The sequence below is a fragment of the Aliiroseovarius sp. CAU 1755 genome (assembly GCF_054482655.1).
This window is the reverse complement of the sequence record NZ_JBTLRH010000003.1, coordinates 454,079-500,061: the sequence shown is the minus strand read 5'-3', so window position 1 is coordinate 500,061 and position 45,983 is coordinate 454,079. Positions and strand designations below refer to the sequence as shown.

Annotated in this window: 46 protein-coding genes (1 of these 46 cut by a window edge); 23 read left to right on the top strand and 23 right to left on the bottom strand. The window is 60.2% G+C overall.

Annotation, left to right across the window (positions count from 1 at the left end; all coding sequences use genetic code 11):
• From ACXYMP_RS14325 to ACXYMP_RS14250, 16 genes are all read left to right on the top strand, one after another.
• On the top strand, positions 1-1,176 hold a 1,176-nt coding region (locus tag ACXYMP_RS14325; protein WP_458907124.1), incomplete at its 5' end, for a DNA-packaging protein.
• A 196-nt stretch (positions 1,177-1,372) separates the two neighbouring features.
• Complete coding sequence (locus ACXYMP_RS14320; protein WP_248363432.1) at positions 1,373-2,566, top strand: phage portal protein; 1,194 nt, start codon at positions 1,373-1,375, stop codon at positions 2,564-2,566.
• Positions 2,567-2,582: 16 nt separating this feature from the next.
• Positions 2,583-3,152: an HK97 family phage prohead protease gene (locus ACXYMP_RS14315; RefSeq protein WP_248363430.1), complete on the top strand. Its 570-nt coding sequence runs from the start codon at positions 2,583-2,585 to the stop codon at positions 3,150-3,152.
• Positions 3,153-3,186: 34 nt separating this feature from the next.
• Positions 3,187-4,416 (top strand): phage major capsid protein, encoded by a 1,230-nt coding sequence (locus ACXYMP_RS14310; protein WP_458907121.1) that lies wholly within the window; start codon positions 3,187-3,189, stop codon positions 4,414-4,416.
• Between the two features lie 169 nt (positions 4,417-4,585).
• Positions 4,586-5,197, top strand: a complete 612-nt coding sequence (locus tag ACXYMP_RS14305; RefSeq protein ID WP_298566501.1) for a head-tail connector protein — start codon at positions 4,586-4,588, stop codon at positions 5,195-5,197.
• Positions 5,194-5,532 carry a head-tail adaptor protein gene (locus tag ACXYMP_RS14300; RefSeq protein ID WP_298566503.1) on the top strand — a complete coding sequence of 113 codons (339 nt, stop codon included), beginning with the start codon at positions 5,194-5,196 and terminating at the stop codon, positions 5,530-5,532. The genes ACXYMP_RS14305 and ACXYMP_RS14300 overlap by 4 nt, the downstream gene beginning before the upstream one ends.
• The gene (locus tag ACXYMP_RS14295; protein WP_298566504.1) at positions 5,529-5,939 is read left to right on the top strand and encodes a DUF3168 domain-containing protein; all 411 of its coding nucleotides are present in this window, start codon (positions 5,529-5,531) and stop codon (positions 5,937-5,939) included. The genes ACXYMP_RS14300 and ACXYMP_RS14295 overlap by 4 nt, the downstream gene beginning before the upstream one ends.
• Positions 5,940-5,967: 28 nt before the next feature.
• Positions 5,968-6,381 carry a phage major tail protein, TP901-1 family gene (locus ACXYMP_RS14290; RefSeq protein ID WP_298566506.1) on the top strand — a complete coding sequence of 138 codons (414 nt, stop codon included), beginning with the start codon at positions 5,968-5,970 and terminating at the stop codon, positions 6,379-6,381.
• 2 nt (positions 6,382-6,383) lie between these two features.
• On the top strand, positions 6,384-6,728 hold the full coding sequence (locus ACXYMP_RS14285; RefSeq protein WP_298566508.1) for a gene transfer agent family protein: 345 nt from the start codon (positions 6,384-6,386) through the stop codon (positions 6,726-6,728).
• Positions 6,725-6,943, top strand: coding sequence for a phage tail assembly chaperone (locus ACXYMP_RS14280; RefSeq protein ID WP_458907118.1), 219 nt, complete (start codon positions 6,725-6,727; stop codon positions 6,941-6,943). The genes ACXYMP_RS14285 and ACXYMP_RS14280 overlap by 4 nt, the downstream gene beginning before the upstream one ends.
• Positions 6,943-7,608, top strand: coding sequence for a phage tail tape measure protein (locus ACXYMP_RS14275; RefSeq protein WP_298566511.1), 666 nt, complete (start codon positions 6,943-6,945; stop codon positions 7,606-7,608). The genes ACXYMP_RS14280 and ACXYMP_RS14275 overlap by 1 nt, the downstream gene beginning before the upstream one ends.
• 34 nt (positions 7,609-7,642) lie before the next feature.
• The gene (locus tag ACXYMP_RS14270) at positions 7,643-8,275 is read left to right on the top strand and encodes a DUF2460 domain-containing protein (RefSeq protein WP_298566512.1); all 633 of its coding nucleotides are present in this window, start codon (positions 7,643-7,645) and stop codon (positions 8,273-8,275) included.
• Positions 8,275-9,234, top strand: a complete 960-nt coding sequence (locus ACXYMP_RS14265) for a DUF2163 domain-containing protein (protein WP_298566514.1) — start codon at positions 8,275-8,277, stop codon at positions 9,232-9,234. The genes ACXYMP_RS14270 and ACXYMP_RS14265 overlap by 1 nt, the downstream gene beginning before the upstream one ends.
• A gap of 1 nt (position 9,235) precedes the next feature.
• Entirely contained in the window at positions 9,236-9,682 is a 447-nt protein-coding gene (locus ACXYMP_RS14260) for an NlpC/P60 family protein (RefSeq protein WP_298566516.1), read from the top strand.
• Complete coding sequence (locus tag ACXYMP_RS14255; RefSeq protein WP_458907114.1) at positions 9,682-13,599, top strand: baseplate multidomain protein megatron; 3,918 nt, start codon at positions 9,682-9,684, stop codon at positions 13,597-13,599. The genes ACXYMP_RS14260 and ACXYMP_RS14255 overlap by 1 nt, the downstream gene beginning before the upstream one ends.
• A gap of 2 nt (positions 13,600-13,601) precedes the next feature.
• Positions 13,602-13,913 (top strand): DUF7742 family protein, encoded by a 312-nt coding sequence (locus ACXYMP_RS14250; protein WP_298566520.1) that lies wholly within the window; start codon positions 13,602-13,604, stop codon positions 13,911-13,913.
• On the opposite strand, the gene ACXYMP_RS14245 is transcribed toward ACXYMP_RS14250, so the two are convergent.
• A complete protein-coding gene (locus ACXYMP_RS14245; protein WP_458907112.1) occupies positions 13,894-14,232 on the bottom strand; it encodes a TraR/DksA family transcriptional regulator in 339 nt (112 codons plus the stop codon). The genes ACXYMP_RS14250 and ACXYMP_RS14245 overlap by 20 nt on opposite strands.
• 85 nt (positions 14,233-14,317) lie before the next feature.
• Between ACXYMP_RS14245 and cysE the strand changes: the two genes are divergently transcribed.
• Positions 14,318-15,121, top strand: coding sequence for a serine O-acetyltransferase (cysE, locus tag ACXYMP_RS14240; protein ID WP_298566522.1), 804 nt, complete (start codon positions 14,318-14,320; stop codon positions 15,119-15,121).
• Positions 15,122-15,377: 256 nt separating this feature from the next.
• Here cysE and ACXYMP_RS14235 read toward each other — a convergent pair whose 3' ends face one another.
• From ACXYMP_RS14235 to ACXYMP_RS14190, 10 genes are all read right to left on the bottom strand, one after another.
• Positions 15,378-15,713: a carboxymuconolactone decarboxylase family protein gene (locus ACXYMP_RS14235; protein ID WP_298566523.1), complete on the bottom strand. Its 336-nt coding sequence runs from the start codon at positions 15,711-15,713 to the stop codon at positions 15,378-15,380.
• A gap of 99 nt (positions 15,714-15,812) precedes the next feature.
• On the bottom strand, positions 15,813-17,102 hold the full coding sequence (locus tag ACXYMP_RS14230) for a pyruvate dehydrogenase complex dihydrolipoamide acetyltransferase (RefSeq protein WP_458907109.1): 1,290 nt from the start codon (positions 17,100-17,102) through the stop codon (positions 15,813-15,815).
• Between the two features lie 12 nt (positions 17,103-17,114).
• Complete coding sequence (locus ACXYMP_RS14225) at positions 17,115-18,479, bottom strand: pyruvate dehydrogenase complex E1 component subunit beta (RefSeq protein ID WP_298566527.1); 1,365 nt, start codon at positions 18,477-18,479, stop codon at positions 17,115-17,117.
• 23 nt (positions 18,480-18,502) lie between these two features.
• The gene (pdhA, locus tag ACXYMP_RS14220) at positions 18,503-19,492 is read right to left on the bottom strand and encodes a pyruvate dehydrogenase (acetyl-transferring) E1 component subunit alpha (RefSeq protein ID WP_298566529.1); all 990 of its coding nucleotides are present in this window, start codon (positions 19,490-19,492) and stop codon (positions 18,503-18,505) included.
• A gap of 170 nt (positions 19,493-19,662) precedes the next feature.
• Positions 19,663-19,965 carry an FtsB family cell division protein gene (locus tag ACXYMP_RS14215; protein WP_298566531.1) on the bottom strand — a complete coding sequence of 101 codons (303 nt, stop codon included), beginning with the start codon at positions 19,963-19,965 and terminating at the stop codon, positions 19,663-19,665.
• Positions 19,966-20,165: 200 nt separating this feature from the next.
• Positions 20,166-21,398, bottom strand: a complete 1,233-nt coding sequence (locus tag ACXYMP_RS14210) for a Hint domain-containing protein (protein WP_298566533.1) — start codon at positions 21,396-21,398, stop codon at positions 20,166-20,168.
• A gap of 198 nt (positions 21,399-21,596) precedes the next feature.
• Positions 21,597-22,472, bottom strand: coding sequence for a fructose bisphosphate aldolase (locus ACXYMP_RS14205; RefSeq protein WP_458907106.1), 876 nt, complete (start codon positions 22,470-22,472; stop codon positions 21,597-21,599).
• A 242-nt stretch (positions 22,473-22,714) separates the two neighbouring features.
• On the bottom strand, positions 22,715-22,885 hold the full coding sequence (gene hemP / locus ACXYMP_RS14200; protein ID WP_458907104.1) for a hemin uptake protein HemP: 171 nt from the start codon (positions 22,883-22,885) through the stop codon (positions 22,715-22,717).
• Positions 22,882-23,007: a hypothetical protein gene (locus tag ACXYMP_RS14195; protein WP_458907102.1), complete on the bottom strand. Its 126-nt coding sequence runs from the start codon at positions 23,005-23,007 to the stop codon at positions 22,882-22,884. Before ACXYMP_RS14195 ends, hemP begins: the two co-directional genes overlap by 4 nt.
• A 174-nt stretch (positions 23,008-23,181) precedes the next feature.
• Positions 23,182-24,372, bottom strand: coding sequence for a phosphoglycerate kinase (locus tag ACXYMP_RS14190; RefSeq protein WP_458907100.1), 1,191 nt, complete (start codon positions 24,370-24,372; stop codon positions 23,182-23,184).
• Positions 24,373-24,534: 162 nt separating this feature from the next.
• Here ACXYMP_RS14190 and ACXYMP_RS14185 point away from each other — a divergent pair, with 162 nt between their 5' ends.
• From ACXYMP_RS14185 to ACXYMP_RS14175, 3 genes are all read left to right on the top strand, one after another.
• Positions 24,535-25,035, top strand: coding sequence for a peptidylprolyl isomerase (locus ACXYMP_RS14185; protein ID WP_298566541.1), 501 nt, complete (start codon positions 24,535-24,537; stop codon positions 25,033-25,035).
• Positions 25,028-25,663, top strand: coding sequence for a peptidylprolyl isomerase (locus ACXYMP_RS14180; RefSeq protein ID WP_298566543.1), 636 nt, complete (start codon positions 25,028-25,030; stop codon positions 25,661-25,663). The genes ACXYMP_RS14185 and ACXYMP_RS14180 overlap by 8 nt, the downstream gene beginning before the upstream one ends.
• Positions 25,664-25,760: 97 nt before the next feature.
• The gene (locus ACXYMP_RS14175; protein WP_458907097.1) at positions 25,761-26,735 is read left to right on the top strand and encodes a DUF3179 domain-containing protein; all 975 of its coding nucleotides are present in this window, start codon (positions 25,761-25,763) and stop codon (positions 26,733-26,735) included.
• Between the two features lie 67 nt (positions 26,736-26,802).
• On the opposite strand, the gene trpE is transcribed toward ACXYMP_RS14175, so the two are convergent.
• The 4 genes from trpE to tyrS all read right to left on the bottom strand — a co-directional run bounded on the left by trpE (position 26,803) and on the right by tyrS (position 32,842).
• Positions 26,803-28,311, bottom strand: a complete 1,509-nt coding sequence (trpE, locus tag ACXYMP_RS14170) for an anthranilate synthase component I (RefSeq protein WP_458907095.1) — start codon at positions 28,309-28,311, stop codon at positions 26,803-26,805.
• A 35-nt stretch (positions 28,312-28,346) separates the two neighbouring features.
• Positions 28,347-30,188, bottom strand: a complete 1,842-nt coding sequence (locus ACXYMP_RS14165; RefSeq protein ID WP_298566548.1) for a SurA N-terminal domain-containing protein — start codon at positions 30,186-30,188, stop codon at positions 28,347-28,349.
• A 99-nt stretch (positions 30,189-30,287) separates the two neighbouring features.
• Positions 30,288-31,469: an aminotransferase gene (locus ACXYMP_RS14160; RefSeq protein WP_458907093.1), complete on the bottom strand. Its 1,182-nt coding sequence runs from the start codon at positions 31,467-31,469 to the stop codon at positions 30,288-30,290.
• Between the two features lie 119 nt (positions 31,470-31,588).
• Entirely contained in the window at positions 31,589-32,842 is a 1,254-nt protein-coding gene (gene tyrS, locus ACXYMP_RS14155; RefSeq protein WP_458907361.1) for a tyrosine--tRNA ligase, read from the bottom strand.
• A 79-nt stretch (positions 32,843-32,921) separates the two neighbouring features.
• Between tyrS and ACXYMP_RS14150 the strand changes: the two genes are divergently transcribed.
• Positions 32,922-34,061, top strand: coding sequence for an anhydro-N-acetylmuramic acid kinase (locus ACXYMP_RS14150; protein ID WP_458907359.1), 1,140 nt, complete (start codon positions 32,922-32,924; stop codon positions 34,059-34,061).
• 4 nt (positions 34,062-34,065) lie between these two features.
• Here the strand turns inward: ACXYMP_RS14150 and ACXYMP_RS14145 are convergent, their stop codons facing one another.
• From ACXYMP_RS14145 to ACXYMP_RS14125, 5 genes are all read right to left on the bottom strand, one after another.
• Positions 34,066-34,407: a DUF427 domain-containing protein gene (locus ACXYMP_RS14145; protein WP_298566554.1), complete on the bottom strand. Its 342-nt coding sequence runs from the start codon at positions 34,405-34,407 to the stop codon at positions 34,066-34,068.
• Positions 34,408-34,473: 66 nt separating this feature from the next.
• Complete coding sequence (locus tag ACXYMP_RS14140; RefSeq protein ID WP_458907090.1) at positions 34,474-36,273, bottom strand: aminopeptidase P family protein; 1,800 nt, start codon at positions 36,271-36,273, stop codon at positions 34,474-34,476.
• A 97-nt stretch (positions 36,274-36,370) separates the two neighbouring features.
• Positions 36,371-38,245, bottom strand: a complete 1,875-nt coding sequence (cobT, locus tag ACXYMP_RS14135) for a cobaltochelatase subunit CobT (RefSeq protein WP_458907088.1) — start codon at positions 38,243-38,245, stop codon at positions 36,371-36,373.
• A gap of 133 nt (positions 38,246-38,378) precedes the next feature.
• Positions 38,379-39,365 (bottom strand): cobaltochelatase subunit CobS, encoded by a 987-nt coding sequence (cobS, locus tag ACXYMP_RS14130; protein ID WP_298566558.1) that lies wholly within the window; start codon positions 39,363-39,365, stop codon positions 38,379-38,381.
• A 216-nt stretch (positions 39,366-39,581) separates the two neighbouring features.
• Complete coding sequence (locus ACXYMP_RS14125; RefSeq protein WP_298566559.1) at positions 39,582-40,211, bottom strand: DnaJ domain-containing protein; 630 nt, start codon at positions 40,209-40,211, stop codon at positions 39,582-39,584.
• A 74-nt stretch (positions 40,212-40,285) separates the two neighbouring features.
• On the opposite strand from ACXYMP_RS14125, the gene ACXYMP_RS14120 reads away from it, so the two are divergent.
• Entirely contained in the window at positions 40,286-40,543 is a 258-nt protein-coding gene (locus ACXYMP_RS14120) for a BolA family protein (RefSeq protein ID WP_298566561.1), read from the top strand.
• A 13-nt stretch (positions 40,544-40,556) separates the two neighbouring features.
• On the opposite strand, the gene ACXYMP_RS14115 is transcribed toward ACXYMP_RS14120, so the two are convergent.
• Positions 40,557-40,952, bottom strand: coding sequence for a DUF4177 domain-containing protein (locus ACXYMP_RS14115; protein WP_458907085.1), 396 nt, complete (start codon positions 40,950-40,952; stop codon positions 40,557-40,559).
• Between the two features lie 132 nt (positions 40,953-41,084).
• Positions 41,085-42,599 (bottom strand): Asp-tRNA(Asn)/Glu-tRNA(Gln) amidotransferase subunit GatB, encoded by a 1,515-nt coding sequence (gene gatB, locus ACXYMP_RS14110; protein ID WP_458907083.1) that lies wholly within the window; start codon positions 42,597-42,599, stop codon positions 41,085-41,087.
• A 334-nt stretch (positions 42,600-42,933) separates the two neighbouring features.
• Here gatB and ACXYMP_RS14105 point away from each other — a divergent pair, with 334 nt between their 5' ends.
• The gene (locus tag ACXYMP_RS14105; RefSeq protein ID WP_458907081.1) at positions 42,934-43,530 is read left to right on the top strand and encodes a transglycosylase SLT domain-containing protein; all 597 of its coding nucleotides are present in this window, start codon (positions 42,934-42,936) and stop codon (positions 43,528-43,530) included.
• Positions 43,531-43,595: 65 nt separating this feature from the next.
• Here the strand turns inward: ACXYMP_RS14105 and pepN are convergent, their stop codons facing one another.
• A protein-coding gene (gene pepN / locus ACXYMP_RS14100; RefSeq protein WP_458907079.1) for an aminopeptidase N crosses the window boundary here: on the bottom strand, positions 43,596-45,983 show its 3' portion. It continues 165 nt past the right edge of the window; the window shows 2,388 of its 2,553 coding nt (coding positions 166-2,553); its start codon lies beyond the right edge, outside the window; it ends in the stop codon at positions 43,596-43,598.

Here is a 45,983-nt window from a genome sequence, read left to right as displayed (position 1 = left end):
TGTGGCGTGGGGAAAACCCGCGCCGGGTCCGAATGGGTGCGCGCCGAGGTTGAGGGGGCTGGCCCCCTTGATCCCGGCCGTTCGCGCCGGGTCGCGCTGGTAGGCGAAACCATTGACCAAGTGCGCGAGGTGATGATCTTCGGCGAAAGCGGCATTCTAACGTGTTCGCCGCCGGATCGCCGCCCGGAATGGCAGGCAGGTCGGAGACGGCTGGTCTGGCCAAACGGGGCGGTGGCACAGGTGTTTTCGGCCTATGAGCCGGAAAGCCTGCGCGGTCCGCAGTTTGATGCGGCATGGGTCGATGAGCTCGCCAAGTGGAAGAAAGCGGAAGAAACGTGGGACATGCTCCAATTCGGGCTGCGTCTTGGCAGCCATCCTCGGCAATGCGTCACCACCACACCGCGCAATGTTGGGGTGTTAAAGACGATCCTGAAAAACCCCTCGACAGTCACGACACAAGCGCCGACGGAAGCCAACCGGGCCTATCTGGCGAAAAGTTTCCTTGAGGAGGTGCGCAGCCGATATGCGGACACGCGACTGGGCCGGCAAGAGTTGGACGGTGTGCTGTTAGAAGACACCGAGGGCGCGTTGTGGACCATGGCCGGGCTGGATAAGGCACGCGTCACGGGTGACCTGCCAGCCTTTGATCGCGTGGTGGTGGCGGTTGACCCGCCGGTCACGGGACACAAGGGGTCGGATGAATGTGGGATCATCGTCGCAGGCGTCGTGGCGCAGGGCGCGCCGGGGGATTGGCGCGCCGTTGTGCTGGATGATGCGAGCGTATCGGCCGCCAGTCCATCTCAGTGGGCGGAGGCAGCACTGGAAGCCATGCGCCGCCACAAGGCGGACCGTTTAGTGGCCGAGGTCAATCAAGGCGGTGATCTGGTGGAATCGGTGATCCGACAGATTGACCCGACCGTTTCGTTTCGCGCCGTGCGCGCCACGCGGGGCAAGTCGGCGCGGGCCGAGCCTGTCGCTGCGCTTTATGAACAGGGGCGGGTGGCCCATGTGGGCGGGATGCCTGCGCTGGAAGACCAGATGTGCCGCATGACCATTCAGGGCTTCGAGGGCAAGGGTAGCCCGGACCGTGTTGATGCGTTGGTCTGGGCGCTGCATGAATTGATCATTGAGCCCGTTGCCAAATGGCGCAGGCCGCAGGTGCGCACGCTGGGTTAAAGAGTTTTTTAACCTCGGGTGGCAGAGTGCAAAACATCGAAAGGCGGGGTCCTGAGCCCAACCAGCCCACGGGTCCCGCCTGACATCAACGAGACAGACTTTTCACCGACCGGTAGCGCGACACGCGTTTCGCCGGGCGGGAGAGGTTTGCCGGGGGTCATCCCCGACTTGGACAGAACGCGAGGAGCACCAGCCGATGGTATTCGACTTTCTCAAGCGTGGCGATGCAGCGCATATGGCCACGCAGCCGACCGAAACCAAAGCGTCCGCGACCGGGCCGGTCATCGCCTATGGCGGTGCGGGTCGTGTGGCCTGGAGCCCGCGCGATGTGGTCAGCCTGACCAAGACTGGCTTTGCGGCCAATCCGGTCGGGTTTCGGTCGGTCAAGCTGATCGCAGAGGCCGCCGCCGCGCTGCCCTTAGTGCTTCAGGACGATGCGCAGCGGTTCGAGGTTCATCCGCTTCTAGACCTGTTGGCCCGCCCGAATGCGGCACAGGGCCGTGCTGAACTGTTTGAAGCCTTCTTCGGGCAGTTGCTGTTGACCGGGAACGGTTATTTCGAAGCGGTGGCCAGCGAAGACGGGTCGGTGTCAGAACTTCATGTGCTGCGTTCGGACCGGATGAACCTGGTGCCGGGGGCGGATGGCTGGCCGGTGGCATATGACTACACGGTTGGCGCGCGCAAACACCGCTTTCATGTGGGAGAGGGGTCATCGCCGATCTGCCACGTCAAAGCCTTCCACCCGCAGGATGATCATTACGGGCTGTCCCCTTTGCAAGCCGCCGCCACGGCGATTGATGTGCACAATGCGGCGAGCCGGTGGTCGAAAGCACTGCTGGACAATGCCGCAAGGCCGTCGGGCGCTATCGTCTACAAGGGCGCGGACGGGCAGGCGCAGTTGAGCGCAGACCAGTATGACCGGCTGCTGTCCGAGATGGAAAGCCACCACGTGGGTGCGCGCAATGCCGGTCGTCCTATGTTGTTGGAAGGCGGTCTGGATTGGAAGCCGATGGGGTTCAGCCCCTCGGATATGGAATTCCAGAAAACCAAGGAAGCCGCCGCGCGCGAGATTGCGCAGGCCTTTGGGGTACCGCCGATGCTGATCGGCATTCCAGGTGATGCGACCTATGCGAACTATCAGGAAGCCAGCCGGGCGTTTTATCGCCTGACCGTGGTGCCCTTGGTGTCGCGCGTGGCGGCCAGTGTCGGCCATTGGCTGGCGGGGTTCACCGGTGAAAGCGTGGTGCTGAAGCCCGACCTTGACCAAGTACCCGCACTGTCCGCTGAGCGTGACCAGCAATGGCGCCGCGTGGCCGAGGCCAGTTTCCTGTCCGATGCCGAAAAACGCAGCCTTCTGGGTCTGCCGCCTGTCGCCTCTGACGACGTTTAACAATTGAGGAAAAGCCATGAGTGAATTTCAGCCCGATCTGGGGCTTGAGCATAAATTCGTCAAGCTGGGCGACACGTCCGAAGTGGACGAGGGCATTCTGATCGAAGGCTATGCCAGCTTCTTTGACCAATGTGACACGGGAGGCGACATCGTGGCCCCCGGTGCCTACGGCAAATCCCTGCGCGCGCTGAAAGGGGCGGATCGTGGCGTGAAGATGCTGTGGCAACACGACCCGGCACAGCCGATTGGCGTGTGGGACGAAGTGCGCGAGGACGCGCGCGGGCTTTACGTCAAAGGGCGCATTCTGACGGATGTCGCCAAGGGGCGCGAAGCCGCCGCACTGATTGAAGCCGGCGCGATTGACGGTCTGTCGATCGGTTATCGCACCAAGCGGGCGACCAAGAACGACAAGGGCCAACGGCTTTTGACCGAGTTGGAGCTTTGGGAGGTGTCGCTTGTCACCTTCCCGATGCTTCCGACGGCGCGAGTGGGGGCAAAGGGCGATACGCCCGCTGCTGATGCCACTTTGCGTGAACTGGCGGCTTCGATCACCGAAGCCCGCCACATGCTGGCCCGAAAATCCTGAGCCAGCGATCTGACCCCCTGAGAAGGACCCATAGATGAGCAAGAACGAGACGAAAGCTCAGGGCCAGTCGGCCGCGCCCACAGGCCCGGATTCTGGCCCGGTTGCGGGCTTGACCCCGGCTGCCGAGGTTAAGACCGCGCTGGCTGGTTTCATGAGTGATATCAACACGTTTCACGACGATATTTCAACCAAACTTCAACAACAGGAAGAGCGACTGACCATGCTGGATCGCAAATCTCAAATCACCGCGGCTCGTCCGCATCTTGCCGCTGCTGCCGATCTGGAAGCACCGCATCAAAAAGCGTTCGAGGCCTATCTGCGCTCTGGCGACGATGACGCGTTGCGTGGTCTGGAACTGGAAGGCAAAGCCATGTCGACCGCCGTTGCTGGCGATGGGGGCTACCTGGTCGACCCGCAGACGGCTGCGACCATCCAAAGCGTGCTGAAATCGACCGCATCGCTGCGCGCTGTCTCCAACGTGGTCAACGTCGAGGCCACATCATATGACGTGCTGGTTGATCATTCGGATGTGGGCTCGGGTTGGGCCACGGAAACCGGATCGACCGTCGAGACCGGCACCCCGTCGATTGAGCGCATCACCATTCCCCTGCACGAGCTGTCGGCGCTTCCCAAAGCATCGCAGCGCCTGCTGGACGACAGCGCGTTCGAAATCGAGACATGGTTGGCAGCGCGCATTGCGGACAAGTTTGCCCGTGCAGAAGCTGCGTCGTTCATCTCGGGCGACGGTATCGACAAACCGACCGGTATCCTGACCCACACCACGGTGGACAACGACAGCTGGACCTGGGGCAATCTGGGTTACATCGCGACCGGCACTTCGGGCGACTTCGACGCTTCGAACCCGGCTGATGCGATCATTGATCTGGTCTATGCGCTGGACGCTGAATACCGCGCGGGCGCGAGCTTCGTGATGAACTCGAAAACTGCGGGTTCGGTGCGCAAGATGAAGGACATGGATGGCCGTTTCCTGTGGTCGGACGGTCTGGCTGCCGGTGAACCGGCGCGTCTGTTGGGTTATCCGGTGCTGATCGCCGAGGATATGCCGGATATCGGCACCGACGCCACGCCAATTGCCTTTGGCGACTTCGGCTCGGGTTACACCATCGCGGAACGTCCTGACACGCGTATCCTGCGTGACCCGTTCTCGGCCAAGCCGCATGTGCTGTTCTATGCGACCAAGCGCGTTGGCGGTGATATCAGCGATTTTGCTGCGATCAAGCTTCTGAAGTTCTCGGTCTCGTAAGAGCCTGAACCCGAGACCCGCTCTGCGCCTTTTTGGCGGGTGCGGGACCGGGCGCGCGCCGACCTCACCCCGTGTTGTCTAGCTGCTCCCCCTCCGTCCGAGCAATGCGGAAGGTGCGCGCCCACCCTAATCCTCGTGACGTGAGGGGCCCGAATTTCGGAGATGATCCATGATGTTAGTCGAGCAGACCACTGTGCCGGGCGCGGTCCTTCCGGTTGCCCAATTCAAGGACCACCTGCGGCTTGGCACCGGGTTTGCCGATGACGGCGTGCAGGATCAGGTGCTTGAAAGCTTCCTGAGGGCTGCCATGGCGGCCATTGAAGCGCGCACTGGCAAGATCCTTCTTACCCGCAGCTTCACGTGGTCGCTGACCGCGTGGCGCGACCTGGCCACGCAGGCGCTGCCTGTCGCCCCGGTCTCTCAGATCGCCAGCCTGTCGATCAAGGATCGTCTGGGCGGAACCGAGGTGATCGCGACCAGCCGCTATGCGTTGGAAGCTGACATGCACCGCCCGCGATTGGTTTCCACCGGTATCTGCCTGCCTGCCATTCCGGTCGGTGGACAGGTTGTGATCGAGTTCGAGGCAGGGTTTGGCCCCGCTTGGACCGATATCCCGGCTGACCTTGCACAAGCGGTCATGATGCTGGCCGCGACTTACTACGAACAGCGTTCGGACAGTGCTTCAGCTGCTGTAGGGCAGGCCAATTTGCCTTCGGCGGTCAACGCGTTGATCCAGAAATACCGCATTGTGCGTCTGTTTGGTGGTGGGGGTGCGCGATGAAAGCTCCGATCCTGAACCGCAGACTGACGTTGGAAGACCCTGTTAGATTGCCCGATGGGGCAGGTGGGTTCAGCCAGGTTTGGCAACCCTTGGGGGACCATTGGGCAGAGATCAAACCGGGCACAGGTCGCGAACGCGCGGCGGGGTTCGCCACGGTGTCGTCGATCCGGTTTCGCATCACCGTGCGCGCCGCACCAGATGGTGCGCCGTCGCGCCCGAAACCCGATCAGAGGTTTCGCGCCGGTGCGCGGGTTTTCAGAATTCTTGCCGTAACCGAAGCGGATGCCGGCGCGCATTACCTGACGTGTTTCGCACAAGAGGAGATCTCGGCATGAGCTATGGCGTATCAGCTGCTCTGCAACAGGCGGTCTATCAACGTCTGACCGCAGACAGCGCTCTTTCCACACTGGTCAGTGGCGCGATCTACGATGCCGTGCCAGCGGGGATCATCACCGGCACCTATGTGAGCCTTGGTCCTGAGGACGTGCGCGAACGGTCTGACATGACCGGGCATGGTGCCATGCACGAAATCACGGTCAGCGTGGTCACAGATGCTGCAGGGTTTCAAAGCGCCAAAGAGGTAGCCGCGGCGGTAAGCGACGCCTTGGTCGATGCGACCTTGGTTCTGGCGCGTGGTCACCTTGTCTACTTGAACTTTCACCGCGCCCGCGCGCGACGGGTCGAAGCGGCAGATGTGCGCCGGATCGACTTGTTCTTCCGCGCCCGCGTGCAAGACAGCTAATTCCTTTTTCACAACACGGAGAGTTCCCATGGCTGCCCAAAACGGCAAGGACCTTTTGATCAAGCTCGACATGACCGACACAGGCGTGTTCGAAACCATTGCGGGCCTTCGGGCCACGCGCCTGAACTTCAACGCGGAAAGCGTAGATGTCACCAGCTTGGAAAGCACCGGCGGATGGCGCGAGCTTCTGGGTGGCGCCGGCGTGAAGTCGGCCTCAATCTCGGGGTCGGGGGTGTTCAAGGACGCCACAACCGACGAGCGGGCGCGACAGATCTTCTTCGACAATGAAGTGCCAAATTTTCAGGTGATCGTGCCTGATTTTGGTGTGGTCGAAGGCCCGTTCATGATCACCTCGATCGAGTATGCGGGATCGCATAATGGCGAGGCGACGTATGAGCTGTCGATGGCCTCGGCAGGTGAACTCAGCTTTACGGCACTTTGATCATGGCAAACCCTTGGACCGGCGAGGTGCGCCTTGTAATCGACGGCACACCCCGTGTGATGAAGCTGACCTTGGGCGCATTGGCAGAACTTGAGGATCAACTGGGCGAGGACACGATCCTAAGTCTTGTCGAACGGTTCGAACGCGGTGCGTTTTCCAGCCGTGATGTGCTGGCTTTGATTGTGGCCGGGTTGCGCGGTGGTGGATGGCAGGGGCGCGCCAGCGATCTGCTATCCGCCGAAATCCAGGGTGGCCCCGTGGCCGCAGCGCAAGCGGCGGGTCAGCTTCTGACCCGTGCATTCGCGCTGTCTGGTGGCGATGGAACAACAGATGAGACCACGGGGTGAGCACCCCCGTCGCGATCGATTGGCCCGGTCTGATGCGGCTTGGCCTTGGAAAGCTGGGGCTTCGTCCAACTGAGTTTTGGGCGCTGACCCCGATCGAGCTGGCTGTGATGGCCGGGTTAGATGGCAAACCAACCGCTTGTTTACGCACGCGATTGGAAGAACTCGCACAGGCTTTTCCCGACGAAGGGCGTGACGTGCAAACAGGAGAAACGTGATGGCTGGACTGGACAGTATCGACAGCTTTGACGAACAGGTCGACGCCTTGGAGACCGCCCTTGGCGGTGCACAGGCGATGACGGCTGGGTTTGTTTTCGAACTCAAGGGGATGCATTCGACCATCTCGGACTTGAGCAGTGATGTGAACACGTTGTCATCAGGCATTTCGTCGGGGTTACGCAAGGCGTTCGACGGGTTGGTGTTTGATGGCATGAAGCTGTCGGATGCGCTGAGTGTGGTCGCGAAGTCAATGAGCGACGCGGCCTATGGCGCGGCAATCCGGCCCGTCACCGACCATTTCGGCGGCCTTTTGGGACAGGCGGTTGGCGCGATGACCAATGCGGTTTTGCCATTCGAGAACGGCGGTGCGTTTGCACAAGGCCGGGTGCTGCCATTTGCCAAAGGCGGCGTGGTGTCCAGCCCGACAACTTTCCCCATGCGCGGAGCGACCGGGCTGATGGGCGAAGCGGGGCCAGAGGCGATCATGCCACTGTCGCGCGGGGCTGATGGTCGGCTTGGTGTGCAGGCGGGGGGCGGTGCCGGGCGGCCCGTCAACATAACCATGAATATCTCGACCCCGGATGTCGAAGGGTTCCGGCGATCTCATAGCCAGATCGCAGCCCAGATGTCGCGCGCGCTCTCGCGTGGGCAGCGTCATCGCTAAGCATCCAATCTGACGAGCCAAGGAGGGTTCACCCATGTCATTTCACGAAGTCCGGTTTCCGGCCAATCTGAGCTTTGGGTCCGTGGGTGGACCCGAACGGCGCACCGAAGTGGTGACGCTTGCCAACGGGTTCGAAGAACGCAACTCGCCGTGGGAGCATTCGCGACGCCGCTATGATGCCGGGATTGGCATGCGCAGCCTGGACGATGTCGAGACGCTGATCTCATTCTTCGAGGCGCGGCGCGGGCAGTTGCATGGGTTTCGCTGGAAGGACTGGTCGGATTACAAAAGCGGGCTGCCCTCGCAACCGCCAGCCTATACCGACCAGATCATCGCCTGGGGTGATGGGAATACGACTGAGTTTCAGCTGACCAAAACCTATCGCTCGGGGGCCAACAGTTATGCCCGGCCTATTCGCAAGCCCGTGGCTGGAACGGTAATGGTCGGTCTGAAGGGGGATCCCCTGACTGAAGGCACCGACTTTACAGTCGATCATGACACAGGCCTTGTCACGTTCGTGACAGCCCCTGAAACTGGGGCAGAGGTAACGGCTGGCTACGAGTTCGACGTGCCGGTTCGGTTCGATACGGATCGCGTGCACACGTCAGTTGCCTCTTTTCAGGCAGGCGATGCGCCCAATGTGCCGGTGGTGGAGGTGCGGGTCTGATGTCGATTTCCCCTGAATTCGAGGCTCACCTGGGCGAAGGCGTGACCACAGTCGCGCGCTGCTGGAAAGTGACACGCCGCGATGGGATTGTGCTTGGGTTTACCGACCATGATCAGGACATCGACTTCGATGGCGTTGTCTTTCGGGCTGACACAGGTATGACCGCACGCGCGCTCAGCCAGACCACCGGCCTGTCCACCGACAATACCGAGGCGTTGGGGGTGCTCAATGACGCATCGATTTCCGAAAAGGATATTCGCGCCGGGCGCTATGATGGGGCCGAGGTCGAAGCCTGGCTTGTGAATTGGTCCGAGACCAACCAGCGCCACCTTAGGTTTCGCGGCACAGTGGGTGAACTGGCTCGTGAAGCAGGTGGTTTCCGTGCCGAGCTGAACGGCCTGACCGAAGCGCTGAACCAGCCCCAAGGGCGGGCTTATCAATTGCCTTGTGCCGCCGTTCTTGGCGATGGGATGTGTCGCTTCAACCTGTCCCAGACAGGCTATTCCGTGGAACTGGCAGTGGGCGAAAACGTCGCTGAAACCACGTTCCAATGCGCGGGTTTGGAACTCTATCCGAACCGCTGGTTTGAACGTGGCCGTTTCATCGTGTTGAGTGGCGAGGCGAAGGATCTGACCGGGCTCATCAAGAATGACCGAAAAGGCACAGACGGCCTGCGCACGATCGAGCTTTGGGAAGCGCTGCGTGCCAAAATGGAGCCCGGTGACATGGTGCGACTTGAAGCGGGGTGCGACAGGCTTCCGCGAACGTGTCGCGTCAAGTTCAACAACTTTCTGAATTTCCGCGGGTTTCCTGATGTTCCAGGCGAAGACTGGCTGATGTCTTACCCGGTTGGACATAGACAGAATGACGGTGGCGACGAACGTGAAGCGTCAGATGTTTTGGATGCGCTGCTGAACGGCGACGATGAAAACCCGTTCAACCCCTTGGGCGGGTTGTGACATGAGCGATCTGGCAGTTGCAATCGTGGCCGAGGCGCGCGCGTGGCTTGGCACGCCCTATGTGCATCAAGCCTCGTGCAAGGGGGCAGGCAGTGATTGCCTTGGACTGGTGCGTGGTGTCTGGCGCGCCGTCTTGGGTGAAGAGCCAATAAAGGTGCCACCCTATACGCAGGACTGGTCTGAAGCGTCTGGTCTGGAGAGCTTGTGGGACAACGCGCGTGCGCACTTGATCGAAAAGCCCATGTCACAGGCAAATCCCGGCGATGTTGTCCTTTTTCGGATGCGCGGTGGGGCTGTTGCCAAACACCTTGGGATCCTGACGCAAGTGGATCCCTCTTCTTCCTTCATCCATGCCTATAGCGGTCATGGGGTCGTTGAAAGCACGCTTTCCACCCCTTGGGCGCGCCGGGTCGTGGCATGTTTCGCATTTCCTGAAAGGACAAGCTGATGGCGACGATCGTACTTTCTGCAGTTGGCGCGGCGGCCGGTGCCTCTATTGGTGGCGGGGTGTTGGGCCTGTCATCGGTGGTCATTGGCAAGGCAATCGGCGCGACCCTTGGTCAAGCGATTGACAACCGCATTCTCGGTGCCGGGTCAGAGCCGGTCGAGACCGGAAGGGTCGATCGTTTGCGACTGACCGGTGCCTCAGAAGGGGCAACCGTCCCGATGGTCTATGGGCGGGCCCGGCTGGGCGGACAGGTGATTTGGTCCACGCGCTTCAAGGAAACCACCGCGACCACGGGTGGCGGCGGGAAAGGCATGTCGCCGCCCGAGCCGGAAGTCACGACCTATAGCTATTCCATCAGCCTCGCGATTGCACTGTGCGAGGGCGAAATCACGCGGCTGGGCCGCATTTGGGCGGATGGAAACGAAGTCGCAGCAGAAGACCTGACCTTGCGCGTTTACCGGGGAACCGAGACGCAGGGGCCAGACCCGAAGATCGAAGCCGTCAAGGGGACAGGCAAAGCGCCTGCGTATCGCGGCATCGCTTACGTGGTGATCGAGGACTTGCCGCTTGGCCAGTTTGGCAACCGCGTGCCTCAGTTCAGCTTCGAAGTGTTCCGCCCCGAACAGCGCTATCAACCCAATGAGGTCGCGCGCGGCACGCGCGCTGTGGCCCTGATCCCGGGGACAGGTGAATATGCCTTGGCGACCTCGCCGGTGCATTATGGTGACGGTCCGGGTGTGACTGAGGGGTCAAATATGAACAGCCCCTCAGGTCTGACGGATTTCAAGACGTCCTACCGGATGATGCGACAAGAGATGCCCAACTGTAAGAACACGGCCCTCGTTGTGTCGTGGTTTGGCGATGATCTGCGGTGTGGCGCCTGTCAGATCCGCCCGCGGGTCGAGCAAAAAGCGTTGGATGGCAAGTCCATGCCATGGACCGTGACCGGGCTTGGCCGGTCACAGGCCGGGGTGGTGCCGAAGGACAGCGATGACCGCCCGATCTATGGCGGAACGCCCTCTGACCAAGCGGTGAAAGAGGCGATTACGCATGCCTCGAGGAATGGTCGCAAGGCGACGTTCTATCCGTTCATCCTGATGGAGCAGATGAAAGGGAATACCTTGCCTGATCCATGGTCAGGTGGCGCCGGGCAAGCTGAATTGCCGTGGCGTGGTCGGATCACGACATCGCTTGCACCACATCACGCAAATTCGCCAGACGGATCCGCTGCGGCGATCCAGCAGGTTGCGTATTTCTTTGGAGATGCTGCGCCAAATGACTTTGCGGTCACGGCTGATGGTGTTGACTACATCGGCCCGGCCGAGTTTTCGTATCGTCGGTTCATCCTGCACTACGCCCATCTGTGTGCCGCGGCAGGCGGCGTGGATGCGTTTCTGATTGGATCAGAACTGCGCGGCCTGACGCAGATCCGTGGGCCAAACAACAGCTTTCCGGTTGTGGACCAGCTTGTCACGCTGGCGGCAGATGTGCGGTCGATCCTTGGGTCTGGGACCAAGATCTCCTATGCGGCGGATTGGTCCGAGTATTTCGGCTACCACCCACAGGATGGATCGGGCGACGTGTTCTTCCACCTCGATCCGCTCTGGGCAGACCCGCAGATCGATTTCATCGGCATCGACAATTACATGCCGCTGTCTGATTGGCGCGACGGGTTCAATCATGCGGACGCCCACCACGGCGCGATCTATGACCTTGCCTATCTGCAATCGAATATCGAGGGCGGTGAAGGCTACGACTGGTATTACAAGACGCCGCAAGCCCGTGATCTGCAGATCCGCACGCCGATCACCGATGGCGCCCATGGCGAGCCTTGGGTGTTTCGCTACAAAGATTTGCGCAACTGGTGGCTCCAGGCGCACCACAACCGTGTGGGCGGGGTGCGCGCCGTTGTGCCCACCGACTGGCTTCCAGGCTCCAAGCCGTTCTGGTTTACTGAACTGGGGTGTGCTGCGATCGACAAGGGCACCAACCAGCCCAACAAGTTTCTTGACCCCAAAAGCTCGGAAAGTTCTCTGCCTCGGTATTCGAACGGGCGGCGTGATGACTTGATGCAAGCGCAATATCTGCGCGCGATGTACGATTATTGGGGCGATGCAGGAAACAACCCGACGCATGACGCAAGCGGAGTGAAAATGCTCGACATGGGTCGCGCGCATGTTTGGGCATGGGATACGCGTCCTTTCCCTCAATTCCCGAACCGCAAGGGATTGTGGAGCGATGGTGCCAACTATCGTCGTGGGCATTGGTTGAACGGTCGGGTGTCGGCTCGGTCGCTTGCCTCTGTGGTGTCCGAGATCTGTGATCGCTCTGGTGTCAGCAATTACGATGTAAGTCGTCTTTACGGGTTGGTGCGTGGCTATGTGGTGGACCAGATAGGTGGCGGCCGCGCAGCCCTTCAACCCTTGATGCTGGCCTACGGGTTCGAGGCGTCTGAACGCGAAGGCACGTTGGTTTTCAAGTCCCGCACCGGGCGGTCTGATTTCGTGATTGACCCCGACAAGATGGCCTTGTCGCCGGATCGTGAGACCACGCTTGAACGTGTGCGCGATCCCGAGGCTGAACTGGCAGGGCGCGTGCGCCTGAACTATGTGGAAAGCGAAGGCGACTATGACATACGTTCGGTCGAGGCAGTGTTTCCGGACGCCGCCAATCGCGCGGTGACGGTATCCGAGTTTCCCCTGATCCTGACACGGGTCGAAGCAAGATCCATCGCCGAACGCTGGTTGTCAGAAGCTCGTGTTGCACGGGACCGCGCCAGTTTCGCTCTGCCGCCGTCAGAATTGGCCAAGGGGGCAGGGGATGTCATCGAAATCACGACCGATGCGGGCACGGAACAGTTTCGGCTGGATCATGTCGAAGATGCGGGGGTGCGGTCCATCCGGGCCGTGCGGGTCGAACCTGGGCTGTTCCAGCCCTCTGATAGCGTCGAACCCGCGCCTGCGGTCAAGCCCTACATCCCTCCGGCTCCGGTGTTTCCGGTGTTTATGGATCTGCCGCTTCTGACCGGGGACGAGGTGCCGCACCAGCCGCGCATTGCGGTGACGGCGCGCCCGTGGCCGGGACGGGTGGCACTTTACAGCTCGGTCACGGACAACGGGTATGCGATCAATCGCACGATCACGGAAAGGTCGGTTATTGGCGTGACGCTGAACGACATGACGCAGGCCTCCTCAGGGTTGATTGATCGTGGCCCTGCGTTGCGCGTCAAGCTGACCGATGGCACGCTGTTTGCCACCTCGATCGAAGATATGCTGAACGGTGCGAACGTGGCCGTGATTGGTGACGGAAGCCCCGACAATTGGGAGGTGTTCCAGTTCGCTGGCGCAGATTTGGTCGATGAGCGCACATACGATCTGACCCTTCGGCTTCGAGGACAGGCAGGCACCGACGGGGTTGCGCCATCAGTGTGGCCTGCCGGCAGTATCTTTGTGCTGCTGGGCGGGCATCAAGATCAGGTCAAGCTTGCCTCATCCGCGCGTGGGTTGAACCGCCACTATCGGATCGGCCCGGCCCGCAGGCCGTTGTCAGACCCTTCTTTCCTGCACAAGGTGCATGCTTTTGCAGGCATTGGCCTCAGGCCCTATGCGCCTGTGCACCTGTCCGTGCGTGATGTGGCCGGAGATCACACGATCAGTTGGATCCGCCGCACCCGGTTGGATGGCGACAGCTGGCAAGACGGTGATGTGCCATTGGGAGAGACCTCTGAAACCTATCGGTTGCGAGTGCTGGATGGGCCGACCATCAAACGGCAACTTGATGTTGCAAGTCCACACTGGACCTACGGCGCCTCGTTGCGCAGTGCAGACCTTGTTGGCGCGTCCTATGCCATCGAGGTGGCGCAGGTGTCTGACCGGTTCGGACCGGGCCCATACACCCGTCTGGCAGTGGCGCTATAGCCGTGCGGCCGCTCTTGCCCGGAGACATTGCCGCGGCCGCCTGTGCCCTGCTGGCGATGCCTGTCGCAAAACGACCCGGCGCGATGCTTGAAATGCTGCATCGCGCCGAGGCGGCAGACAGGTATCGCAAGACGCTGGGTTATGCTCACCCAAACTGGGGCAACGGGAGCCTTGCTGCCGTGGCAATGTCGCTGGCGCGCCGGGCCGAGCCAATGCAAAGCGACCCCGACTATGTCGACTGCATGCTAACGGTTTTTGCCGCACTGAAGGCCCGTCACGATCGGAAAACGCGGCTTAGCCGGTCGCGCAACTGACGCATTTGCAGGCACAGGGATCAAGGTCAAGCCTGGCTGCCGGGATCGGGTCACCGCAATCGTCGCAATAGCCGAACTCGCCATCTTCTAGACGCGCAAGGGCTGCGTGAAGGCGCCGGCGCTGGGTCGCGCGGTGCGCGGCCGTTGCTTTGGCCATCGCTTGGTTCTGCAGGGCGTCCATCCGGCTGAGCCGGCCAACAGCCTGTTGATCCAATTGAACGATCTGCTGACCCTCCGCGCCAAGCGCGTCCTCTTTGCCCAGTTTTTCCAAAGCCTTCAACAGCCTGAGACGGAAGACTTCTTTGGTTGGGTCATTCATTTTGGATATCTCGGCGATCACGGCTTTGCATTTTGAACTTCGACCCTATCTGGTGTATGCAGAGCGTTCAACGAAAGGAACAGGTATGGCCGAAACGCGCGCGATCGTGACCGAGATAGACCCGGTCTGGGATCGGATTTCACACGAAGCCCACAAAGCCGTGGCAGATGAACCGCTTTTGGGCGGTCTGATCCATGCCTGTGTGCTGCATCACCGGTCACTGGAAAAGGCGCTGTCTTATCGTTTTGCAGCCAAGCTGAGCTCGAACGAGATGAGCATGGTGTTGCTGCGCGAAATCGCGGACGAAGCCTATGCTGAAAACACCGCGCTGGCTGATGCAGCGCGTGCGGATATCCGGGCCGTGTTGGAACGTGACCCGGCCTGTCATCGCATGTTGCAACCGATCCTGTTCTTCAAAGGTTTCCAAGCGATGCAGGCCTACCGGCTTGGCCATTACTTGTGGAAGAAAGGGCGAAAGGATCTGTCCTATTTCATCCAGATGCGCTGCTCCGAGGTCTATGGAATCGACATCCACCCCGGTGCGCGTATTGGCAAGGGCATCATGATTGACCATGCCCATTCGATCGTGATCGGCGAAACGGCGGTGGTCGGCGACAACGTGTCGATGCTGCATTCCGTGACGCTTGGCGGGACCGGCAAAGAAGACGAAGACCGCCACCCCAAGATTGGTGATGGTGTGCTGATCGGTGCAGGCGCCAAGGTGCTGGGAAATATCAAGATTGGCACCTGTTCACGAATTGCCGCGGGGTCTGTCGTGTTGGAGGATGTGCCGTGCAACAAGACCGTCGCGGGAGTGCCTGCGCGCATTGTTGGCGAAGCGGGGTGCGATTGTCCATCGCTTGAAATGGACCAGACGCTTCTACAATAATTCTCGGGTCGGCGGAAAACCGCAAACTTGCTTCAGATCAATGTTTTAATTCGGCGACTTCATCTATACGGAGCCGTGGAACCAATATTGGAGATCCGAGATGAAACAGATTTGGCTTGCGACGGTTGTTGGCTTTTCAGCCCTTTTCCTTGTCGCCGTTGCCGGGTAACCGACACGCCAAAGCCGGGTGATACACCCGCAAGATGACGAAGGGCGACGCGATTGCGCCGCCCTTTTGTTTTGTCTGGTGGACAGTTTATTGGGACAGTTGGTCGAAAGCCTGAAGCGCACGCGACCCATACATATAGCCGGGGCCGCCACCCATCATGATCGCCACCGACACGGTTTCCGCAACTTCCTCGCGTGTGGCACCTGCTTTGATCGCCGCCCGCACGTGAAACCCGATGCAGTCATTGCACTGTTTGGCGATGCCAATGGCGATGCACTGAAGCTCTTTTTGCTTGGTCGACAGGACTCCATCACCCATCGCCGCGCGATGCATCGTCACGAACCCTTTGGCAGCTTCGGGCTGAACAGCGCGAAAGCTGTCGGTGTTGGCGCTTGTGTCGTCAAGTAGGGCTTTGAAATCCATTGTGTTCTCCGAAAGTTATGTTGTTGGAAAAGCAAATGGCTCAAGACAGAAATGCCCGCCTTGAGCCATGTCAATAGATTGCACATTTCGAATGTGACGTTACGCCAGCATCGACATCGGGTTTTCAAGGTTGTCCTTGATCGCGGTCAGCAGCTCTGCGCCCAGTGCACCGTCAATGACCCGGTGATCAACACTCAGGGTAACCGACATGACCGTTGCCACACCCAACGCGCCCTCTGCGTTGACCACGGGCTTTTTCACACCGGCGCCAACCGCGAGGATCGCACCATGCGGCGGGTTGATCACGGCGTCGAAATTGTCGATGCCGAACATCCCAAGGTTTGAAATGGCGAAGCTGCCGCCCTGATACTCGTGCGGCGCAAGCTTGCGGTCACGCGCGCGGGTGGCCAGGTCTTTCATTTGGGCCGACAGGCTGGACAAGGACCGCATTTCTGCGTCTTGCAGAACCGGTGTGAACAAACCACCTTCGATCGCGACGGCAACCGCCACGTCCGAGGCTTTCATCTTCAAAACCCGATCACCGGCCCAAACGGCGTTTGCGTCGGGCACCTGTTGCAGCGCAATCGCGCAGGCCTTGATGATGAAATCATTCACCGACAGCTTCACGCCGCGTGCCTCAAGCTGCTTGTTCAACTGGCCCCGGAAGGCCAGCAGCGCATCCAGTTGGATGTCGCGGCGCAGATAGAAATGCGGGATGGTCTGTTTGGCCTCTGTCAGACGGGCGGCGATGATTTTGCGCATCCCGTCCAGCTTGACCTCTTCATACGCCCGACCCTCATACATCGCAGCAATGGCGTCGGACGAGACCGAAGGCGCAGGCGCCGCCACAACAGGTGCACCGGCGGCGGCAGGTGCTGCTTTAGGTGCGGTTGCCGTCGCGCCTTCCACATCGGCTTTGACAATCCGACCCTTGGGGCCAGAGCCTTTGATCTGCGCAAGGTCCAAACCTTTATCCGCCGCGATCCGGCGCGCCAGAGGCGAGGCGAAAATACGTGTGCCGTCAGCGGCTTGCGGGGCAGGGGCGGCGCTGGCAGGTGCCGCTGCCTCAACCGCTTTGGGAGCGGCCTCGGCTTCGGCAGCAGCAGGCGCTGCGGGTGCGCTGGCGGCCACGTCGCCGACCTCTTCGCCGTCCTCGACGATGATCGCGATGGCGGTGTTCACTTTCACACCCTCGGTGCCTTCAGCCACAAGGATCTTGCCGATGATCCCTTCATCGACCGCTTCGAACTCCATTGTGGCCTTGTCGGTTTCGATTTCGGCCAGAAGATCGCCCGACGCGACCTCGTCGCCTTCCTTGACCAGCCATTTGGCCAGCGTGCCTTCCTCCATCGTCGGGGACAGGGCGGGCATCAGTATTTCGGTTGCCATGTCAGTGTCTCCTTACCGATAGGTCACAGCTTTGGCGGCGTCGATGACCTCTTTCGTTGTCACGAGCGCAAGCTTTTCAAGGTTGGCGGCATAGGGCATGGGGACGTCTTTGCCCGTCAGGTTGATCACCGGTGCGTCCAGATAATCAAAGGCTTCTTGCATCAAAACCGCCGAGATATGGTTGCCGATTGACGCGACGGGCCAACCTTCTTCGACCGTGATGCAGCGGTTGGTCTTCATGACCGATTGGATCACGGTCTGGCTGTCAAGCGGGCGCAAGCTGCGCAGGTCGATGACCTCGGCCGAAATGCCGTCCTTTGCCAGCGCGTCCGCGGCCTCAAGCGCATATTTCATACCGATGCCGAAGCTGACGATGGTCACATCATCCCCCTCGCGCCAGATGCGTGCCTTGCCGAAGGGGACGGTATAGTCGTCAAGCACGGGCACATCGAAGGCCTGCCCGTAGAGAAGCTCGTTCTCAAGGAAAACGACAGGGTTCTGGTCGCGAATAGCCGATTTCAGCAACCCTTTTGCATCTGATGCCGAATAGGGCATTGCCACATGCAGGCCCGGGATTTGTGCATACCACGCCGCATAGTCCTGGCTGTGTTGCGCGGCGACACGGGCGGCGGCACCGTTCGCGCCACGAAAGACGATGGGACAGGACATCTGGCCGCCCGACATATAGCGCGTCTTGGCGGCTGTGTTGATGATGTGGTCAATCGCCTGCATGGCGAAGTTAAAAGTCATGAACTCGACAATCGGTTTCAGGCCAGCCATGGCCGCGCCGGCGGCAAGACCGGTGAAGCCGTGTTCGGTGATCGGTGTGTCGATCACCCGCTTGGCGCCAAATTCATCCAGCATGCCCTGACTGACCTTATAGGCGCCCTGATATTCTGCGACCTCTTCGCCGATCAGGAACACCGTGTCGTCTTGGCGCATTTCTTCGGCCATCGCGTCGCGCAGGGCCTCGCGCACGGTCGTTGAGCGCATTTCCGTGCCGGCGGGTATGTCCGCTTCGGCTGGGATCACGGGCGTGACGGGGTGTGCTGCGGCGCGGGCGGGTGCCTCTGCTTGCGCAGGGGCAGGGGCGTCAGATGCCGGGGCTGACGTTTCGATGTCATCGGCGCTTTCGCCCTCTTCGATCATTATCGCGATGGGCGTGTTCACTTTCACGCCTTCCGTGCCTTCTGCCACAAGGATCTTGCCGATGGTGCCTTCGTCGACGGCCTCGAACTCCATCGTTGCCTTGTCGGTTTCGATCTCGGCCAGGATGTCGCCGGATGCAACCTGGTCGCCTTCTTTCACAAGCCATTTCGCCAAAGTCCCTTCTTCCATTGTGGGGGACAGGGCGGGCATCAATACTTCAGTAGCCATTTTGTGGTCTCCTCTGTCCGGGATCAGGCGTAGATATCGGTCCACAGCTCTTCAAGCGCGGGCTCGGGGCTGGTTTTTGAGAATTCGGCGGCGTCGTTCACGATTGCCTTGATCTCTTTGTCGATGGCCTTCAGGTCATCTTCGGAGCTGTGTTTGCCTTGCAAAAGCAGTTCGCGGACATGCTCGATCGCGTCGCGTTCTTCGCGCACCTTCTGGACCTCTTCGCGGGTCCGATACTTTGCCGGGTCCGACATCGAATGGCCGCGATAGCGATAGGTCTTCATCTCAAGGATATACGGTCCCTTTCCGGCCCGGCAGTGTTCGGTGGCGCGCAAACCGGCTTCCTTCACCGCCAGCACGTCCATGCCGTCTACCGCTTCGCCGGGGATGCCAAATGCCTCGCCGCGTTTGTAGATATCGGGTGTTGAGCTTGATCTCTGCATCGAAGTGCCCATGGCATATTGGTTGTTTTCAACCACATAAATCACGGGCAACTGCCACAGTGAGGCCATGTTGAAGCTTTCGTAGACTTGACCTTGGTTGGCTGCGCCATCCCCGAAATAGGTGAAGGTTACGTTGCTGTTTTCGCGGTATTTGTCGGCGAAGGCCAGCCCGGTGCCAATTGGCACCTGCGCGCCAACAATGCCGTGGCCGCCGTAAAAATGCTTCTCTTTCGAGAACATGTGCATCGAGCCGCCTTTGCCTTTGGAATACCCACCTTCACGGCCCGTCAGTTCGGCCATGACGCCCTTCGGGTCCATCCCGCAGGCCAGCATGTGACCGTGATCGCGATAAGACGTTATTCGCTTGTCACCGTCCTGCGCGGCGGCTTCCAGTCCAACCACGACAGCTTCCTGTCCGATGTAGAGGTGGCAGAAGCCACCGATCAGCCCCATGCCATAGAGCTGGCCGGACTTCTCTTCGAATCGTCGAATAAGCAACATCTCTTTGTAGAATTCGAGCAATTCTTCTTTGGATGTGTTTGATTTCTTGTTGCTTTTCCGGGTGGCCATATGGCGTCCTCCTCTTGGCGTCAGCTGGTGTTCCGGGGGTAGTTTAGTGTTAAACTAGCTTATACAGTTTTTGTCGTTTCAGGTCGATGAAAACTTGATGCGCCCAAGCGAAAGCTGCATTGCAAATTGCGCAAGCCCCGTGGCTTGCCAAGATGAGTTGCGAAGGGGGATCAGCGCAGGATGACTTCGTCGGCGCGGGCCATGCCCAGAACCTCTCGGGCCTGCGTGTCGAGCAGGTCAAGATCCAGATAGTCATCAGACAGACGATGGGTCAGGTTTGACATCGCCGCAATCTCGGCCGAGAGCGCATCACGTTCTTTCAAGAGCGCTTGCGTCTCAGCCTCGATCTGCACACGACGGAACAGACCATAGTCGCCCTGCACACTGGCAAACGTGAAATACAGGCCGAGACCAACGATCACGACGAAGTAGATTATTCCACCAAAACCAGTTTGTGCACGAGGTGCGCCCATAGGCTTCCTGTCTGTATTGTACTGCCTCTTGCCCGTTTCTTGGTGAACGGTGCAAGGACACTATGTCATAGGCGATTCGCCTTGTGAATCCCCAAAACGAATCGATTGCCAGAAAAAGGCGAAGCTTCGCCGGGTGTTCGCGATCTGGGTCGTATGACGCGGGAATGCCGCAGTATCGTCGCGACCCGTCGCCGCTTTGGTCAAGGACTGCGCTGAAGGGGGTGCGCCTGCTTGCCGGCGAAGGCGGATGGGATAACTCTGTTGTTCTTGATGTGCCGTTTGACCAATGTTCTGACGCGCGCGCCGTGGTGCAGTTGGCGGGATGGCGTTTGGGGCACGGCCACAGGCGCGATTGCCGTGCTGGGCCAAAGGATGCGCAACTCCTCGCGCGCGCCTGGTGTCATCGCCGTCAGTGCCTCGGGTCCAAGATACAAGCTTTCGGCGGCGATGCCGTTTGCATTCAGGATTTGATGGTCGTCCAGCAGGATGTGGAAATAGTAAAACTCTGCCTTGGGGACTTCGACCTCAATGCCGTCCGATCCAAGCAGATCTTTGGCGGCGGACAAAATTTGTGGCACGCCGAACATGCGTTGTGCAATGGCCCCGCAGATCATGATCCGGTGCTGACGAGACACGCGCAGCGGCGGGGTCGGGTCGGCCAAGCCCAGAAACCGGGTGCTGATGGCAATCGGGTGAAGCCGTTCGTCGGCGCGCAAGTCTGCCAGCGTGACACGCCGGGCAAATATCCAGCGAATAGGCTGCCACCCGTGATCCAGCGTGTTCACAAGATCGCCTGTGCGCAAGTGTTCGATAGGGGTGAAGCCCTGCGGGGTTTGCAACACCGTGCCCGAGGCGAAGCAAACGATGTCCGTGCCGGGGGTTGGCGTTAGCCCATTGTTGAACCCCGCCGATGTGCGCTGGATTGAAAACCCGTCCTGATCGTTGCCGAAATCCTCGGTAACGCCCGATTGGGTGGCGGTGCTGGAGAACCCTGAATAGCCAGACCCGTTGACGGGGTCGTCTGCCGTGTCACCGTTATAGGTCGCCTGAATGTATTCATCATTGTTGGGGTCGTAGACGACAATGTTGTCGCCGTTATTGTTGAAGACCCCGCTGCCGTAGTCTGCGTCGAAGGCAAGGTTGTCGCCGGACACACTGGGCAGGCTGCCACCGTTCTGGACGTTGCGAACGACCACCGCGACAGCGCCAGGTTGCAAGACTGTGCCGGGCGGGAAGGTAAACCAATTGTCCCGGCCCTGATCCCACAGTTCCAATCCGGATATATCAATTGCGGCATTGGAGGTGTTGATCAGCTCAATGAATTCGTCTCCGCCACGGGCGCGACCGCTGCCATCCGTGTCGAAATTGTTGGCGCCATTGGGATCAACAAGAACTTCGTTGATCGAGATGCCGCCCAGAAGTGTGCTGGCCATACAATCGGCCTTTCATTGAGTTGCGAACTGGTACTCGACGTCTCATGATTATGCAGGGTTTTACGGGAAAGGTAAAATTCAACCGACGCGAGGCACCTGCACAGGGCAGTGACGCCGCGCTGCGATCAGCTGAACAGGGCAGGCAAAACAAAAGCGCCCGCAGCGAAGGCTACGGGCGCTTTTTAGGTGTTTGCCAGATTAGCCCGCGATTGAGGCTTGATAGATGCTGTCGATCGTGTCGGCGATGGTGGCGTTGAATTCGTCGTCCGATTGCTGCGCGGACAAGCCTTCTGTCAAAGCGCGCGAGAAGCTTGCGATGACACCGGCGTTTTTCGCCAGACGCGCGTTTGCTTCAGCGCGGGAATAGCCACCCGACAACGCCACGACAGAGGCGACGCGTGGGTGATCCACCAGCGCCTTATAGTGGTTCGGTGTCTCGGGCAGTGTCAGCTTCAGCATCACCGTCTGATCCTCCGCAAGCGCGTCCAGATGCGCTTTCAACTCGGCCAGAAGCAAGTCTTCCGCGGCCGCCTTGTCAGGGATCGAGATGTTGATCTCAGGCTCGATGATCGGCACCAAGCCATGGGCGATGATCTGTTTTGCGACTTCAAACTGTTGCGCCACGTTGGCTTTGATGCCATCGGCATTGGCCGCGTTGATGACGGATCGCATCTTGGTGCCAAAAATGCCGGCCTTCACGGCGCGGTCACAGAGCGCATCCAGATCGGGCATCGGTTTCATCATCTGGGCACCATTCACTTCTGCTTCCAGCCCCTTGTCGACCTTCAAGAAAGGCACCACACCGCGATCTTCCCACATGAAGGTCGCCGTCGGTTTGCCAGCGATTGTCCGGTCCATGGTCATTTCAAACAAGATGGCGCCGATGACTTTCTCGCCCGTAAATGCAGGGGCCTGCGCGATGCGTGACCGCATGGCGTGGATCAGGTCATACATTTCCGCGTCGCCCGAATAGGTATCTTCTTCGATGCCATACAGGCGCAGGGCCTTCGGGGTCGAACCGCCCGACTGGTCAAGGGCTGCAATGAAGCCTTGGCCGGCTTTGATTTGTTCCATTTGTGCTTGGTTTGGCATGTCGGTCCCGTTTTGATCTGGGTGAATTTCCACTGTTCTAAGGGAGTGTGCCAACCCTTGCAATTCTGCTGGCGCTAACGCCGCAGATTGAAATGTGCCCCCGATCACACCCGCGGGCGAAATTGGGGGCCGCGGGGTCGATTGCTCCGGGTCTTGCTTCCGGTGCTTTGGTGGGCGCGCAACGGATGGTTGGACCGTGGGCTGAAACGCGCTGCGCCGTCTTGCTATTTCGTCAAGATCAGCTTGCCGGCCCGCGTGATGGTCAGTGTGTAGACCATGTCATTGAGCACAATTTGGGCTTTGCGGCCCGATCCGGTCAACGCCAGCGCGTCGTGCTGTGGCGGGGTGGTCTTGCTGGCACCGTCAAAGGCCGAGCTGGTCAGAGGGGCGGTCATGTGTGGTCTCCTTCAAGGCACGCCTCGATCCATGTGGCCAGAGATCGCAGGCCAGACAGGATGGGGAGGGAGAGTGTCAAATCGGTTCGGGCCAGAAAAGAACCCTTGGTCGGATCGGTCATTGTCGCGCTCCTGCACGGAAGGGCGGTTGCCCTGAGGTCTCCGGCTGATCGCGATTGCGACTGGCTGACGTTTATTTCCTACTAAAACACTCAGGTAACTGTCAACCCGATACTGCCCAAAAAAAACCCGCGCCTTTTCAGGGCACGGGTTCCATTGGTTCGATGAGTGGTCGGTCAGTCGCCCAGGGCCGCAACCCCCGGCAATTCCTTCCCTTCCATCCATTCAAGGAAAGCCCCGCCCGCCGTCGAAATATATGTGAAGTCTTTCGCGGCATCTGCTTTGTTCAGGGCGGCCACCGTGTCACCACCACCGGCAACCGATGTCAGCCTGCCCGCGGCAGACAGCTCTGCCGCAGCCTTCGCGGCGGCGTTTGTGGCTGCGTCGAAGGGTTCAATTTCGAACGCGCCCAAGGGACCGTTCCAGATCAGCGTCCGGGCGGTCTCGAAAACCGCGGTGATGCGCGCCACGGTTTCGGGACCAGCATCAAGGATCATGGCGTCTGTAGGGCAGGCATCGACCGCAACGGTTTCATGCGCAGCGCCCGCCGCGAATTCGCGCGCCACGACCACATCGCTGGGCAGGATGATTTCGCACCCTGCCGCGTCGGCTTTTTCAAGAATTTCGCGGGCTGTATCGGCCATATCGTGTTCTGCCAGCGACGTGCCGATTTCGATGCCCCGGGCGGCAAGAAACGTGTTGGCCATACCGCCGCCGATCACCAAATGATCAACCCGTTTGACCAGATTGCCCAACAGGTCGAGCTTGGTCGAGACCTTTGCCCCGCCAACAACCGCCACAACCGGGCGTTCAGGGTCGCCAAGGGCGGCTTCCAGAGCAGACAGTTCGGCTTGCATCAAACGACCTGCACAGGCGGGCAACAAATGCGCCAGCCCAGCCGTGGACGCATGGGCACGGTGGGCGGCCGAAAACGCGTCATTACAGTAAACATTGCCTAACGCCGCCAACGAGGCCGCGAACCCGCCATCGTTCTTCGTTTCACCTTCGTGAAACCGGGTGTTTTCCAGCAGCAGCACATCGCCTTTTTCCAATCCGGCAACCGCTTTCTTGGCGGGTCCGCCGATGCAATCCTCGGCGAATTTTACCGGGCATCCCAACGCGGCTTCCAGTGCCGGGCGCACGACGGACAGCGACATGTCCGGCACACGCTGCCCTTTGGGGCGGCCAAAATGCGCAAGCAGAACCGGCTTTCCGCCGGCGTCCAAAATGTCGCGGATGGTGGGCAGAATGCGCTGAATGCGGGTGTCATCCGTCACTTGGCCATTTTCGACCGGCACGTTGATATCCACGCGCGTCAGCACAACCATGCCGTCTAGATCCATATCATCAAGTGTTTTCCAGGCCATCTGTCTCTCCATCTGCTACGGGGCAGTTGCACATTAAAAGGGGGCCGGGGTCAACGGGTTTGGGGGCGAAAATGCGCCTGTGACCTCTTTCATCTTGCCCAAAGCGCGCATAAGTTGGCGGGCAATTGACCCAAGTCACCGATAGACAAACAGGAGGCCCAAATGGCCGATTACAAAGATCCCGAAAACACCATCCTGATGGAGCTTAAAGGCGGCACAGTGGTGATCGAACTGCTGCCCGATGTGGCCCCCAAACACAGCGAGCGGATGAAAGAACTGGCGCGCGCGGGCGACTATGATGGCGTTGTCTTTCACCGCGTGATTGATGGATTCATGGCGCAGACCGGCGACGTGGCCAACGGCAAAGACCCGATGACCCTGCGCCACGCGGGCACGGGTGGGTCGTCGCTGCCGAACCTTCCGGCCGAATTTTCAAAGCTGCCGCATGACCGTGGCACTTTGGGGGCGGCACGTTCGGCGGATCCAAATTCGGCCAACAGCCAGTTTTTCATCAACTTCAAGGACAACCATTTCCTCAACGGCCAATACACCGTTTATGGGCGTGTGACGTCGGGGATGGAGCATGTCGACGCCATCACCCGTGGCGAGCCGCCAGCGGAGCCTGATGTGATGATCTCGGTCAAGGTGGCTGCTGATGACTGAACGCACACGCCGTGAAAAGAGGACCTTTCTGGCCGCCTTTCTGGCCGGTGTGGCAATTGTCGTCGGGTATGCGATCTATACGTTCTTGCCCTCGACACCGCCCGAGGTGGACACAGTGGCGCTTGGTGACGCACCGAAGATCGAAATCAGCGTCGCAGGCGAGGCGGAAGGCCGCATCGTCATCACGTTGCGCCCTGATCTGGCCCCGCAACATGCGGAGCGTATTGTGCAGCTTGCCAAGGATGGCGCGTATGACAACGTGGTGTTTCACCGCGTGATCGAAGGCTTCATGGCGCAAACGGGCGACGTGGAATTTGGCAAGGCTGACGGCAATGGTGGCCGCGCGGGCATGGGTGGATCGAGCTATCCGGACCTGCCAGCCGAGTTCTCGCAGGAACCGTTTGTTGCAGGCGTTGTCGGTATGGCGCGCTCGCAAAATCCAAACTCGGCCAACAGCCAGTTCTTCATCATGTTCGCCCCCAGTCCCAACCTGAACGGTCAATACACCGTTGTCGGGCATGTGACAGACGGCTTCGATGTGGTTCAGGCGATCAAACGTGGCGAAGGACCCAATGGCGCTGTGATCGGCACGCCGGACGTGATGACATCGGTGCGCGTTCTGGACTAAAGCGCGCGCACGTTTGCTCAAACCCCCGTGAGGGGGGCTATGGGGCCTCTTCTTTCTCTGTCAGAATATCTCTGACACGGCTGAAAGGAGAGGCCCCATGCGTATCATCCTGACCTTGCTGGCCATCGCAACAGGGCTATGGGCGCAGGATTTGCGCGCCGAGCCGCGCTTTTGGCAAAACGAGTTTCCAAAGACCGACTTCGCCCAAACCACGGTTGAGAACTGGGCCGAAATCCTGTCCGGTGGTCCCGGCCGCGATGGCATCCCCGCATTGTCAGACCCCGCGTTCCTTCCGGTGATGGACGAAGCAAGGCTGGCACCGCGCGAACCGGTCATCACGCTTGAGATGTCGGGCGAAGTGCCGCGCGCCTATCCCCTGCGGTATCTGACATGGCACGAGATCGTCAATGATCAGGTCGGTGACACACCGGTGGCCGTGACCTTCTGTCCGCTATGCAATTCAGGCATGGTGTTTGACCGCAGGGTCGCGGGGAAAACGCTTTCCTTCGGCGTGACGGGCAAGCTCAGAAACTCCGATATGGTCATGTATGACCGCGAAACGGAAAGCTGGTGGCAACAAGCAATCGGTGAAGGGATCGTTGGCACCTACAGTGGCACCCAGCTCGATCAGCTGCCCGCCTGGATGGAAAGCTGGGCCGAATTCGCCCGCCGTAACCCAGATGGGCAGGTCATGGAGCAACCCGGCACAGGCCGGCCCTACGGTCAAAACCCCTATGCTGGGTATGACAGTCGTGACCGACCATACCCGTTCTTCACAGGAGAAAACCCGCCGCATGGCGTTCCTGCACTGGCGCGCGTGGTGCGTGTAGGCGACCGGGCGTGGCCCGTCGCGCGCCTGTCGAAAGAGGGCAAGATCAGCGAAGCCGGGGTGGTGATCAGCTGGACCGCGGGACAGGCTTCGGCTTTGGACACGACGCGCATCTCGAAGGGGCGTGACGTGGGCACGATCCGGGTGCATGACGCAAACGGGCAAAACGTGGCGCATGATGTGCTGTTTGCCTTCGCGTTTCATGCCTTTTGGCCAGACGGCACTTGGATGCTGGGCAGCTAGGCTGCAACGCCCATGGGCGCGCCAGAAGTAACCGGAAGTAAAGGTCGCTGGCCGGGTGGAAAAGCCGCTAGTTGCCCCGGCGCGTAAACATCGCGGCATCCTCTGCCGCGCGCCGGATCGCCTTGGATTTGTTCACCGTTTCTTCATATTCCGCCTGCGGGTCGCTGTCATAGACAACGCCGCCACCTGCCTGAATATACAGCTTTTCATCTTTCACGACGGCCGTGCGCAGGGCGATACACATGTCCATATCGCCGCCTGCACTGAAATACCCAACGCCGCCGCCATAAACGCCGCGTTTTTCCGGCTCCAGTTCGTCGATGATCTCCATCGCGCGAACTTTCGGCGCACCCGAAACCGTGCCCGCTGGCATCCCCGCAAAAAAGGCAGAGAGGGCGTCCTGATCATCGCTCAATTCCCCCACAACGTTCGAGACGATGTGCATCACATGGCTGTAGCGCTCGACGATGAATTCCTCGGTCGGGCGCACGGTGCCGATCTTGGCCACCCGTCCCACGTCGTTGCGTCCCAGATCCAAAAGCATCAGGTGTTCTGCCAGCTCTTTCTGGTCAGCCATCAAATCGGCCTCATAGGCCTTGTCTTCTTCGGGCGTAGCCCCGCGCGGGCGGGTGCCGGCGATCGGGCGGATCGTCACTTCGCGGTCAAAGACGCGCACTAGGATCTCGGGCGAGGCACCCACGACCTGAAAGCCGCCGAAGTTGAAATAGAACATGAACGGCGATGGGTTTGTGCGGCGCAGACTGCGATAAAGCGCAAACGGGGGCAGGGGAAAGTTCTGCGTCCAGCGCTGGCTGGGCACCACCTGAAAAATATCCCCGGCGCGGATGTAGTCCTTGGCCTTTTCGACCGCCGCCAGATAGTCAGGTTTCTTGAAATTTGAAACCAACGGGCCAAGTTCGCACGCTTCGCCCAGATCGCGGGTCTCGCCGGGGGCCGCCCGGTCCAGGTCACGCAAGGCATCCATCACCCGTTCGGCAGCCTGCGCATAGGCCGCCTTGGCCGACAGACCGCTGTCCACAAAGGCCGGCGACACCAGTGTGACATCGCCTTTTACCCCGTCCAGCACGGCCACCACTGAGGGGCGCATCATCATTGCATCGGGCAGACCCAGAGGGTCAGGGTTCACATCGGGAAGGTATTCGACCAGCCGGATCATGTCATAGCCCAGATAGCCGAACAATCCGGCAGACGCGGCAGGCAGGTCAGCGGGCAGGTCGATGCGGCTTTCCGCCAGCACTGCGCGCAATGCATCAAGCGGATGGCCGGGCATGTCTTCAAACGCGTCGGCATCAAATCGTGCCTGTCGGTTGATCCGCGCGTGATCGCCCCGGCAATCCCAGATCAGGTCAGGTTTCATGCCGACGATCGAATAGCGCCCGCGCACTTCACCGCCCGTGACGCTTTCCAGCATGAAGCTGTCGCGCCGTGCTTCGGTCAGCTTCAGCATCAGGCTGACCGGCGTGTCCAGATCGGCCGCCAGACGGGTATAGACCACCTGGTTCTTTCCGGCATTCCAACCGGCTTCGAAATCCTCGAACGAGGGTGTCAGAGCCATTGGGTGTCCTTTCCGGTCGGTCGCGTGGCTGCGGGTTACTGGAACTGCGCGTTCACAGCGTTGATAACGGCGCGGTTCAGTTCGATCCCCGCGCGGGTCTGAATGGCACGTGAGAAGGCGGCTTCGACATCCAGCGCGATTTCCTGCGCGGTGCCGGCGGCGAAATTGGCCTTGACGGAGGTCGCTTCCTCGCTGTCCTGATCGGCAGGCTGTATGGCATCCAAGCGCACCAAGATCACAGTGTCAGCGCTTTCGATAACGCGCCATTCACCGACGTCCATGCTGAAGACCTCGGTCATGAAGGTCGGCGGGGTGCCTTCGATGAAGGCCTCGCGTTCCTGATCCTGCTCCACGACCTCGGTCAAGCCCAGCGAAGATAGGCTTTCGCCCCCTTCCAGCTTGGGTATCAGGGCGCGGGCCTGATCTGCCAGAAGGCTCATGCGCTTTTCTGCGGTCCACCCGGCGGTCACTGCGTCAGACACTTCAGTCTGGTCTTGCAGGCGCGGTTCCTGAAGCTCGTCCAGCCGCAGCGCAAAGACACCGCCGTCGGTCATCAGAGTGATTTCTGGGAAATCGTCGACGGTGACGGCCTGTGCGGCGTCGCGAAAGGCGTCATAGGCGGCGATGCCGTCGCTGTCGCCTGCTGTCCAGTTGATCGTATCCAGCCGCATATTGTGACTTTGGGCGATCTCTTCCAAGGTTGCGCCGCCGGCCATCTGGTCATCAAGCTCGGCCACCATGTCGCTGATTTGGCGGCGGGCGGCATCTGCGGCCAGTTCACCATGCAGGTCGTCGCGGACATCTTCAAAACTGGTTTCGCGAGCCGCGAGAATGGCATTCATCCGGTAAAGGGCAGGGCCAATGTCGCTGTCATGCGGGCCGGTGACACCGGGTTCGGTCAGCGCAAACACGGGCGCGCCCGCGGCTCCCAGTTCGGATTGGGACAAATCGCCAAGGTCGATGTCAGACAGTTGCAGGTCGCGCGCCGCAACCAGGTCTTCAAAGCTCTTTTCGCCGGCCGCAATGGCGTCCGCAGCGGCTTGGGCCTCGGTTTCACTTGCAAATACAAGACGTTCCACCATACGCCGCTCTGGCACCTGATATTCCGAGGCGCGTTCGTCATACAGCGCACGGATCTGGGCGTCGTCGACATTGATCGACGGGATCACGTCTTCGGGGTTGAGCCACGCATAGGTGATCACTTTTGTTTCGGGCAGAGTGAAGTCGGCAGGATGCGCCTCGTAATACCCCGTCAGATCCGCCTCTGAAGGCGCAGGGACCGGGGTGCTCAGGCGATCTGTTCCCATCGCCGCCCATGTGAAATCGCGGGCTTCGCGGGCATAGGCATAAAGCGTGTCCACAAAGACCGGTTGGGTCGCAATGCCATTGGCCACGGCAGCCTGCAGGATTTGGCGGCTCACCTCGTCACGCAGGCTTTTCTCGAACTCCGAGGCGGTCAGGCCAGATTGTTCCAGCGCGAAAGTGTAGCCTTCGCGGTCAAACTTTCCATCGACACCTTGAAACGCAGGGATGTCGACGATCCGGTCGCGCAGGTTCTTGTCGCCAACCGAAATGCCCAGCCGACGGCTCTCGTCTTCCAGAGCGGCAGTCGCGATCACGCGCGACAGCACCTGTTGATCCAAGCCAAAATTGCGCGCCATTTCCATCGTCACACGCGTGCCGGTTTCGGCCTGAAACGCATTCATTTCAGATTGCAATTCGCGCGCATAGCGGCTTGCGTCAACCTCGGTATCCCCGACGGTTGCAATGGACCCGACAGAGCCGCCAAAATTGGTCGAGCCGAAGCCCACCAGCCCGACCATCACCAGACCCATCAAAATCCACCCCAATGTGCGAGAGGTCTTGCCGGTTGCCATGCGCGTCTTCCTTTTTTCCAACTGTTCCAAAGGGTTTTAGGTGAGCCCGGCCGGAATGCCAATATGTCTTCGCATCGTCCATTGAAAGGCGAGCGGCTGTCAGGGGGTGAAGGTCGTCAGCCGACCCAACACGGTCGCAATTGTGTCGGTGTCGATATTGGCGAAGGCAACGCGCAACTGGCGTGCGCCGGTCGCGTCCCCTGAGGGCGTGAACATCGTGCCGGGCAGGGCAAGGATGGCGCATTGGTCGACCAGGGTTTGCGCAAGCCTGTCCGATGGCATGTCGAACGGGTGTTCGAGATAGGCGAAATAGGCCCCGCAGCCGCGCAGATGCCAGCCATTGGCCGCCAAGGGGACAAAACCCGCGCGCAGGGCCGCCGCGCGGGTCAGAACCTCGACACGTTCCCCTGCCAGCCATTGGTCCAGATTGCGCAAACCCCATAGGGCGGCGTGTTGGCCCAGTTGGGCGGGGCAAATCGTGACCGTGTCCAAAAACTTCTCGACCTGCGCCAGACGCGCGGGCGACGTGACAAGTGCGCCGACCCGGTGCCCGGTCAGGCGGTAAGACTTGGAGAAGCTGTAAAGATGGATCACCGTGTCGTCCCAGTCCGGATCGTCGAACAGTGAATGAGGTGGCGCGGCGCTTGAATGGAAATCGCGATAGGTCTCGTCGATGATCAGCGCGATCTTATGGGCGCGTGCCAGATCACGGAAGGCCGCGATCAGATTGGGCGGGTATTCGACGCCTGCGGGATTGTTCGGAGTGACCAATGTAATTGCTCGCGTGCGCGGTGTGATCAGTGCTTTGGCAGCCTCCGGGTCGGGCAATAGATCGACCCCCGTCGGCAGCGCGACCGCGTTGACGCCGCACATATCAAGCCACATTTTATGGTTGAAATACCATGGCGTTGGAAGGATGACCTCATCCCCCGGTGCCGCCAAAGTGGCGATTGCGGCGCAAAAGGCCTGATTGCAGCCCGATGTGATGGCGATGTTGTCTGCTGTGACCGCCCCGGCGTAGCGCCGGGTGATGTTGGACGCCAGTTCCGAGCGCAGGGCGGGCAGACCCAACACGGGGCCATAAAGATGCGTTTCCGGCTGGCGCAGCACCGCCTCGGCCATGGCGTGGCGCATCGCGTCGGGCGGGGGATCGACCGGCGCGGCTTGGCTGACGTTGATCAGGGGCCGCTCTGGGGAAAAGCTTTTCCCTGCGATCCAGCGCCGTGCCTCCATCACCGGTGGCGGGACCGTGGCGTGAAGGTTGGGGTTGAGCGGGAACATGGCGGCCTCATAGGTTGGATATGAAAAGGGTAGCAATCGGCGTCATCGGTCGCAATCTGTGCCGGGAATGAAAAAGGCGCCACGAGCGGGCGCCTTTTCCTGAACCATGTCTGACGGGGTCAGCCCTGCAAAACCACCAGCGCATGGCGCTTCTTTCCCGCGGACAGTTTCATCGGTTGCCCCAGATCATCGGCTGACACCATGCGCCCGGCATCTGCCAGCGCGGTGTCGTTCACCTTGGCGCCATTCTCGGCAATCAATCGCTTTGCGTCTTTCCCAGATTTGGCCAAGCCGGTTTTCACGAACAACTGAATGATCGATATTCCGTCGCCAAGCTCGGTTGCGGTCAACGCGACGGTGGGCAGGTCATCGCCCATGCCCCCCTTCTCAAACACCTCGCGGGCGGTGTCTTCGGCGGCTTTGGCAGCGGCGGCCCCATGCAGCAGGGTCGTCACTTCATTGGCCAGAATGATCTTTGCGGCGTTGATCTCGGACCCTTCCAGCGCGCCCAGTCGGTCGCATTCCTCGACCGGTAGCTCGGTGAAGATTTTCAGAAACTTCCCGGTGTCTGCGTCGGTCGTGTTGCGCCAGAATTGCCAGAACTCATAGGGGCTGAGCATGTCGCCATTCAGCCAGACCGCGCCGCCTTGCGATTTGCCCATCTTGCGCCCGTCCGACGTGGTCAACAGTGGCGTCGTCATGCCGTAGATCTCTTGATCCAGCACCCGGCGCGTAAGGTCGATCCCGTTCACGATGTTGCCCCACTGGTCCGAGCCGCCCATCTGCAGAAGACAGCCATAACGGCGGTTCAGCTCAAGAAAATCATAGGCTTGCAGGATCATGTAGTTGAATTCGAGAAAGCTCAGGCTCTGTTCCCGGTCCAGCCGCGACTTCACGCTTTCAAAACTGAGCATCCGGTTGACCGAGAAATGCCGCCCGATATCTCGCAGGAAATCGAGGTAATTCAGCTCGTCCAGCCACTCGGCGTTATTAAGCATGATCGCATCGGACTCGCCGTCGCCGTAGCGCAGGAATTTTTCGAACACCTGCTGCATCGCCGCGATATTGGCGTCGATCTGTTCCGGCCCCAAAAGGGGGCGTTCGTCTGATCGGAAAGACGGATCACCCACCTTGGTGGTGCCACCGCCCATCAGGGTGATCGGCTTGTGGCCGCAGTTTTGCAGCCAGCGCAGCACCATGATGTTCATCAGATGCCCCACATGCAGCGACTGAGCCGTCGCGTCATACCCGATATAAGCGGGCACTACCCCCGCAACCAACGCGTCATCCAACGCCTGATAATCCGTGCAGTCGGCCAGAAAGCCGCGCTCGATCATCACACGCATGAAGTCGGATTTCGGGTGGTAGGTCATCGTTTTTCGGTCCATCCTGTGAATTGTGGCTTTCCGTATAGACGGGGGGCGGACAAAGGAAAAGGGCGTGTTGCGGACCATGTCGAACGTTGCGTTGAAGGAACAGTTGGGCCGCGCGCCAATTTGGGCGCTTGGCATGATGTCGGGCACGTCACTGGACGGGGTTGATGGCGCGTTGGTGCAAACCGATGGTCATGCGATCCACGCCTTTGGGCCGCACGGGTTCATTCCCTATTCCGACGTGCAACGGCAGGTCCTGTCGCGCGCCTTGGGCCATTGGTCCGGCGACCCCGAGGTCGAACCCGCCGCCGAGATTGTCGAGACGACCCACGCAACCCTTGCAGCCCGGCTCATGCGCGGCGACCCCGCTCCAGCGTTTTTGGGGTTTCACGGGCAGACGTTCGCACATGACCCACGCGGCGGCCGAACCCATCAGGCAGGAGACGGGCAGGTGCTGGCCGAGGTGCTGGGCCTTCCCGTGGTTTGGGATTTCCGCAGCTCGGATGTTGAACTGGGCGGCGAAGGCGCTCCGCTTGCGCCTTTCTTTCACCACGCCTGCGCCCGGTTCATCAAGGCCGACGCGCCCTTGGCGTTCCTTAATCTGGGCGGTGTGGGGAACCTGACATGGGTCGACCCGCGCGTGGACGCACCCGAGGCCGCCAACGCCTGCCTTGCCTTTGACACCGGTCCTGCAAACGCGCCGATCAATGACCTGATGCAGGCGCGGCTGGGCTGCGCGCAGGACGAAAGGGGCGCGCTTGCGCTGTCAGGTGCCGCAGACGAACCCCAGGTCGAGGCGTTTCTGGACCATGCCTATTTCCACCGGATGCCGCCGAAATCGCTGGACCGCGATCAGTTTGCAGAGCTGGCGCGCCGTGTGGCACAGCTGTCCAACGCTGACGCCGCGCGCACCTTGGCCGCATGTGCCGCCGCGGCAGTCGCGCGCGGGTTAGAGCATTGCCCGACCCCACCGTCGCGTGTTCTGGTCACCGGGGGCGGGCGCCACAACGGCGCGATCATGGCCGAGCTTCGCAACCGTCTGTCGGTGCCCGTTGAGGATATCGACGACACGGGACTGAATGGCGATATGCTAGAGGCGCAGGCTTTTGGCTATCTGGCGGTGCGTGTTGCGCGCGGCCTGCCAACCTCGTCACCGACGACAACAGGTGTCGCCGCGGCTGTCGGGGGCGGTGTGATTTCGACAGGCGCGTACGACTAAGCGTTCAGGTGCATTCAACCGTCGCCTTATCGGCATAGAATGCGATGTGGTCTTTCAAGGCCGACAGATCTTCGACCGGGGCATCGAAAATCCAGCCCGCATCTTCGATCACGGTCGATTTCGTCTGGATCGAGTAATGGCGCGCTTCGCCGCGGTAAGGGCAGGTCGTCACCGTCTCGCTCTTGTCAAGAAAGGCCATCGCCACATCGTCTTTGGGGAAATAGATCACGGCGGGGTTGTCGCCTTCGACCACCGACAAGGCGTTCAGGCTTTCGCCCAGAACGGCACCGCCGGCGCGAATGGTCCATTTGCCCTCGGCGGGGCGGATCTTGATTTGATCGCTCATGATGTAGCCTCAGTCTGTCGGTGAAAACTTGCGGGACCATATCAGACCCATCAGAAAATGCGCGCGCTAAATTGGCGCACATGCCGTGGCCAGCCAGTGCGACGCAGCGTCACTGAGGCGCGGCGCCAGCTTTTCCACGCAGGTCGCGTGGTAGTCATTCAGCCAAGCACGTTCTTCGCCCGACAACATGTCCGCAATCACCAGACTGGTGTCGACCGGCACGTAGGTCAGAGTCTCGAACGACAGCATGCTGCGGTCCGCATCACCACCGACCGGGCAGGTGGCCTCTTCTACGACAACAAGGTTTTCAAGCCGAATGCCGAACGCGCCTTCGCGGTAATATCCGGGCTCGTTCGACAAAATCATGCCGGGCAGAAGTTCGACATCCGAGATCGCGTTGAACCGCTGCGGTCCCTCATGCACTGACAGATACGCGCCGACGCCGTGCCCGGTGCCGTGGTTGAAATCCTGATGCGCGGCAAACAGCGGATAGCGCGCGATCGGGTCCAGATCGCGCCCTGTCCGCCCTTTGGGGAAATAGACGCGCGACAACGCAATCATGCCTTGCAAGACACGGGTATAACAGCGCTTTTCTTCGTCTCCAACATCACCGACCCGCAAGGTGCGCGTGATGTCCGTGGTCCCGTCGCGATACTGCCCGCCGCTGTCCAACACCACCAGATTGCCGGGGGCGAGCGTGCGGTTTGTGTCATTGGTCACGCGGTAATGCATGATCGCGCCGTTGGGGCCAGCACCTGCGATGGTCTCAAACGAGATATCCAACAGAGCATTTGACGCGCGGCGGGTTTCCTCCAGCCGGGTGACCAGATCAATCTCGCTCAGGGCGGCTTTATCGGCAGCGTCATACCAGGTCAAAAACTCGACCATGGCGGCGGCGTCGCGCAGATGCGCCTCGCGCGCGCCCTTCAATTCGGTCGGGTTTTTCTGCGCCTTGGGCAGGATCGCGGGGTCATCGGCCCAGTCGATCTGGATACCGGCCTTGTCGAGAACCTGTGAAACGGCAAGCGGCGCGGTCGCCTTGTCGACCCGAACCGGTCCGTCGAGCGTTTTCAGGTGGCTTGCGAAATCCTTGATCGGGTGCAGCGTCACGTCCTTGTCAAGCTGGGCCTCGACCGTGCGACCTTCGGTGGTGAAGAACGCGACCGAGCCATCGTCAGACAGGATCGCGAAGCCTTGCACGACAGGAATACGCGGTAGGTCGTCGCCGCGAATGTTCAGCATCCATGCGATGCTGTCAGACAGCGTGATGATGCAGGATTTTTGGCCGTCGGCCATCAAGCCGTCCGCCAGTTCCGACCGCTTCGCTGCGCTGGATTGCCCTGCAAATTCAACGGGTTGCTCGATGATCTTACCATTGGGGGCAGGGGGGCGATCTTCCCAGATCTGATCCACCAGATTGTCGGTCGCGATAAGCGTGAGCTTGGTGCCCTCAAGCGCCTTCTCAAGCGTCTCAATCTCGCCTTTGGTGTGCAGCCACGGGTCAAACCCGATCTTCGCCGACTGCCCGTCCAGCGTTTCCTTCAACCAAGGTCCGGGCAGGGTTTCGGGCCAGTGAACCGGGGTGAACGCATCCATGTCAGCCTGCACGCGCACTTGTGTGCGATAACGTCCATCGACGAAGATGCCCGCGTGATCCTTCAAGGCGATACAGAACCCGGCCGACCCGGTGAAGCCTGTCAGCCACGCCAAACGCGCGTCACAATCGGCGACATATTCGCCTTGATGGGCGTCGGCGCGGGGCACGATGAACCCGTCCAGACCCTTCATCGACAGAGCGCGGCGCAAACGGTCCAACCGGACCGGGCCACGCGATGGGTCGGCGGTGCTGTCAAAGGTCTGGAACATGGAGGGTCTCCGATTTGTCAGGATGGGGACGGTTTGCCGGGCGCGCAGGTGCAATCGCGCGCACCATGCCGTGAAACGCCAGCCGTGAAAAGGGGGGTCAGCTGACCTTCTTGATCCCCAACAGACGCGCCCGCGCGCGAGGGTCGGAATCAAACAGTGACGCCAACTGTTCGGTCATTGCACCCGCCAGTTGTTCCACATCCGTGATGGTGACCGCACGGTCGTAATAGCGGGTCACATCATGGCCGATACCAATCGCCAGAAGTTCAACCTGCTTGCGTTTCTCGACCATTTCGATCACGTCGCGCAGGTGTTTTTCCAGATAATTCGCAGGGTTAACGGACAAAGTTGAATCGTCAACCGGCGCCCCGTCGGAAATCACCATCAGGATTTTGCGCTGTTCGGGCCGGGCCACGATCCGACGATGCGCCCATTCCAGCGCCTCGCCGTCGATGTTTTCTTTCAACAGCCCTTCTTTCATCATCAGGCCCAGATTGTCGCGCGTGCGCCGCATGGGGGCATCGGCCTTCTTATAGATGATGTGGCGCAGGTCGTTCAGACGGCCGGGCTGTTGCGGGCGGCCTTCTGCCAGCCATTTTTCGCGCGCAAGCCCGCCTTTCCAGGCGCGGGTGGTGAAACCCAGCACCTCGACCTTGACCTGACAGCGTTCCAGCGTGCGGGCCAGAACGTCGGCACAGATCGCGGCGATGGAAATCGGGCGACCACGCATGGACCCGGAATTGTCCAGAAGCAGCGTGACCACGGTGTCGCGGAACTCGGTGTCTTTTTCCTGCTTGAACGACAGGGGGGTCGTCGGGTTGGCGACCACGCGGGCCAGACGTCCCGCATCCAGAATGCCCTCTTCCAGATCAAACAGCCACGAGCGGTTTTGCTGTGCTTGCAGGCGGCGCTGCAACTTGTTCGCCAGACGACTGACGGCGCCCTTCAAGGGCTCAAGCTGTTGGTCCAGATAGGCGCGCAGGCGTTCCAATTCGGCCGGTTCGGCCAAGTCCTCGGCCATGATCTCTTCGTCATGGTCGCTGTTATAGACAAGGTAATTCGGATCGGCATCGGACGCGGGGGGCGGCGCAGGTGGATCAAGCGGAGCGTCTGCGTCGGGCATCTCTGCCTCGTCGCTCATCTCGTCGTCAGCCATGTCGTCAAGCGTCACCTGAGCCTCAGACGGATCCATCTGCTCGTCTTGCGCGCGTTCGGGGTCGGCTTCGGTTTCGTCCTGATCGTCGGCCGCTTGTTCATCTTGCTGATCGTCGGATTGATCGTCATCGGGGGCAGCGTCTTCGTTGCTGTCATCCTCGGAATTGTCCGGGTCGTCGCCCAACTGGTCGCCATAGCCCAAATCTTCGATGATCTGGCGCGTGAAGCGGGCAAATTCCTGCTGGTCAGCAAGCTTGTCGCCCAGATTGTCCAGATGGTCGCCCGCCTGACCTTCGATGAAATCACGCCAAAGGTTCATCACATTGGCGGCGGCGGGGGGCATGTCGCGGCCAGTGGCCAGATGGCGCATCAGATAACCAGCAGCGGTGGCCAGTGGCGCGTCGGCGGCGGCGGTCATCTGGTCAAACCCCGCGCGCATCGCGTCGCTTTCGATCTTGGCGTCGATATTGCCCGCCGTGCCCGGCATGTCGCGCGCGCCGACCGCCTCGCAACGGGCGGTTTCCATCGCTTCATAGATTTCGCGCGCCATGCCACTGGCGGGGGCGTATTTCGCGTGGGTCGCCTCGTTATGATAGCGCAGCTTCATCGCATAGGCATCCGCCGTGCCGCGCGCCAACAACACCTCGTCCCGCGTCATCCGCCGTGTGACCTGTGGCAGACGCATCGCGTCCTTCGTCACCCCCGACGGGTCCACCGTGAAGCTGACCGACAGTTCCGGCTCATCGGCGAGCGTCTTCGTCGCCTCAGCCAGCGCTTTCTTGAACGGATCAGCAGGGTTGTCGGAGGGTTTGTTCATTTGGTTGCTGCTTTGTTGCGCTTAGGGCTGCAAAGACCCGCGGGGTGGTGCGAAAGCGCCGCCCCATGGGGGCGGGTCGGCGCTGCCCGGTCTGGCGCCCGGGCGGTGCATGGCGATATCGGGCTTCTTGGTGTCACCCCAAGCTCATGCTCACCGCGCTCTCCGGCAGTTCCTCGTCAAAACAACGTTGATAGAACTCGGCCACCGTCTGGCGTTCCAGCTCGTCGCATTTGTTCAGGAAGGACAGCCGGAAGGCATAACCGACCGAGCGGAAGATATGCGCGTTTTGCGCCCAGTTGATCACGGTGCGCGGGCTCATCACGGTGGACAGATCGCCGTTCATGAACGCGGTGCGGGTCAGGTCGGCGACGGTGACCATCTGGGCTACGGTCTTGCGACCTTTCTCGGTGTTCAAAAGCGGGTTCTTCGCCAGCACGATGTTGGTCTCGGCGTCATGAGACAGATAGTTCAGCGTGGCGACCAGTGACCAACGGTCCATCTGTGCTTGGTTGATCTGTTGCACGCCGTGATACAACCCGGTCGTGTCGCCCAGACCCACGGTGTTTGCGGTGGCAAACAGGCGGAAGGAGGGGTGTGGGGTGATCACCTCGTTCTGGTCCAGCAGGGTCAGCTTGCCGTCATGCTCTAGCACGCGCTGGATGACGAACATAACGTCGGCGCGGCCTGCGTCGTATTCGTCGAACACAATCGCGGTCGGGTTGCGCAGCGCCCATGGCAGGATGCCTTCCTGAAATTCGGTGACCTGCATCCCGTCTTTCAACTTGATCGCATCCTTGCCGATCAGGTCGATCCGGCTGATGTGGCTGTCAAGGTTCACTCGCACGGCGGGCCAGTTCAAACGGGCGGCAACCTGTTCGATATGGGTCGATTTGCCCGTGCCGTGATAGCCCTGGATCATCACGCGGCGATTGTGGCTAAAGCCTGCAAGGATCGCCAGTGTCGTGTCGGGATCAAACTTGTAGGTCGGGTCGATCTCGGGCACACGATCCATGCGGTCGGCAAAGCCTTTGACATGCATATCGCTGTCGATGCCGAAAACCTCGCGGACCGAAATCTCTTCGGTGGGTTTTGCGTTCATATCCTGTGTGCCGTCAGCCATCTGCGTAGTTCCTTCTGCCTCGCGCGTCGCAACCCGACTTTGATGCCTGATGTGCGAAGGGGGTGCAAGGGGAAGGGGACGAGATTTGTGACGCTGGGACAAGGTGGCGCAAGTGGTCGCCCAAGGTTTGTCTGACCCCCGCGCAAAGACATGTGTGCAGTCGTATTGAAAAAGGCGGCCCAAAGACCGCCCATTTCCGTGAAAAATACCCCAAGCTTATCTAAAGCTGCGGCTTTCCTTGATTTGATCCCACGCCCAGACAACCTCTTGCAGCTGTTCTTCCTGTGACCGGTCGCCGCCGTTCATGTCGGGGTGCAGCACCTTGATCAGCTTCTTATAGGCCTTGCGGATTTCGGCTTTGTTCCAATGATCCTTGGCTTCCAGAATGTCGATCGCGCGCCGTTCGGTCGGGGGCAGTTTCCGTGTGCCGGTGATTGACTTGCCGGGGTTGCGTGTGGCGTTTTCGCCCAGCACCTGATGGGGGTCATCCACGCCCAATCGCGCCCAGGCGCGTTGTTCATCCTTGTTGGCCCCGAACGGTTTTGTTTCGCGTTCCCACACACGGTCCTTGTCAAACTGTTCGTGGATCTCGTCCTCGCTTGATCCGTCGAAGAAGTTCCACTTCAGGTTATATTCGCGCACGTGATCTTTGCAAAACCACTTGAATTCATCCAAGTGATCAGGCGACCGCGGCGCGCGGTATTTGCCAGCCTCCTGACAGCCACCATGTTCGCACACACGGGTCGAGGTCTCGAACTCGCCGGACATGCCGCGCTTGCCGCGTGGGTTCTTCTTTTTGGCCGCAGAGACCGAAATATCAAAACCAAATGGATCATTTCTGGACATGGGAATACCCTTTTCGACTCGGACCAGAGAGTTTACTGCATTTTCCTAGGTATAGAAGAGGGAATGGCGAAGAAATGACCCGAGCCGCGCAAATACATGAAAAGCTTCAGGCGGCCTTTTCGCCGCAACACCTTGAAGTGATTGACGAAAGTGAAAGCCACAGGGGGCATGCCGGGTATCAGGACGGCGGAGAAAGTCATTTCCGCGTCGTGATCCGGGCGCCTGTCTTCGGCAAGATGTCGCGTGTCGCACGGCACCGCGCCGTGCATGCTGCACTGGGGACGGCGCTGGTGGGGCAAATTCATGCGCTGGCATTGGACATCGCGGCGTGACGACTGGACCGCGTCACGCTTTTTGACGGTCCACCGCCGGCGCGTGATCGCCGACGGCGTTTGCGTCCTCGGCCGATGGCAGTCGCGGGGCGTTCTGGCGCTCTTGCGCAGGCTCTTCAACGGTCGGAATGCTGTCGATTTTTGGCGACGCGACTGCTGCCACGTCTTCGACATCCGCCAAAGGGCGGCGGAACACCAACAGGTTTTGATAGACCGTGGTGCGTCCGGTAAAGCCTGAACGTTCTTCGCTGGGCAGGGTGTCGGTGCGTTGGTATTCCCAGCCTTCGGTGGCCATATCGTTCAAAAGCTCGGTCATTGCGTGGGCAAAGCGTCCATCTGAGCCCTTGATGCCCTTGGCTTTCTTCCCCTTGCGGGGGGCCGGGACCACCTCATATTCGTATTGCGTCATGGATTGTTTCCTTAAAACGACTGGCGCAGCCTAAACGATCGACGCACGTCCTGTCCAAGAAGATTGATTGGCTTGCGGAAATCCGCCTGAGGGCCGCCTGAGGGGCGTGTTTCCCCTCGGATGGTCAGTTTTCTAGAGTCCCAGCTTTGCGCTCACGATCTCGTTCACCGCTTTCGGATTGGCCTTGCCGCCGGTGGCTTTCATGACCTGCCCGACGAAGAACCCAACCAGTTTCGGGTTTTCCTTGGCCTTTTCAACCTGGGCGGGGTTGGCGGCGATCACCTCGTCCACCGCGGCCTCGATCGCGCCTGTATCCGTCACCTGCTTCATGCCGCGATCTTCTACGATCTTGGCCGGGTCGCCGCCTTCGGTATAGACAATTTCGAACAGGTCTTTCGCGATCTTACCCGAAATGTCGCCCTTGCTGATCAGTTCGATGATCCCACCCAGTTGCGCCGGGCTAACGGGGCTTTCCGAGATCGAGTGATCTTCCTTCTTCAGGCGTCCGAACAGCTCGTTAATGACCCAGTTCGCCGCCAACTTGCCGTCACGGCCTTCGGCGACGGCTTCGAAAAACGCGGCGTTGCGCACGCCAGCGGTCAGAACGCCCGCGTCATATTCGGACAGGCCGAATTCGGTCACGAAGCGCGCTTTCTTTTCGTCAGGCAGTTCGGGCAAGGTCTTGGCGATATCATCGACCCAGCTCTGTTCAATCTCCAACGGCAGCAAGTCGGGGCAGGGGAAATAGCGATAGTCATGCGCTTCTTCCTTGGACCGCATCGACCGCGTTTCGTTCTTGTCGGCGTCATACAGGCGCGTTTCCTGCGTGATCTCGCCCCCGTCTTCCAAAATGGCGATCTGGCGGCGGGCCTCGAAATCAATCGCAGCCTGAATGAACCGCATGGAGTTCATGTTCTTGATCTCGCACCGGGTGCCAAGATGACCGAAATCCTGCGTCTCCATATATTTCTCATATTGCCCCGGACGACAGACCGAGACGTTGACGTCCGCGCGCATGCTGCCGCTTTGCATGTTGCCGTCACAAGTGCCCAGATAGCGCAGGATCTGGCGCAGCTTGGTGACAAAGGCGGCGGCTTCTTCCGGGCCGCGAATGTCGGGGCGGCTGACGATCTCCATCAGCGCGACACCGGTCCGGTTCAGGTCCACGAAGGACATGTTGGGGTCCATGTCGTGCACCGACTTCCCTGCATCCTGTTCAAGGTGGATGCGTTCGATGCGAACCTTGCGGGCCACGCCGGGGCCCATATCCACGATCACTTCGCCTTCGCCCACGATGGGGTGATAAAGCTGGCTGATCTGATAGCCCTGCGGCAGGTCCGGGTAGAAATAGTTCTTGCGGTCAAAGGCGGAAAACAAGTTGATCTCGGCCTTCAAACCCAACCCGGTGCGCACGGCTTGTTCGACGCAGTATTCGTTGATGACGGGCAACATGCCGGGCATGGCGGCATCCACGAAGGCGACGTTCGAATTGGGTTCGGCCCCAAACGTGGTCGATGCGCCCGAAAACAGCTTGGCGTTCGAGCTGACCTGCGCGTGGATTTCCATCCCGATAACCAGTTCCCAATCGTCCTTGGCCCCGGCGATGACTTTCGGTGCGGGGGTTTCATAGGCGAGGTGATCCAGCATGTGCGCGTTTCCCGTGTTTCACAATCCTGTCGCGTTCTAAGACAGGGAAAGCACAGGGGCAAGAGGCGCAAGCGTGCAGCGCACACGATGTTCAGGACGGCATGGCGGTGGAGGGTGAATTCAACCTATGGCTATGCTGCGGTGCGGCGGGAGGCGGAAAAATCAGGCTAAAGTAGAAAGCGGCGATGCATACCCGCCTTGCAAACATGGCATATCAGCGAAAACCTGCCAATTGCTGCGCTGCCGCAATGGGGCGGTTGCTTAATGCAAGTGCCCCCCGTTATGCACCTGCGCTGAGACGAATGAGACGTGAACGGACCTGAGTGGGGGCTCCATGAAACGAATGATATTGGGCTTGTTGGCCGCGCTGATGATGGCACCAGCCGCACAAGCAAACGACATTTTCGGCACGCGCGGGGTGCGCACGCCGATGTTGACGATGAAGTGGGATGAAAAGCCGCAAGCCTCGGCTTGGACAGACGCGACCATGAAGGCGTTGGAAACCCACGGGGCTGTCTTGTCGCAAACCGTGCCTGCCGACATCGACACATGGTGCCCCGGCTATGAGAGCCAGGACCAAGTTGGGCGCAACGCGTTCTGGACCGGGCTTTTGTCCACGCTGTCCTATTATGAAAGCACATGGCGCCCGACCGTCGTGGGCGGGGGTGGCAAGTGGTATGGGCTTGTGCAAATCCTGCCAGCCACTGCGCGCGGCTATGGCTGCGAGGCGCAATCCGGCGCGGCCCTGAAAAAGGGCGAACTGAACCTGAGCTGCGCCGTGCGCATCATGGCGGTCACCGTGCCGCGCGACAATGTCGTATCGAAGGGCATGCGCGGCGTTGCAGCCGATTGGGGCCCGTTCCATTCCGAGCGTAAACGCAATGGGATGCGGGAATGGATCAAGGATCAGAGCTACTGCGCGGTCAGCTGATCAGCAGTTACATTCAGACAGAAAAAGGGCGGGCCATCTGGACCCGCCCTTTGTTTGTGCGATCATCAGTCGCCCAGCATCCGCCCGACCATTTCCTGACTGTCGCGGCTTAGCCCCTCGGTCGCAAGAATGCGCTTTAGTGCCGAGGTCATCATGCCTTGGCGATCGGCGTCATAGCGCCGCCAGGTTTCATACGCCGTGGTCATGCGCGCTGTGGTCTGCGGGTTCACCGGATCAAGCCTGATCAACCAGTCTGCCGTCAGCGCATAGGCTTTCCCCGACGCATGGTGGAACCCCGCGTGGTTCGTGACCAGCGCGCCGAACAAGGCGCGGAAGCGGTTGGGGTTCTTCCAGTTGAACGCGGGGTCCTTGGTCAGCCGCTCTGTCACATCCGCCGCTGTCTCAGGCGTCGCATGGGCGACTTGCATCGCGAACCATTTGTCCATGACCAGTTCGTCATTTTCAAAGCGGCTGCGGAAATCAGCAAGCGCCGCTTCGCCCTTCTGGACTTGCAGCAGATACCCCAACGCCCCCAGCAGCAAGCTCATGTTGTCCGCCCGGTCATAAAGCGCCTGCGCCGCGGCCCCGCCGTCCAGACGGTTCAGCAGGTTCAACAGGCCAAGGCCAAGTGCGCGCTTGCCGGCTTGTTCGGCGTTCGGCGCATACGGCTCGGTCACGTCCATTTCGGCCATCATGCGGGGCAGGAGGTCTTGCACGTGCTCCGCCATGGCCTGCCACAACGTTTGCTGCGCGTTGTAAATCTTCTGCGGGTCTGGCGTGACACCGGCATCAAACAACGTCTGCGCCAGATCGTCCTGACTTGGCAGCCCCAGCGTCAGCGCGCGGAAGGCCGGGTCAAGGCTGTCGTCGCGCAACATCACTGCAATCGCGTCCAGATATGCGTCCAATGGCCCGTCTTCGCCGGTGACAAGCGCCACAAGCACCTCTTTGGCCAGCGTGCGACCAGATTCCCACTTGTTGAACGGGTCGGTGTCATGGGCCAGCAGGAAGGCACGCTCCTGCGGCGTGCTATCACGCTGCAAGATCACCGGCGCTGAGAAGTGGCGCAGGATCGACGGCGTGGGTTTTGCGCCCAACCCATCGAACGAGAAGCTCTGCCTGGCCTCGGTCATTTCCAAAACCTGTGTGCCGACCACCTCATCCCCGTTCGGTCCGATCAAGCCGACGGCGATTGGGATATGCTGCGGCAGCTTTTCGTCCTGCCCCGGTGTGGGCGGTGTTTCTTGTTCAAAATGAAGCGTATAGATGCCATCCTTGAAGTCATCCGCCACCTTCACTCGGGGTGTCCCAGCCTGTTTGTACCAGCGCCGGAACTGGGTCAGATCGCGGCCCGTGCTGTCTTCGAACACGCGCACCCAATCTTCGATGGTCGCAGCCTCGCCATCATGGCGGGTGAAATAGAGGTCCAACGCCTTGTAGTATTCCTCTTCGCCGACCAGCGTTTTCATCATCCCGATCAGCTCGGCGCCTTTTTCATAGATGGTCGCGGTGTAGAAATTGTTGATCTCGACGAAGCTGTCGGGTTGCACCTGATGCGCCAACGGGCCGTTGTCTTCGCGGAACTGGCGGCCGCGCAGGGCAGACACATCGTTGATCCGGCACACGGCTTTGGACCGCAGATCGCCCGAGAACTGCTGGTCGCGGAACACCGTCAGCCCTTCCTTCAGCGACAGCTGAAACCAATCACGACAGGTGATCCGGTTGCCTGTCCAGTTGTGAAAATACTCATGTGCGATGATCGCTTCAATCCGTTCAAAGTTCGCGTCTGTAGATGTCTCGGGCGACGCCAACACAGCGGACGTGTTGAAGATGTTCAGCCCTTTGTTTTCCATCGCCCCCATGTTGAAATCGGACACGGCAACAATCTGGAAAATGTCCAGATCATACTCACGCCCGTAAACCTCTTCGTCCCATTTCATCGAGGCTTTCAGCGCCTCCATCCCAAACGCGGTCTTGCCCTCGTCACCGGGGCGCACCCACAGTTTCAGGTCCACCTCTTTGCCCGACATGGTGGTGAAACTGTCTTCGCGGGCGATCAGCTCACCGGCCACCAAAGCGAACAGATAGGCGGGCTTGGGCCACGGGTCATGCCATTCGGCCCAACCGTCGCCTGACCCGGTGGGGTTGCCGTTGGACAGAAGCACCGGCATGTCCCCTTCGATGCGCACCTTGAATGGGGCCATCACGTCGGGGCGGTCGGGATAGAAGGTGATCCGGCGAAAACCTTCGGCCTCGCATTGAGTGCAATACATGCCATTGGACATATAAAGCCCTTCCAACGCGGTGTTGGTTTCGGGGCTGATCTCGACCTCTGCCTCCCATGTGAAGGCGTGATCGGGCACGTCTGCTTTCAGCCCGCCATCGACCAGTTCTGGCGACACGTCTGACCCGTCGATCGCCGCGTGGATCAACGTAAGATGTTCTCCGTGCAG

Bases quoted from the DNA above. Each gene is read 5' to 3' on its own strand.
- ACXYMP_RS14145 (WP_298566554.1), bottom strand. From the start codon at position 34,407: ATGAGCGATCAAATCAAGATCCGCCCCGCCGAGGGCAAATGGACCATT.
- cysE (WP_298566522.1), top strand. From the start codon at position 14,318: ATGGCCGAAACGCGCGCGATCGTGACCGAGATAGACCCGGTCTGGGAT.
- pdhA (WP_298566529.1), bottom strand. From the start codon at position 19,492: ATGGCCACCCGGAAAAGCAACAAGAAATCAAACACATCCAAAGAAGAA.
- ACXYMP_RS14120 (WP_298566561.1), top strand. From the start codon at position 40,286: ATGACCCGAGCCGCGCAAATACATGAAAAGCTTCAGGCGGCCTTTTCG.
- cobT (WP_458907088.1), bottom strand. From the start codon at position 38,245: ATGAACAAACCCTCCGACAACCCTGCTGATCCGTTCAAGAAAGCGCTG.
- ACXYMP_RS14285 (WP_298566508.1), top strand. From the start codon at position 6,384: ATGGCAAACCCTTGGACCGGCGAGGTGCGCCTTGTAATCGACGGCACA.
- ACXYMP_RS14270 (WP_298566512.1), top strand. From the start codon at position 7,643: ATGTCATTTCACGAAGTCCGGTTTCCGGCCAATCTGAGCTTTGGGTCC.
- ACXYMP_RS14310 (WP_458907121.1), top strand. From the start codon at position 3,187: ATGAGCAAGAACGAGACGAAAGCTCAGGGCCAGTCGGCCGCGCCCACA.
- ACXYMP_RS14315 (WP_248363430.1), top strand. From the start codon at position 2,583: ATGAGTGAATTTCAGCCCGATCTGGGGCTTGAGCATAAATTCGTCAAG.
- ACXYMP_RS14235 (WP_298566523.1), bottom strand. From the start codon at position 15,713: ATGGATTTCAAAGCCCTACTTGACGACACAAGCGCCAACACCGACAGC.
- tyrS (WP_458907361.1), bottom strand. From the start codon at position 32,842: ATGACCTACCACCCGAAATCCGACTTCATGCGTGTGATGATCGAGCGC.
- ACXYMP_RS14275 (WP_298566511.1), top strand. From the start codon at position 6,943: ATGGCTGGACTGGACAGTATCGACAGCTTTGACGAACAGGTCGACGCC.
- ACXYMP_RS14215 (WP_298566531.1), bottom strand. From the start codon at position 19,965: ATGGGCGCACCTCGTGCACAAACTGGTTTTGGTGGAATAATCTACTTC.
- ACXYMP_RS14230 (WP_458907109.1), bottom strand. From the start codon at position 17,102: ATGGCAACCGAAATACTGATGCCCGCCCTGTCCCCGACGATGGAGGAA.
- ACXYMP_RS14290 (WP_298566506.1), top strand. From the start codon at position 5,968: ATGGCTGCCCAAAACGGCAAGGACCTTTTGATCAAGCTCGACATGACC.
- ACXYMP_RS14225 (WP_298566527.1), bottom strand. From the start codon at position 18,479: ATGGCTACTGAAGTATTGATGCCCGCCCTGTCCCCCACAATGGAAGAA.
- ACXYMP_RS14320 (WP_248363432.1), top strand. From the start codon at position 1,373: ATGGTATTCGACTTTCTCAAGCGTGGCGATGCAGCGCATATGGCCACG.
- ACXYMP_RS14195 (WP_458907102.1), bottom strand. From the start codon at position 23,007: ATGACCGATCCGACCAAGGGTTCTTTTCTGGCCCGAACCGATTTGACA.
- ACXYMP_RS14305 (WP_298566501.1), top strand. From the start codon at position 4,586: ATGATGTTAGTCGAGCAGACCACTGTGCCGGGCGCGGTCCTTCCGGTT.
- trpE (WP_458907095.1), bottom strand. From the start codon at position 28,311: ATGGCTCTGACACCCTCGTTCGAGGATTTCGAAGCCGGTTGGAATGCC.
- ACXYMP_RS14210 (WP_298566533.1), bottom strand. From the start codon at position 21,398: ATGGCCAGCACACTTCTGGGCGGCATCTCGATCAACGAAGTTCTTGTT.
- ACXYMP_RS14260 (WP_298566516.1), top strand. From the start codon at position 9,236: ATGAGCGATCTGGCAGTTGCAATCGTGGCCGAGGCGCGCGCGTGGCTT.
- gatB (WP_458907083.1), bottom strand. From the start codon at position 42,599: ATGCTGGATCACCTCGCCTATGAAACCCCCGCACCGAAAGTCATCGCC.
- ACXYMP_RS14295 (WP_298566504.1), top strand. From the start codon at position 5,529: ATGAGCTATGGCGTATCAGCTGCTCTGCAACAGGCGGTCTATCAACGT.
- ACXYMP_RS14245 (WP_458907112.1), bottom strand. From the start codon at position 14,232: ATGAATGACCCAACCAAAGAAGTCTTCCGTCTCAGGCTGTTGAAGGCT.
- ACXYMP_RS14150 (WP_458907359.1), top strand. From the start codon at position 32,922: ATGTCGAACGTTGCGTTGAAGGAACAGTTGGGCCGCGCGCCAATTTGG.
- ACXYMP_RS14180 (WP_298566543.1), top strand. From the start codon at position 25,028: ATGACTGAACGCACACGCCGTGAAAAGAGGACCTTTCTGGCCGCCTTT.
- ACXYMP_RS14140 (WP_458907090.1), bottom strand. From the start codon at position 36,273: ATGTTCCAGACCTTTGACAGCACCGCCGACCCATCGCGTGGCCCGGTC.
- ACXYMP_RS14165 (WP_298566548.1), bottom strand. From the start codon at position 30,188: ATGGCAACCGGCAAGACCTCTCGCACATTGGGGTGGATTTTGATGGGT.
- cobS (WP_298566558.1), bottom strand. From the start codon at position 39,365: ATGGCTGACGGCACACAGGATATGAACGCAAAACCCACCGAAGAGATT.
- ACXYMP_RS14300 (WP_298566503.1), top strand. From the start codon at position 5,194: ATGAAAGCTCCGATCCTGAACCGCAGACTGACGTTGGAAGACCCTGTT.
- hemP (WP_458907104.1), bottom strand. From the start codon at position 22,885: ATGACCGCCCCTCTGACCAGCTCGGCCTTTGACGGTGCCAGCAAGACC.
- ACXYMP_RS14125 (WP_298566559.1), bottom strand. From the start codon at position 40,211: ATGTCCAGAAATGATCCATTTGGTTTTGATATTTCGGTCTCTGCGGCC.
- ACXYMP_RS14185 (WP_298566541.1), top strand. From the start codon at position 24,535: ATGGCCGATTACAAAGATCCCGAAAACACCATCCTGATGGAGCTTAAA.
- ACXYMP_RS14115 (WP_458907085.1), bottom strand. From the start codon at position 40,952: ATGACGCAATACGAATATGAGGTGGTCCCGGCCCCCCGCAAGGGGAAG.
- ACXYMP_RS14205 (WP_458907106.1), bottom strand. From the start codon at position 22,472: ATGGAACAAATCAAAGCCGGCCAAGGCTTCATTGCAGCCCTTGACCAG.
- ACXYMP_RS14190 (WP_458907100.1), bottom strand. From the start codon at position 24,372: ATGGCCTGGAAAACACTTGATGATATGGATCTAGACGGCATGGTTGTG.
- ACXYMP_RS14255 (WP_458907114.1), top strand. From the start codon at position 9,682: ATGGCGACGATCGTACTTTCTGCAGTTGGCGCGGCGGCCGGTGCCTCT.
- ACXYMP_RS14175 (WP_458907097.1), top strand. From the start codon at position 25,761: ATGCGTATCATCCTGACCTTGCTGGCCATCGCAACAGGGCTATGGGCG.
- ACXYMP_RS14265 (WP_298566514.1), top strand. From the start codon at position 8,275: ATGTCGATTTCCCCTGAATTCGAGGCTCACCTGGGCGAAGGCGTGACC.
- ACXYMP_RS14105 (WP_458907081.1), top strand. From the start codon at position 42,934: ATGAAACGAATGATATTGGGCTTGTTGGCCGCGCTGATGATGGCACCA.
- ACXYMP_RS14160 (WP_458907093.1), bottom strand. From the start codon at position 31,469: ATGTTCCCGCTCAACCCCAACCTTCACGCCACGGTCCCGCCACCGGTG.